This is a genomic window from Kribbella yunnanensis, from assembly GCF_039529655.1.
Classification (GTDB): domain Bacteria; phylum Actinomycetota; class Actinomycetes; order Propionibacteriales; family Kribbellaceae; genus Kribbella; species Kribbella yunnanensis.
The window spans coordinates 236,374-292,876 of the sequence record NZ_BAAANF010000002.1; the positions used below are offsets into that span (position 1 = coordinate 236,374).

The following is a 56,503-nucleotide window of genomic DNA, read 5'->3' on the forward strand; positions in this document are numbered from 1 at the left end:
TGCCGGCCTTCACGATCGACGGGCAGGATCCGGAGAAGGTGCTGGAGGCAACCAGTACGGCGGTCGCACGGGCGCGGGCCGGGAAGGGCCCGACGTTCCTGGAGTGCCTCACCTATCGGTTCGACGCACACCACACATTCGAGCACCGTGCCCGCCTCACCTATCGCTCGGCCGAAGAGATCACGACTGGGCGTTCGCGGTGTCCAGTGGAGATCCAGGGCGCACGGCTGACGGCCGCGGATCGGGCGGCCGTCGACGCCGAGGTCGAGTCCCTTCTGGAGGCGGCGGCGGGGATCGCTTTGGGCAGCGCCCACCCAGACCCCGCCGCCGCACTCTCGTACCTGTACGCCGGGGGGATCTGAATGCCGAAGCTGTCGTTTTTGAAGGCACTCAATCGGGCGCTGGCCGACGAGCTGGAGCGGGACCCGGCCGTCTTCCTGCTCGGCGAGGACATCCGCGCCGCCGCGTCCAACGTGACGGCCGGTCTGCATGCGCGGTTCGGCTCAGCTCGTGTGCTCGATACTCCTCTATCCGAGCAGGCGTTCACGAACTTCGCCACCGGCGCGGCGCTGGCCGGGATGCGGCCGGTGATCGAGTTCCAGATCCCCTCACTGCTCTTCCTGGTCTTCGAACAGATCGCGAACCAGGCGCACAAGTTCTCGCTGATGACCGGCGGACAGTGCAAGGTCCCGGTCACGTACGTCGTCCCCGGGTCGGGCTCGCGGACCGGGTGGGCCGGCCAGCACTCGGATCATCCGTACTCGCTCTTCGCGCACGTCGGCGTGAAGACCGTGGTCCCGGCCACCCCGGCTGACGCCTACGGCCTGCTGGTCACGGCGATCCGCGATGACGATCCGGTCGTCGTGTTCGCTCCTTCGGCGGCGCTCGGCGTACGCGACGATCTGGATTTTGGGGCGCTCGCGCCGGTTCCGTTGGGTGTTGGCCGCGTCGCTCGCGCCGGTGATGACGTCACGGTGGTTGCCCTCGGCCACCTTCTGTACGACGCGCTCGCAGTCGCCGATGAATTGGCCGGGCAGGGGATCTCGGTCGAGGTCTTCGATCCGCGGACGGTCTATCCGCTGGATGTTGCCGGACTGATCGCTTCGGTGCAGAAAACTCAGCGGCTCCTGGTCATCGACGACTCGAACCGGACCAGTGGTTTCGCGGCCGAGGTGCTCGCGGTGGTTTCCGAGAACTGCACCCTGATCGCACCGCCGCGCCGGGTGACCCGCCCCGACGGGGCCGTGCTCCCGTTCGCCCTCGCTCTGGACCGAGCTGTCCAACCCGGCCGCCAGGACTTGACCGCCGCCCTGCATGACGTCCTGCAGAGCTCCTCACGCCACGCCCGGGAGACCCGATGACCGATCTGTGGAACACGTTGCCCGAGGCAACCCGTACGGCGCTGCTCGCCCGTGGCGCCGATTCTTGGCGGACCGTGTACGACGGCGTGGCTACCCACAACAAGCAGTGGCGCCCGCTCCGGCCGCCGATCATGGCGGCCTCGGTATACGACGACTTCACCGCGATCTCCGCGACGGTCTCGCGACTGATCCTGACCGCCTGTCGGCAGCGGGCGACGACGGCGGGTGAACTGCGGGAGGCACTCGGAATGCCGGTCGGCGCGATCGACCTGCTCGACGAGGACCTGCCGCTGACCGAGGACCTGCTCGGCGGTGTCCGGGCAGACATCCTGCTCGCGGACGGAACGCCGTACATGGTCGAGGCCAATATCGACAGCGCCCTCGGCGGTGCCCACGATTCCGACGGGATCGCGGCTCGCTTCCTTGCGGCGTACGTCGGTGATCCGGTGCTGGATGCGGTCGGGTTGACCGCACCACCGTCGGCGGTGGACGCGCGGTACGAGGCGGTGCGGTCGGCGTTGTCGCTGTCCGGGACGGACCGGTTGGCGATGGTGTTCACTACGGGCGGCACCTATCCGGGTTCGCAGGACGGGCTCGCGATGATCAAGCTGCTGGAGGGCTTCAGCGAGCGCGGTCGGCAGTTGGGGCTCGACATGCGCGTGTACCCGGTCGAGTGGCTGACCCTCGACGACACCGGCCGGCTGTGCGTCGACGACGGCCCGATCGACGCCGTACTGCGGATGTTCGTCCCGCAAGGCACCAAGCCGAGCGCCGGTCTGGATGCACTCGGGACGGCCGTGCAGACGGGTGCGATCCGCATCTTCACCCCGACTGCGAGCTGGTTGCTGGCCAGCAAATCGATCTTCGCGTGGCTGTGGGACGACCTCGACACCCTCGATCCGGCCGACGCCGACGTCGTACGCCGCCACGTCCCCCGAACTCAGGTGTTGTCGCCCGCCCTTCGTGCGCAGGCGATTGCCGATCAGCACGAGCTCGTCCTGAAACCGTCTGGTTCCTATGGCGGTGTCGGCGTGGTCGTAGGCCCCGAGGTGTCGGCTGACGAATGGCAGCACGCGGTCGACCAGGCGCTGGCGGAGACCGGGTACATCCTGCAGAAGTACGTCCCCGTCGACCGGCTCACCATGCAGTTCGTCGACATGGAAACCGGCGCGGTGGAGGAGTCGGATGTCCCCTTCTGCCTAGCCCCCTACCTCTTCGGCGGCACCCCCGCCGGCGCCTACCTCCGCTTCGCCGTCCCCGGCGCCGGCCCCGTAGTCAACGTAGCCCAAGGAGCCCTAACCAGCGGCCTACTCCTGCTGCCCTGAAACCACGGTCGCTTGGGTTCGCTGGCATGCGGCCGGGGACCTACGGCGCTGGTTGCTCACCGCTGCGGCCGGCTTACAGAGGAGGAGTGGCGGGGCCGCCTGTGGCTGGGCTGCTTGGCGAGGTAGGCGATCGCGTGCCCGTCGCCTGGGTCTGACGGGCTGTGGCTGGGGCAGTCAGGTGCGGTCAGCAGTTGGGTGCGGCTTGCTGGGGTTGAAGGGCCGGGGAGCCCACCGGCTCCGGCGGTCGCCCCAGCGGCCGAGGCGAGCCAGCTCACGTGGGCGTGAACACCGCGCCGGGCCCTTGAACAGGTTATGCCCTGTCCCAGCCCACCATTTCCTGTTCAAGCCCCCACCAACCGCCCACCTCAGGACGGAAACGGCAGATCCACGGAGTCCTACTGCCACCCATTGGCAGTAGCACTCCGATGATCGACCAAACCCGACCCCGCCGCCCATCTGTCGCCGCAACTCAAGCCCGTCAGCCACTTGAATGGCACCCCCTGCTTTGACCGCAACCCAAGCCCGTCAGCCGCTTGAATGGCACCCCTGCTTCGACCGCAACCCAAGCCCGTCAGCCATCGGCGGCGGGCACGTGGTCGCGGGCTCGCCATCTCGCTCAGCCACCCGCCCGGCCCAGCCACACCTCCTGTGTAAGCCGGCCGCAGCGGCGAGTGCCCGGCACCCGCGATGCCGGCCGCATGGCAGCGCACCTCAGCCACGCGCCGCCGTACCCCAAAATCTATGAGACGACAGCCGCTCGCACAGCCGGGATGATGCCGAGGGCGACGATGGTGGCGGTTAGGGCGAAGGCGAGGGGGTAGCCGGTGCCGGCGACGACGGCGCCGAAGGCGATCGCGCCGAGCCCCCAGCCGCCGTCGTACGCGAGGTTCCAGAGGGCGCTGACTTGGGCGTAGCGGGAGGCCGGGGCTCGGTTGTACATGAGGGTTAGCGTGAGGTTTTGCGCAGCGCCGAAGCCGATGCCGAAGAGGGTTGAGCCGGTGAGTACGGCGATCGGGGTGTCGATCAGGATGAGGCCGGCGGCGCCTAGGGCGGAGAGGGTGAGGGCGGCGGGGAGCAGGCGGGCCGGGCCGACGCGGTCGCCGTAGCGGCCGGCGAGCCAGCGGGCGCCGGGGGTGGCGATGGCTTGGAGGAGCAAAGCAGTCGCGGCCAGGGAATGGTTGCCGGCGGCAAGGGGGAGGAAGGTGACGCTGATGCCTGCGGCGAGGGTGACGGCGGCGAAGACGAAGGACGGCATCAGCAGGCCGCTGCCGCGCAGGCCGCCTAGGACCTTGACGTGGGTCTCCTCAGCGCTGGTCCGGCTGGGGATGCCGCTCGCCAACACCAACGGAACCAGAGCGGCCACCGCGGCGATCACGAACAGTGCGTTGAAGCCGATCACATTCGTCAGGTAGACCCCGACCGGCAGGCCAGCCACCGCTGGTACGCCGACAACCACGCCGTACAGGCCGAGTGCTTCACCGCGTCGATGGGCTGGCGCCAGTTCGGCGATCAGGGCGACCGCGGCGACTACGTTGATGGCCAGGCCGGCGCCACGGATGACGCAGACCAGTACGACGATCGGCAGCGAGGACGTGGTGAGCAGCACCAGCGCGGGCGCGCCCATCAGGATCAGGCCGAGGCCGAGTACGACGCGGTATCCCCAGCGGGCCAGCATCCGGGGGACGAGCAGTTCGACGGCAACTGCGGAGAGCATCATCGCGCCGGTTGCGAGGCCGGGGCCGATGGCGGCCGAACCGTGTGCAGCGAGGTAGAGCGGGATCACCGAGGTCAGCAGGTACATGCTGAGTCCGGACCCAGTCGCCATCATCAGCAGGCGGATGAACCGCGCACCGAGCAGTCGCTGGGTAGGCTCCACGGGGACATCGCAGATCGTCATACCGATCACGCTAGAACCAGAGCGGTCTCCATCGCAGATCCAGTTTGAAAAGCGCTGAGAGGACCAATTTCAGCTCAAGCGATCCCTGATCAGCGCGGTCAGCCGGTCGAGCGCGGCTTCGAGTTGGGGGCCGGTCGCGCCGCTGCAGGAGATCCGGAGCGAGTTGACCGGGGTGTCCGACTCGTAGAAGTGCGCCATCGGTGTCCAGAGCACGCCGTACTCCTGGGCGGACGTCGTGAGGAGTTCATCGTCGACAGCGAACGGGACGGTGATGACGACGAAGAACCCGCCCGACGGAACCGTCCAGGTCACCTCGCCCTGAGGGAAAGCACTGGCGAGGTGACACGCGACGGTCTGCAGGTTGCCGGCGTAGATCTCGCGCTCGCGCTGGTTGGCTGCGGTCAGGCTGAAGTCGCAGTCCAGGAGCTTGCCGCCGATGACGGCCTGAGCGATCGGTGAGGTGTTCACCGTGACCATGCTCTTCAGCTTCGACAGCTCATCGGCGAACAAGCCTCCGGAGCTGACGGTTTGGTCGGCGACGACGTAACCGACCCGAGCACCGGGCAGACCGGTCTTGGCGAACGACCCCAGATAGACCACGCGACGTTCGGTATCGAGCGCCTTCAGTGTGGGCAGCCGATCCACACCGGCCGCAGGGAACAGCCCATACGGGTTGTCCTCGAGCAGCAGCAGGCCCTCGGCCGCAGCGATCTCCAGCAGGCGATGCCGAGTGGGCAGATCCATGCTGAGACCGGACGGGTTGGCGAAATCCGGCATGACGTAGAAGCCGCGCGGGCGCAGACCGTCGGCGCGAGCGCCTTTGACCACAGTCAGAAGATCGTCGACATCGGGAACCGGCAGAACCGGCAGGTCGACCACGCGCGCCGCGCCGGTGATGCCGACGTACGCCGGTGAGATCGCCAGCAGCACGTCCGTTGCATCCGCCCGGAGCGCGCGCAGCGTGAGCAGCATCGCCTCCTGGCATCCGGCGGTGACGACGATCGCCTCAGGGTCGACATGAATGTCCTCGTCGACCGCGAGATTGCGCGCGACCAACTCGTGCACGATGCCCTTGGTCCGCCCGTACTGCAGGATCGTCCGCCGCACCGCCGGCTCGTCGAGACCCCGATCACGCAGGTGTGCGGCGAACAGCTCCAAGTACCGCGGTACGTCGTCGAGGTCGAAGAACTCCTCAGTCGGTCGACCAGCAGCGAGTGAGATCGCATCCGGATAGTGGTGCGAGATCTCGTTGAGGAAGTTCATCGAGTTCAGCGCGCGATCGGTGAGTGACGCGTGCAGTGTGGTCACGTCGAGGTCGGCCATCAGCTCCTCCCCGTCACCAGGTCGGCGACCGCGGCCAGGTCCGCACAGCCCGCCAGCAGCATCGCATCCCGCAGTTCGCGGCCGAGCAGCGCGAGCGCTTCGTCGGCCGCTCCGGCAGCAAGTGCCCACAGCAACGGCCGCCCGACCAGTACGGCGTCGGCCCCGACCGCGAGCGCCTTCAGTACGTCGGTGCCCCCGCGGATCCCACTGTCCAGCAGCACGGGGAAGTCATTGCCGACCGCATCGATAACGGAGCCGAGGGCATCAATCGACGCCGGCGCACCGTCGAACTGGCGGCCGCCGTGGTTTGACACCACCACCCCATCGGCGCCCGCATCGACGGCGGCAAGCGCGTCCCGCGGATCGAGAATCCCCTTTACCAGCAAGGGAATCTCGGTCACGGATCGCACCCACGCGAGGTCGCGCCAGGAGAACGTCGGATCGAACGCGGATGCCGTATGGGCAGCCACGGCAGACGAGCCGTTCACCCCACTATGTGCCTCTGTGTATTTGTCGACAAGATTGGCCGCCGTGACCTCGGGCGGCAGCGCGAACGAGTTGCGGACATCGCGCAACCGGCGACCCATCACGGGTACGTCGACCGTGATCATCAAGGCACGGCACCCGGACGCGGTGGCACGATCGATCAGCGCGCGAACAGTCTTGCGGTCGCGCAGCCAATACAGCTGGAACCACGATGGCGCGACCGCCGCGATCTTCTCCAGCGGCACGCTGCTCAGCGTGCTGATGACGTACGGGATCCCGGCATTGGCAGCGGCTTTCGCGAGGAAGAGTTCGCCCAAAGGATGGAACAGGCGTTGGTAGGCCATCGGCGCGACCGCGACCGGCAGGGCGGCCGGCGTACCGAGAATCGTGGTTGTCGTGTCGGGTGATTCGACGCCGCCGAGGACTCGCGGAGTGACCGTGATCGCGTCGAGGGCGGAGCGGTTGCGGCGCAGGGTGAGTTCCGCACCGCTGCCGCCGGCAACGAAGTCGTGGACGGCGGTGGGCAGCTTGGCGAGTTGTTCGAAGTCGACCAACGCCTCAGCCATGGGAGAAGGTCCGACTGAGCCAGGCCGCGGCTTCGGCGGTCGCTCGCCGCCCGCCGTCGAGGATGCCCGCCATGGCGAAGAACCCGTGCACCATCCCGTCGTACCGGCTGAGTGTGGTTGGTACTCCGGCAGCGTGCAGCTTCTCCGCGTAGAACTCACCCTCGTCCCGCAACGGGTCGTATTCCGCCGTGATCACCAGGGCCGGCGGGAGGTCTTCGTGTGACAAGGCGAGGAGCGGTGAGGCGAGCGGATCGAGGCCGTCGAGAGCGTCGGTCAGGTAGTGATCCCAGTACCAGCCGACTGAGGTCTTGTTGAACAGGTGCGGGTCGTCGCCGCTGAGCATCGACGGCGTATTCGCGCCGTACCGGGTGTTCGGGTAGACCAGCAGCTGCCCGGCCAACACCGGACCCTTGTCCCGGGCAAGCAATGTCGTTGCCGCCGCCAAGTTTCCACCGGCACTGTCACCACCGACGACGAGTCGGGCGGGATCGACCTGCAGCTTGTCGGCGTTTGCGGCGATCCATTGCGTGGCGTCGTGACAGTCGTGAACCGCGGTCGGGAACGGATGCTCCGGCGCGAGCCGATACCCGACGGTGATGACCTGACACGGTACGGCGTTCGCCAGCCGACGCGTGATGCCGTCAGCGGTGTCGATGCTGCCGAGCGTCCAGCCGCCGCCGAAGAAGTAGATCAGGGTCGGCAACGGCCCGGCCAGATCCGGCCGGTAGAGCCGCAGTGGCAGTCCGGCATCGGTGAAAAGGTCCTCGACGTGATGGACAGGCTCGGCCTGGCCGCCCGCCTCCTGGATCGAGGCCAGGTCGGCGGCGCGTGCCTCGGCCAGCGTCTGGGTGTAGAGCTGCGGTACGGCGCGGGCCTCGCGCTCGGCGCGCATCGCCTCCACCTGTGGATCCAGCGGCATGAGCTCACCCCAATCGGATCGGCATGGATCGATGTCCACGCAACAGCAGACTATGACTGCGTTCGGGTTCCCCAGCGAGTTGCAATGTCGGAAAGCGGTGGAACAGCTGACCGAAGGCCGCCCGTCCTTCCATCCGGGCCAAGGCGGCCCCGACGCAGAAGAACGGTCCGGCGCCGAAGGACAGGTGTTGCAGGTCCTCGCGGCCGGGATCGAAGGTGTCGGCGTCCGGATGTTTCGCCGGGTCGCGGTTCGCCGCGCCGGGCAGAATCAGCACCAGACTGCCTTCGGCAATCGTGACGCCGGCCAGCTCGATGTCGGTCGATGCCTTCCGGCTGATCAGCTGCACGGAACTCTGGTGCCGCAGAATCTCCTCGACGTAGCTCGACGCGAGCTCCGGATCATTGCGCAGGGCATCGATCAGAGCCGGTACGGCGAGCAGTTGCTCGAGCCCGTTGGTGAGCAGATTCATCGTGGTGACGAAGCTGGCGTTGACCAGGACCAGCAGGTTGTCGATCAACTCCTGCTCGTCGATCCCCGACGTACCGGAATCCAGTGCATGAACCAGCGAGCCGACGAGATCGTCGCGCGGCCGCAGTCGACGCTCGGAGATCATCCGGGCGTAGTAGTCGTTGAGTTCTTCGGCCGCCCGGTTCGCGGCGGCCAGTTTGGTGGGTTCTTTGCCGCCGAGATCGAGGTACTCGTCGATCCGCTGGGTGCGGTCCTTGAACCAGGCGACGTCGGAGCGCGGGATGCCGAGGAAGATCGCGATCACCGTGATCGGCAGCCGATACGCGAAGTCGGTGAAGTCGACGACCTCCTCCTGCTTGGCGCCGAGCTCGTCCAGCAGTTCGGCGACCAGCGCCTCGACGACCGGTTCGAAACCGGCCAGTCGACGTGGCGTCAGCACGGCTTGGAAGACCTTGCGCATCCGCAGGTGGTCCGGCTCGTCGCGAAACATCATCGAGCCACCGAGATGACGCAGTACCGGATCTTGTGGATCCGGATCCGCCGACAGCAGCCGATGGAAGCGGGTGTCCTTGAGGGCTTCCTGGGCGGCGTCGTACCCGTTGATGACAAAGGCGTACGGCGAGCTGCCGGGGGTGAGCCGGCTGACCGGGCCGATCCGATGCAGCTCCGCGAAAAGCGGCATCGGATCGCGGCGGCCTTGTTCGGAGCCGAGGGCGGCGACGACATCAGCGGCGGACCGTGAGTCGTTCGTGCTCCGAGAAGGCATGGCTTACCGCACCAGCTTCAAGGGCACGGACGCGGCCATGGCCTGGTAGCCGGCATCGTTCGGGTGGATGTGGTCACCGGAGTCGTAGAGCGCGTTCAGCTTGCTCGGCGCGGCCGGGTCACGCAGCACCTTGTCGAAGTCGAGAACGCCGTCGAACTCGCGGCTCGACCGCAGGTAGCTGTTGACCGCCTGCCGGGTGGTCTCCTTGGCCGGCGTCCAGCTGTCGGTCCCGCCGATACCTTCGAACGGCGTGATCGTGCTGACGATGCTGCGCAGTCCACGTTCCTTGACCTGGGTGTTGATCTGCCGCAGCGCACCGATGATCTCGTCCGCGGAGTCGTCGGACATCCAGATGTCGTTGACGCCGAGTTCGGTGATGACGGTCCGTACGCCGGTCTGTGGGAACACGTCCTCGTTCAGCCGAGCCAGCGAGTTCACGCCGACCTCGTTGAAGCCGGGGAACGCGCCGTTGTCGGACGGCTCGGTGCCGTCGTGGTTGAGCCGGCTGCCGGCCAGTCCGGCGTTCAGCACACCCGGGAACGGCTTGCCGCTCGCGGCCAGTCGCTCGGCGAGCTGGTCCGGCCAGCGATTGTTCGCGTTGAAGGTGCTCGCGGTGCCGTCGGTGATCGAGTCGCCGAGAACGACGATCGAGCCTCTGGGCTCGTCGGCCTGGACGTCGACGCCGGACAGGAAGAAGAAGCAGCAGCGGCGGGTCAACGTGTACGCCGCTCCGCCGGGCTGGTCGACCAGGTTCGACGGGCCGACGAAGTTCTCCTGCAATGACGAGCCGTGGAAGGTCGTCGGGCCGGTGTTCACCGGGAAGTAGAGGCTGACCACGAGGTCGTCGAGATTGCCGAGCTCGAAGTTCAGCGGGTCGCTGAGCAGCTCACTGCCCTTCACCATCGACGCCGTACCGGAGCCATTGAACGTCAGTGTGCGCAGGGTGTTCGGGTCGATGTCGGACTGCTCCGGCGTCGCCTTGTTGGGCTTGGCAACGGTGGCCGCGCCGACCGTGACGGTCTTCTCGCCGTAGATGTTCGACAGCCGGATCCGGATCTTGTCACCGCCGACCGACGGGCGCACCACGAGCCGGACGCTCTGGTCAGTCAGGCCGAGGTTGGTCGACCCGGCCGCGTTGCCGTGCGTGACGGCCGTGGCCCACGTGCCGACCCAGGTGTTGGCGCGATGGCCACCACCGCCGTAACTCGCGCCGGCCAGGGTCGACCCGGCCAGAGTCAGTGCGGCAGTCAGTGCGACCGCGCGCCAGTGCTTCGGAACATGCATGGACGGACCTCCCGGCGGAATGGAATCGGACGGAACGTATTACGCATTCTTCGAGTCGGTCAATGCATCGGCAAATGCTTGTTTCGAATGCTTCAAGTGGTGGTTAGCGAGGGGTTCGTACCCCTGGTTCGCAGGGGTATACCTTCGTCCGGGAGGCGCGGTGACCGGGCGGCTCCGGAGAGCGACGAAACCGTGTGCAGCAGGCCGTTTCCGGCACTGTTCAGGTGCTGGACGGTCCAGTAGAGTCGCGGCACGGCTGGGGGTCGCCGTTGGGGTGAGGGGAAACTATTTAATGCCACCTGAATTCGTGCTGCCCGAAAAGTCCGGCAATTACGTGCACCGGGTCCTGGCGTTGTTCGCGCAATTCGCCGAGCGGCCGGCGCTGGTCCGCGGCACCCGGCAGGCGACGTACGGCGAACTGTCCGCGGACGTGCTGCGGATCGCCGCCGCGCTGCGGGATGCCGGGATCCGGCCGGGCGGCAAGGTGCTGGTGATGGCGGCGAACTGCTTCGACGCTCCGGCGCTGCAACTGGCCCTGCATCTGCACGGCTGCCGGGTCCTGTGGTGCGCGCCGATCACGTCGCGCCGCGAGATCGATCGGTTCGCTGTGCTCGCTGACGCCGACGCCCTCGTGTACGACGACGAGGCGGAGCTCGGGAGTGAGCTCGCAACCGCGCTGGCGCCGATGCCGTCGTACGGGCTGAACTCACTCGTCGCTCGGGGTGCTGCGACGCCGTACGAGGTGGAGCAGATGCCGGCGCCGGATTCGGTGCTGCAGACGAGTGGGACGACCGGGGATCCGAAGCTCGTTCATCACACTCAGGCGTTCTACGAGCAGATCCTCGAGCTAGCGGCGGCCTTTGTGGCGAACGGGTTTCCGCTGCTGCGGCACTACTCCAGCTCGCCGCTGTGGCTGGCCAGTGGGCAGATCACCAGCTTCTTCAACCTGTTCACCGGTGGGGTGTTGTTCCTGACCGACACGTGGTCGCCGGAGGAGTTCTATCGGACCGTGTCGACCGAGCGGATCACGTCGACGTACGTGACGCCGCCGATGCTGTACGAGCTGCTGGATCATCCGGGTGGTTCGGAGTTCGACTGCAGCAGTTTGTTCATGCTGAACGTCGGTGCGGGGCCGGCGACTCCGGCGCGGTTGCGGCAGGGGATCGCGCGGTTCGGGCCGGTGCTGCGGATCGTCTATGGGCTCAGTGAGGCCGTGGTGGTTACCGCGCAGCCTGGGCTGACCGAGGATCCGGTGCATCCGGAGCGGCTTGCCTCCGCGGGGACGGCGTACGGCGATGTCGAGGTGGAGATCCGCGATGACGACGGGAAGGTGCTCGAGCCGGGGCAGGACGGTGAGGTGTGGGTGCGGAGCCGGCTCACGTTCGCCGGGTACCTCGGGAAGCCTGAGTTGACGGCGGAGACGCTCGTCGACGGCTGGCTGCGGACCCGGGATCTCGGTCATCTGGACGCGGACGGCTATCTGTTCCTGGTCGATCGGGTGCACGACATGATCGTCACGACACGGCGCAACTGGGCGATCTTCTGCCGCCCGATCGAGGACGTTCTCGGTAGTCACCCGGCGGTGCGGACGGCGGCGGTAATCGGCGTACCGGATCCGGTCGTGGGGGAGGCCGTGCATGCCTTCGTGGTCACGCGATCGCCGGTGACTGCTGATGAACTGCGTGGCTGGGTGGCTCAGCAGTTGAACGAGATGTGGGCGCCGGCGGCGATCGACTTCGTTGCCGAGTTGCCGCTGACTCGTATTGCCAAGGTCGACAAGGTTGCCCTGCGCAAGCTTTACGCGGAACTGCACCCGTCATGACGGCGCGTCGTGGGTTGGTGATCCTGTTCGTCGCGGATGTGCTGTCCGCGGTGGGCAGCCGGATCACGATGGTGGCGATTCCGTGGCTGGTGCTGGTGACTACCGGCAGCGCGGCGCGGATGGGGCTAGTGGCGGCGGTCGAGTTGGTGCCGTACATCGTGGTGAGCATCATGGCCGGTCCGGTGATCGACCGGCTGGGCCCACGCCGTACGGCGATCCTGGCGAATCTGACGAGTGCTGTCGCGGTGGCCGCGATCGCGGGTACGGCGACGATCGGGTTCGCCGTACTGCTCGTGCTGGTTGCGGTCGCCGGTGGATTGCGGGGCGCTGCGGATCGGTCGAAGGACCTGCTGGTCAGGCCGATGGCCGAAGCGGCCGGAGTGCAGTTGATCCGGATCACGTCGTTGCACGAGGCGTTCTCCCGGGGTGCGACCTTGCTCGGCGCGCCGCTCGGTGGGCTGCTGATCTACTGGACGGACGCGTCGTCGGTGTTGTGGATCGACGCGGTCACGTTTCTCGTGTGTGGGCTACTGATTGCGGGATTCGTGCGCCCGCCGGAGGTGGTGTCGGCATCCCGGCCGGACAAGTACTTCCGCTCGCTCGCAGTTGGATTCGCCTACGTACGTCGTGATGCGTTGCTGGCGACGATGCTGATCACCACCTTCGCCGTGAACATCTTCGCCAGCGCGAGTACGGCGGTCTTCATCCCGGTGTGGGTTGCGGATGAACTCGGTTCCCCGGCCGGTCTCGGTCTGACGCTCGGTGCGTTCGCGGCCGGCGCTCTGCTCGGGAGTATCGCGTTCGCCGTGTGGGCGACGAAGCTGCCGCGGTATCTGACGTTCGCGCTTGGTGCGTTCATCGGCGGTAGTCCGCGGTTGCTGGTACTCGGGTTGAGTGACAGCCTGGAGTTGGTGGTCGCGGTGACGTTCCTGTCCGGGATCGGGATCGCGGCGATCAATCCGGTCTTCGGTGCGGTCCTGTACGAACACGTCCCGAAGGACCTGCAGGCACGGGTGATCGGGCTGGTCGCGGCCACGTCGTTCGCCGGTCTGCCTCTCGGTGCGTTGCTGGCCGGTGAACTGGTGACCGGGTTCGGGTTGTTCCCGGCGTTGATCGGATCCGGGATCGTCTGTCTGATCTTCAGCGCCTACCCGTTGATCCGGCGCGGACCGGGCAAGGTGCTCGATACCCCAGCCCCGGTGGAGGCCCTGTGACCGAGGAGACCGATCCCTATTGCCTGCGACCCGGCGAGAGCGAGGAGCTGCTCGCCGGGCATCCGTGGCGACGCTTCGTCGTACTGGGCGACAGCGTGGCCGAGGGACTGTGCGAGCCGGTCGAGGGCTACAGCGACCTGCAGTGGGCGGCCCGGATCGCCCACGAGCTCGGCCCGATCGCCTACCTCAACCTCGGTGTCAGCGGATTGCGGACACGCGAGATCCTCGCGACCCAACTCGTACCGGCAGTTGCCTTCGGCCCCGACCTCGCGCTGGTGGTTGGCGGCGGCAACGATGCGTTCCCGGCGACGTACGACGCGGATCGGGTCGACCGCGAGCTGACCGAGCTGATCACCACGCTGCAGGACGCCGGCGCGGAGGTGATGACACTCGGCATGTTCGACGTCTCCTACAGCCCCGCCGTCGTCGAGTGGCTGCGTCCAGGCCTAAGGCAACGAATGCGCACCCTCTCCGAACGAACGGCCGCCCTCGCCGCCAAACTCGGCACCATCCACATCAACCTCACCGACCACCCCCTGTCCACCGACCCCACCCTCTACAGCTCCGACGGCCGCCACGGCAACGCCCGCAGCGACGCCATAGCCACCGCCGAAACCCTCCGAACCCTCGCCCGCCACCTCAAATCCAACCCCACCCCCACTGACCATCCGCCCACCCCACCCCGATCCATCTGATGGGTTCACCCACGAGATTGTGGGTTCCCCCATCGCATGCGGGTGCAGAACCCACAAGCTGATGGGGTAACCCATCAGAGTTTGCGGAGGCGGACCCAGCGGACGGCGTGGTCGGCGCCTTTGCGGAGGACCAGGGTGGCGCGGGAGCGGGTCGGGAGGATGTTCTCGCGCAGGTTCGGGCCGTTGATGCCGTCCCAGAGGGACTCGGCCTTGCGGACCGCTTCCTCGCGGCTGAGTTCGCCGTACCGGACGAAGTAGGACTCGGGGTTGCGGAAGGCCGTCTCCCAGAGTTTGAGGAAGCGGTGGACGTACCAGGAGCGGATGTCGGCGGCGGCAGCGTCGACGTACACGGAGAAGTCGAAGAAGTCGCTGACCGCGAGTCCGCTCTTGCCGTCGGCGTGGCGGGGCGCGGGCTGGAGGACGTTGAGGCCTTCGAGGAGCAGGATGTCGGGCTGCTCGACGGTCGTCCGGACGCCGTGCATCCGGTCGTAGTGCAGGTGCGAGTAGACCGGCGCCTCGACCGCGTCGATCCCCGACTTCACCTCGACCACGAATCGCAGCAGGGACTTGCGGTCGTACGACTCGGGGAAGCCCTTGCGCAGCATCAGGCCGCGCTTCTCAAGCTCGGCGTTCGGCCAGAGGAAACCGTCGGTCGTGACGAGTGCGACCCGCGGGTGCTCGGGCCAGCGCGCCAGCAGTTCGCGCAGCAACCGGGCGGTGGTCGACTTGCCGACGGCAACCGACCCGCCGATCCCGATCACGAAGGGCGTCCGGGTCGCGGCCGGTTTGCCGAGGAAACTCTCGGTGTCCTCGTGGAGGGCGCGCGCGTGGCGGACGTACAGGGACAGGATCCGGGACAGCGGGAGGTAGACCTCGCGGACCTCGTCCAGGTCGATCTCGTCACCGAGACCCCGCAGCCGCTCGATCTCCTCGGCCGTCAGCGGCGAGATGGTGGTCTCCGCCAGCTCCGCCCAGGCGGCCCGATCCAGCTCGGTGTAGGGAGTCACCTCCCGGGACGGCTGCAGCATGGCCCCCATTCTTCCCATCCGCGGGGAGTGCACCACACCACACCGGCGTGGGCTTCGTCTCAACCCGGCCTCGGTTGACTCGAAAGTTTCGGTTCTTGGAGCGATAGGCTGAGGGCGTGACGGCGGAACGGGTGACGATCGCGGAGATCGCGGGGATGGCCGGAGTCTCGGTCCCGACGGTCTCCAAGGTGCTGAACGGACGGTCCGACGTGGCCGAGGCGACCCGGGCCCGGGTTGAGCAGCTGATCCAGGACCACGGCTACCGGCGACGCTCGGCCGGTACGACGAGCAGTCAGATGATCGACCTGGTATTCAGCCAGTTCGGGGGCGAGTGGGCGATCGAACTGATCGGCGGGGTCAAGGAAGTCGCCCGCGCCGAAGGCGTCGAGCTCGTACTGTCGGAGTGCGGCGGTGACTGGCGACCGCGGCAGGAGTGGATCGAGTCGGTGCTGAACCGGCGACCGCTCGGGGCGATCCTGGTCTTCTCGGACCTGGGCGCGGATCAGCGGGCCCAGCTGGAGGCACGACGGATCCCGATCGTGGTCGTCGATCCGGTGGGTGACGTCGGGGCCGACGTACCGGCGATCGGTTCGGCGAACTGGAACGGCGGCCGGATGGCGACCCAGCATTTGACCGGGCTAGGTCACCGCCGGATCGCGGTGATCGGCGGTCCGGTCGAGGTCCTGTGCTCGCGGCAACGGGTCGACGGATACACGGACGCTCTTCGGTCGGCCGGGCTGACGGTTGATCCGGAGCTGATCCGGGTCGGCGACTTCGCGGTGACCGGTGGTTATCGCGAGGCCCTCGCGCTCCTTCGCCTACCGGACCGGCCGACCGCGATCTTCGCCGGTAGCGACATGCAGGCGCTCGGCGTCTACCAGGCAGCCCGCGAACTCGGCCTCGAAATCCCCCGCGACCTCTCGGTTGTCGGCTACGACGACCTCCCCGTCGCCCAGTGGGTAGGCCCGACCCTCACCACCGTCCACCAACCCCTCCGCCAAATGGCCGAACTCGCCACCCGCCTGGTCCTCGACCTAGCCCGAGGCACCACCCCAGCCGCCCTCCGCTTGGACCTCGCCGTCGACATGCGGATCCGCGCCTCAAGCGGACCGCCCCCACTCACCAAGTAGCCGAAAGGCGGTCGGCGGCGGGCGATCTGAGCGTGGAGCCGCCACCCGGAACGAGGTTGGTGAGTGCTGGCGGTCCGCTCCGCCGCCCGACCCGGCGGCGCCGTGCCCAGCTGCCCAAAGGTGGGTCGCCTTCTCTTTGTGCACGAGGTCCAACTTTGTGCACCCACCAACCATTTTCGCGAGCTCGAAGTGGTTGGTGGGTTCCCAAAGATGAGGTTGGTGCACAAAGAGCGGCGGGGGTGTTGGGGAATGGGGGGCTGCTCTTTGGGGATGGGGGCGCGTTAGTCTGGCGAGCATGATCGTCGGCGTGGGGATTGATGTGGTCGACGTGGCGCGGTTCATGAAGACGTTGGAGCGGACGCCGGGGTTGCGGGATCGGGTGTTCACGGAGTTGGAGGCGGTCAAGCCGCCGGCTTCGTTGGCGGCTCGGTTTGCGGCGAAGGAGGCTTTGGCCAAGGCGTTGGGGGCACCGGCGGGGATGCATTGGCACGATGCCGAGGTGCAGACCGATGAGACCGGGCGGCCGTGGTTGGAGATCACGGGGACGGTGGCTGCGCAGGCTGCGCGGCTTGGGGTGCAGAGCATGCATCTGTCGTTGAGTCACGATGCCGGGATCGCTTCCGCTGTGGTTGTTCTGGAGGGCTGAGCATGCGTCGTGCGCACACCGTCGAGCAGGTCCGCACCGCCGAGGCCGAGCTGATGGCCAAGCTGCCGGAAGGCACGCTGATGCAGCGCGCGGCCGGCGGCCTCGCCGTTGCTATTGGCAACTTCCTGGGTCGCACGTACGGCGCTCGCGTCGTGCTGCTGATCGGTTCCGGCGACAACGGCGGTGACGCCCTGTACGCCGGTGCTCGCCTCGCCCGGCGTGGTGCGCAAGTGATCGCGGTCCTGCTCTCCGACCACGCCCACGCCGAGGGCCTGACCGCCCTGCAAGCAGCCGGCGGCCGAGTCGGCTCAACCGACGACATCCCAGCCGCGGACGTAGTCGTCGACGGCATCGTCGGAATCGGCGGTCGCCCAGGCCTCCGCTCCGAAGCACTCGCGGCCGTCACCCTCGCCGCCGACCACCAGGTCCCGATCGTCGCGGTCGACACCCCGTCCGGCGTAGATGTGGACACAGGCGAAACCCCAGAACCGCACGTCCACGCCGCACTCACAGTCACCTTCGGCACCCACAAGATCTGCCACCTCGTCGACCCAGCCGCCTCCGCCTGCGGCCCCGTCCACCTGATCGACATCGGCCTCGACCTACCGGACGCCCCAGTCCAGTCCCTGCAACCGGATGACGTCCGCGCGCTCTACCCCATCCCAGACACCCACTCCGACAAGTACTCACGCGGTGTGCTCGGACTGATCGCCGGCTCCACGCAGTACCCAGGTGCTGCGGTCATCGCCACCACAGGTGCGCTGGCCGGTCCCCTCGGGATGCTGCGGTACGTCGGCCCCGACGCAGTCGCCAGCGCGGTTCTCGCGGTGCACCCCGAGGTGGTCGTGGGCGAGGGCAGAGTCCAGGCGTGGGCCGTCGGATCCGGGCTGAGCGACGAGACGCTGGACCGGGAACTGTTCGACCGAGTGACCCAACAGCAGGACCTGCCGGTAGTGGTCGACGCCGGCGGGATCACCGCACTAGACGCAGACCGCGCCGGCTACGTGGTGATCACCCCGCACGCAGGTGAGCTCAGCCAGCTCATCGGCGTACCGCGCGAAGAGATCGAGGCACGGCGGCTGCACTACGCCCGAGAGGTCGCCGAGGACCGCCAACTCGTCGTACTGCTCAAGGGCGCGACCACAGTCGTCGCTGCACCAGACGGCTCGGCCTATGTGAACCCGATCGCCACACCATGGCTGGCGACGGCGGGGTCGGGGGACGTGCTCGCCGGACTACTCGGCTCGCTGCTGGCTGGCGGCGTACCGGAGTTCGAGGCGGCAGCGGTGGCGGCGTATCTGCACGCAGCAGCCGGTCAGCTCGCTGCAGCCGATGGACCGATCACCGCGATGAAGGTTGCCGCGGCGCTCCCTGAGGTGACTCGACAGATTTTGCTTTGAGCCGCGGGGTTGTGGGTAGGAATGCACCCACCGCCCGGAGGTGCTCGAATGAAACGTTTCGCCCTGCTGGTTGTTGCACTGCTGATCGCCGGTCCGTTGCCGGCTTCGGCGACCAGGTCCTACGTGGCTGATGCGCAGACCAAGATCCATGTGATGGGCGAGTGGGCGCACCCTGACGACGACACGAGCATCATCGGGCCGTGTGGGGTGTGGCATCAGCGGTACGGCGTCAAGTGCGGCGTGATCATGGTGACTCGGGGTGAGGGCGGCGGGAACGCGGTTGGGACCGAGCTGGGCCCGGACCTCGGGCTAAGGCGTGAGAACGAGGACCGGGTTGCGCACTACCGCTCTGGGACCGTCGACATCTTCAACCTGGATCGGATCGACTTCTTCTACAACCAGAGCGCGCCGCTGACGCAGTACTTCTGGGATGCGGAGGAGACGCTGCGTCGGGTGACTCGAGTGATCCGGCAGACGCAGCCGGAGATCTACATCGGGTTCACTCCGACGCTGGCTGCGGGCCATGGCAACCACCAGCAGGCCGGGCGGCTCATCTGGGAAGGCGTGCTGGCTGCGGCCGACCCGACGCGGTTCCCTGAGCAGTTGCGTGGGCCGAAGGCGCTCAGCACGTGGCAGGTGAAGAAGGTGTTCTCGGGCGGCAGTACAGCGGGGACAGGTGGTACGACGTCCGCCGCGAACTGCACTACCGGCTTCACCCCGAGTGGCTTCGACACGGTGGCCGGCGTGTGGACCGGCTACCCGTCGCCGTACACCTGGCCGGCCGGGAACCTGCAGGGCCAACCAGCCGGCACGGCGAAGATCTGGCAGCAGGTGGCCGACGAGGGGCGGGCGGCGTATCCGACGCAGAGCCGGGTGATGTTCAAAGGGACGTCGGCACCGGCGTGCTCGCGGTTCGCGATGACGCAGTCGTTCGTGCCGTTCCAGCCGAACAGTAGTCCGGCGGCCGGACTGGACGAGGCCATCCTGTTCGGGGCGATGAAGCCCGACCCAGGTGGTCTGCCACTCGGAACCTTGCAGTACTTGACGTTTTCGCGGTTCTACAACGTGGCGGGGGAACCGTTCCAGGCGACTGTGCACCTCCGTGGAAAGCTCGCGCGCGGCAAGGTTGAGCTCACAGTGCCGGCCGGCTGGGTGACCGATGGGCCGAAGGAGGTCAGGTCCGGCTCGCGCGCTGATGTGACCTTCACAGTCACCCCGCCGGCCACTGCGACCGTTGACCAGAACGCACGGATCGCTGCGTACTACAGAACAGCGAAGGCGTCCGGCTACACCGACAACGTCGTACGGATCGTCGCTGCGGCGGAGGGGCGCTTCCAGCGGTGGGGGAACTGGCAGGAGTACGACCAGTGGCTGGAAACCGTTGCACCACAGGCGAATCGCCTTGGGCGGTCCCAGGCGATCCAGTCCATGGGTGTGGGGCAGAGCATCGACGTACCGGTCGTGGTGCACAACTGGTCGGCTCAGCCGCAGACTGGTGCGGTGTCGCTGGAGGTGCCGTCGAACTTCACTCTGGACGCCGCCTCCAAGCCGTACACGTTGCAGCCCGGTGCCGACGCCACTGTGACCTTCAGACTGACCAACACCGACACTGCACTGCCAGCACAGCAGAACGTGTCGATCCCGATCCGAACGGCGTCCGGTAGCGAGACGCTGACGCTAAGCCTGGTTCCAACGACAGACATCCCGCAGGCAGCAGTAGCGGTCGACGGAAAGGCCGCACCGGGTGAGTACCCGGGCCCGACGCTCGACGTGAACCGCATCTGGCAAGGCGCCTCCGGCTGCACCGGTCCGGCCGACTGTGGCAGCACTGCGAAGGTCAGTTGGTCGGACGACGCGCTGTACTTCTTCATCCACGTCAACGACGACTACCAGTCGTACGCCGTCACACCGGCCGAGTGCGTCGGCCACTGGCAGGCGGACTCGGTGGAGATCCTGCTCGACCCACGCGGTACGGCGTCGCAGTCGCTGATGGACACCGCGAACACGTTCAAGCTCGGCATCTTCCCGTTCAGCCAGACAGGTAAGCCCTGCTGGTCCCGTGACGCCGACAACAAGCAGGGTCCCGCACCAGGTGTCGAGGTGGCGTCGACTGCGCAGTGGGTGGGTAGCAACGAGACCACCGTCCCGCATGCCTACGCCGGTGGTGGCTACGACCTCGAGGTGAAGATCCCGCTCGCGCTACTGCCGGCCGCGGTCGACCCGGCCCGGCTTGGGCTCAACATCACGCCGTACGACAACGACGACACCTCAGCGCCCGGTACGACGACGCTGCGGCACATCGACCAGAGCACTCGGCTCGGCTGGTCCGCACTCGGTTCGGTGCAGTCGGATCCGTACCGCTGGGGTCTGGCGACGCTCCCCGGTTACACCCCACCCGCTGACCGGCCGACCGTCCCCGGTCCGCCCGACATCTCCAGTCCGAACCTCAACGGCGCCCTGTCCCCGCAAACCATCGCCCAGTCCGCACGGAACGGCGTACCGATCTCCGGGCGCGTCCCCAGCACAGACCTGCAGATCCGGTATGCCGGTCTGCGGGGCAACGCCGTGGACATCGTCACCGCGTCTCGTGGCAAGGGGACTGCCCGCGCGTTCCTGACCACCGGCGAGGTCGGGGCGATCCCAGTCTGGACGTCGAGTTGCAGCGGAGACCCCTTCACGCCGTGCGCGGTGACGGATGGTGGCATCCCGCCGTGGGCTCCAGACATGAGTGGTCGCTTGGTGAAGCAGTCCGAGCAGCAGATCACTAGGGGTCTGCAACTGTGGTCGATTCCGCTGACGGCTGCGCAGTGGCAGAAGCTGGCACAGGACGGCCGGCTGCTGATCTCCTACGAGACCGCAGCCGACGAGGTCCAAGCGTTCGACATCAGGCTCAGCGGGCTGCGGTGAAGGTCAGCCCGTTGGTGCCCGCCGAGAGGGTGAGGTTGCCGGCTTCGATCTTGTAGGTCATCGCCCCCTTGAGGCCGTTGACCAGCGACCACTCCAGCTTGCCGTCGTCCCCGGCACAAGCGCGCCGGGTGGTGGCCAGTTCGCCGAAGGTGATGATGTGGCCGGCCCGGGCGACCTTGCCGTTCAGTTCGTTGCAGCCGGTGAAACCGGTCACCCGGTCGCCGTTGAGGGTGATCCAGGCCTTCTCCGCGCCCACCTGGTGGCTGATCGAGTCCGAGTCGATCACGCCGCTGAGAGTCCACTTGGTGCCGTCGATGGCGGCGTCCGGTTCGACGATCTCGCGGTCGGTCAGGGCGATCGTCGTACCGTCGGCCGCGACCGTGAGCGTGTTCCCGGACAGCTTCCATGTCGGGCTGCTCTTCAGCAGGTTGATCAGCCAGAGGTCCAGCTGGTCTCGGCCACCCGGGCAGCCCATCTCGGTCATCGCCGCCGGTTGCTTCAGCGTGATCTTGCCGTCGCCGGTCGACACCGGGGCCTGGATCGTGTTGCAACCGGCGTCGGCGATCAGCCGGCCGTCATCGGTGAAATGCAGCCGCACGCGAGTGTCCGGTGCCGGTGGTTTGCCCTCGCCTTCCTGGGTGATGGAGGTCGACAGATAGGTCTTGCCGGTCAGTGTTCCCCCGGCACTCGACTCGTTCCCGCAGGCGGCGAGTCCGAGCAGGAGGAGTCCGGCTCCGGCGAGGGCAGTCATCCGCATCTTCACACTGTAGGGACGCGGAAGGTGAGCGTGGCGTTGCAGGCTGTCGAACCGTCAAAGGCGCGTAAAGTCAGTGCTACCGCCCGGTTGGGGGTGGCGCATCAGATCACGGTTGGATAACGTCGGCGCGCTGACAGACCACGGCCGGCACCGCCGGTCCCACTGGGGATCCAACCTCACAGGTAGGGCTGATCCGCTGTAAGTGCTGGGGCAACACAGCGCGGCCCGTCGAACAGACGAAGGATCGTTACGCATGCCCCCCACCCGAACTGCCCGACGCCGTCTCGTCGTTCCGGCAGTCTTCCTTGCCCTGAGCGCGCTGGTCGCCGTCCCGATCGCCGTCCAGGCAGCCAAGGAAAACCCCGTCGTGGCGAGTACCACCAACGCCGCGGACAGCACCATCACCACCCTCCCGAGCGTCGGGCGTGTCGAGAGTTGTGTCCTCGACAAGAGCTCCGGCTGCACCGTCCTGCACGGGTTCGGCAAGAAGCCGGTCGCGATCACCGCGATCGCCTCCGGACCCGCGCAACTGTCGATCGACCCCGCGAAGACCACCGCCACGAGTTACCGGCTGCACGCCGTACGACGTGACGGCAAGAACTACCGCGCGGGGACGAAGCTGCGCTACACCGCGCACTACGACTTCGTCACCGCTCCGGCGCAACCGCCGACACCCAAGCCGACCACACCCAAACCGACCGTCGCACCGACGACGAAGCCCCCGACCACTAAGCCGACAACTGCACCGCCGACGAAGCCTCCGACCACCAAGCCGCCGACAACGGCGCCAACGAGTACGCCGCCGACCAGTAACCCCGGTCAGACCTGCACCAAGCCGACGTGGACCACCACGGCGACCGGCAACCAAGGTGAGGGCCGGACCTACGGCCAGTACTACGTGCACAACAACATGTGGAACAACCACAACGGCACGTACACGATGGCGGTCTGCAACTACAACAGCTGGTACGAGGACGTCACCCAGTCGCGGCCGGGAGACAACGGCGTACAGGCGTATCCCAACGTGCACAAGGACTACAACGACTTCCCGCTGGCCAAGATCCAGTCCGCGAAGTTCGCCGCGACCGCGCCGAGCTGCACCGGCTGCATCTACAACGTCGCGTTCGACGTCTGGATCAACGAGGGCTTCGAGAACGAGCTGATGATCTGGACCCAGAACCACGGCCAGACCCCGGCCGGCTCGAAGATCGGTACGACGACGATCGGCGGGCAGGCGTACGAGGTCTGGAAGACCGACGGCGCGAACAAGCCCGGCGGCATCTTCACCTACAAGTCCGTGAACACGCAGACCTCCGGCACGATGCCGCTACAGGCCTTCTTCAAGGACCTCGAGGCCCGCAAGTGGATCCCGGCCAACTCCACCACGTGGCAGGTCGACTACGGCGTCGAGGTCGTCTCCACGAACAACACCAAGCAGCGCTTTACCTTCAACGATTTCTCGATCCAAGAGAGCTGAGGGCCTTGTGATCAGACCGGTTGCGTAGGGTCTCCTGCGTGACCGGTCTGGTGATTTTCGACAATGACGGCGTACTGGTGGACTCGGAGCGGCTGGCCAACACGATCCTGGCCGAGCTGCTGACCGCGGCGGGATTGCCGTACACGTTCGACGAAGCGGTACGGGACTTCATGGGCGGCAGCATGGCGTCCATGCGGCTGAAGGCCGAGGCTCAGTTGGGGCGCGCCTTGCCGGCTGATCTCGAGGATCGGTACCACCAGCGGCTGTTCGACGGGTTCGCGCAGCTGCAGGCGATCGAGGGGGTCGAGGACGTTCTCGACGAGCTCGAGACGACCGGTACGCCGTACTGTCTCGCATCCTCGGGGACTCATCGGCGGATCCGGACGGCGCTGACCGCGGTCGGTTTCCTGGACCGGTTCGCGGGGAGAATCTTCAGTGCCGAGGACGTTGCGCACGGTAAACCCGCGCCCGATCTGTTCCTGCACGCGGCCGCCACCCTGGGCGTGCAACCGGCTGACTGTGTCGTCGTCGAGGACAGCCCACTCGGCGTCGCCGCCGCCAACGCGGCCGGTATGACGGTCTTCGGCTACGCGGGGATGACAGACCCTTCGAAGCTGGCCGACGCGCGTCAAGTTTTCCACAAGATGACATCCCTGCCGGGATTGATCGCCGCGGCCTGAGACACTGGGAGGGCTATGCCTACTCACCAGTCACCCAGTAGCCATCCGCCACGCGAGCGTCCGACGCGCGCCGAGGCGATTGTTGACCTGGCGGCGATTCGGCACAATGTGGCCACGCTGCGTGACCGTGCCGAGGGTGCGCAGCTGATGACGGTGGTCAAGGCGGACGGGTATGGGCACGGCATCGTGCCGGTCGCCCAGGCCGCTCGCGCCGCTGGTGCGGACTGGATCGGTGCGGCCGTTCTGGAGGAGGCGCTCGCGCTGCGGGACGCCGGTGACACCGGACCAATCTTCTGCTGGCTGACTACTCCGGGTGAGCCTTTGGCGGAGGCGATTGCCACCGGCATCGACCTTTCCGCCGGTGCGCCGTGGGAGATCGACGAGCTGGCTGCCGCGGTCGACGACCGCCCGGCCCGGGTGCACCTGAAGATCGACACGGGCATGAGCCGGGGCGGCGCCGTACCGGAGGAGTGGCCGGCGCTGATTCGCGCGGCGCTGCGGGAGCAGGCCGCCGGGCGGATCGAGATCAAGGGCATCTGGTCGCACCTGGCCCAGTCGGACGAGCCGAAGAGCGCGATCAACGAGGCGCAGCTGGCGAGCTTCCTCGAGGCGATCGAGGTGGCCGAGTCGTTCGGCGTCGAGGCCGAGTTCAAGCACCTGGCGAACTCCGGCGCGACGCTGCAGTTGCCCGAGACCCATTTCAACCTCGTTCGGCCCGGCGTCGCGACGTACGGGCTCTCGCCGTTCGGGCATGCGATGTCGGCTAGTGAGCTGGGGTTGCGGCCTGCGATGACGTTGAAGGCACGGCTCGCGATGGTGAAGCGGGTGCCGGCTGGGGTTGGTGTTTCGTACGGGCTGACCTGGACGGCGCCGCGGCCGTCGACGCTTGGACTGATCCCACTCGGGTACGGCGATGGTCTGCCGAGGCACGCGTCGAACGGAGCCCCGGTGCAGTCGGCCGATGGACGGCGGAGTGTGGTTGGGCGGATCTGCATGGACCAGTGCGTGGTGAACCTCGAGGACGACGATGTCGCGGCCGGCGATGAGGTCGTGCTGTTCGGTCCGGGGACTTCCGGGGAACCGACCGTCGACGACTGGGCCGAGGCCGCGCACACGATCAACTACGAGATCGTCACCCGGCTCGGGCCGCGGATCCCGCGGCGCTACATCGACACTGCTGCGGTCGAGGAGTAGGCGATGTCGAAAGCAGGACGGACCGCTGGCCTCATCGGAGCCGCGGTCGGGGTGCTGGCCGCCGGTGCGGCCGCCGGAGTTGCGGTCGAGCGCACGGTCATCGGCCGCCGGTCGGGTCAGCGTGCGCAGTTGGAGGCGGAGCCCTTCGGCTCCCTGCGCGGTACGCCGCATGTCTTCACCGCCGACGACGGCGTCGAGCTGTACGTCGAGATTGACGAACTGAAGCGGTCCCGGCGACCTGCGCCGCCGCCGAAGAAGAGGTTTGGGCGCAAGCTGCCGTTGCCGCCCGAGGATCTGACGGTGATCTTCGCGCACGGGTACGGGCTGAACATGGACCTCTGGCACTTCGAGCGCCGCGATCTCGCCGGGATCGGCAAGATGGTGTTCTACGACCAGCGGTCGCATGGGCGCTCCGGCCGGTCGCCCAAGGAGAACATCAGCATCGACCAGCTCGGGCGCGATCTGCACGGCATCATCTCGGAGTACGCACCGACCGGTCCGGTGATTCTGGTCGGGCATTCGATGGGCGGGATGACGATCATGGCGCTCGCCGACCAGTACCCGGAGCTGTTCGGGGACCGGATCATCGGCGTCGGGCTGTGCTCGACCAGCGCGGGTCAGCTGGACGACGTACCGATCATCCTGCCGGGACTGCCCGGCCGGTGGTTGCGGAAACTCGCGCTCCCGACGGTGTCCGCGCTGGCCCGGGTCCCGGATGCGGTCGAGCGGGGGCGGAAGGCGGGGACGGACATCAGCTATCTGCTGACCCGGCAGTACGCGTTCGGCTCCGAGGTGCCGCCGGCGTTCACCGAGTTCGTGAACGAGATGATCGCGGCGACGCCGATCTCGGTGATCGCGGACTTCTACCCGATCTTCGCGCTGCACGACAAGTACGCCTCCCTCGAGCCGCTCCAGAAGGTCGAGTGCGTGGTGATCGGCGGCGACAAGGACGCGCTGACGCCGTTCGAGCACGCCGAGGAGATCGTCCGCCGGGTGCCTGGGGCGGAACTGGTGGAGGTCCGCAACTGCGGTCACCTGGGCCTGGTCGAGCACCACCGTGAGTTCACCGACGCCCTCCTTGGCATGATCGAGAGAGCCGAACAAAGCCTGGGATGAGCGACCCGAACTCTTTTGAAATGATGTGAGCATGACCGATCTGCATGTCGTTGACGCGACAGCTGAGCACGTGGACGAGATCGTCACGGTGATCCACCACGCCTTTTCCTCGCGCCGGGTCCTCGATCCGCCGTCCACGGCGTTGAGCGAGAACGCGACCACGGTGGCGGCGGCGATCGCGCAGTACGGCGGTCTGCTGGTTCGCATCGATGGTGCGCCGGCGGGGGCGGTGCTGTTCGAGGTCTCGGGTGACGTGCTGGTGTTGCGCCGGGTGTCGGTCGATCCGCGACACCAGGGTCGTGGGGTCGCGTCGGCGATGGTCGGGTGCGCGGAAGAGGTCGCCGTACGGCGTGGGCTCGCGCGGGTGCGGTTGGTTGCGCGCGTGGAGTTGCCGGACACCGTGGAGTTCTGGCGCCGCCGTGGGTATTCGGTCGTCGAGCAGCAGGGGCAGAACCTGATCTACGCCAAGGGGATGCCGGTCGAGCGCACCGTGCCGACGGCCGAGGAGATGCGGGCGATCGCCGAGGAGCTGGCCGGTCAGTTGCGGGCGGGCGACGTACTGGTGCTGTCCGGTGATCTCGGCGCCGGGAAGACGACGTTCACGCAGGGGCTCGGGGCCGGGCTGAAGGTGCGGGGGGACATCACGTCGCCGACTTTCGTGATCTCGCGGGTGCATCCGTCGTTGAGTGGTGGGCCGGCGTTGGTGCACGTGGACGCTTACCGGCTCGGTGGGTTCGCTGAGTTGGACGACCTCGACCTGGACGCTTCGCTCGAGGAGGCGGTGACCGTGGTCGAATGGGGCCACGGGCTCGCCGAAGCGCTCGCCCCGGACCGGCTCGACGTCGTGGTGACCCGCGGCGACGACGACACCGACGAGACCCGCGAACTACGCATCACCCCCGTGGGTCCGCGCTGGGCGGCATCCGGCGTACGGATCTCGGTACTGGAGAAGAACTGACATGCTGCTCGCCTTCGACACCTCAAGCGCCGCCGTCACCGTAGCCGTCGCCGACCCGCTAACCGGCGCGGTTGTCGCGTCGTCGACCACAGTCGACGCCCTCCGCCACGGTGAGCTGTTGGCCCCCGCCATCGCCGCAGCCCTCTCCGAAGCCGGCTGCACCGCCCGCGACCTGACCCGCATCGCGGTAGGCGTAGGCCCCGGCCCCTTCACCGGCCTGCGCGTAGGCCTAGTCACGGCCCGCACCATGGCCGACGTACTGGGCATCGAGGTAGCAGGCGTCTGCAGCCTGGACATCCTCGCCCACCAGTCACCCCTCCAGCTGCCAGTAGCCGTAGCCACCGACGCCCGCCGCAAAGAGATCTACTGGGCCCTCTACGACGGCCCCGCCCCCGACGGCAGCCGCCGCCGCCTCGAAGGCCCCGCCGTAGACAAACCAGCCGCCGCAGCCCACGTCCTAGCCGGCCTCCCAGTAATAGGCCGAGGCGCAGTCCTGTACGGCGACCTCCTGGGCATCCCCGCCGACGCGGTCACCAACAACACCCCACCCACCGGCGCGTCCCCCTCACCACAGTCCGGCGCGGACGGGCGGGGTGCTGCTGACACGAGTGGTGGGTTCGCCAGCCCCACCACCTCGGCCGCCGGGGATGGGCTCGGCGCGGCTCCCTCATCCCCCTCACCGCGGTCCGAGGCGGTAGCTACCTCAGCCGCCGGTGATGGGCTTGCGGCTGCCCCTTCCTCCCCCTCACCACAGTCCGTATCCGAATATCCTTCGGCGGAAGTGCTTGCTCGGGGGGTTGCACTGGGGATTTTGGAGGTTGTTGCTCCGGACCCCCTTTATCTGCGGCGGCCTGATGTGACTTTGTCGGGTGGGCCCAAGAGTGTGTTGACCAAGTGAGACCGGCTATTCGTCCTGCGGTGGTTGATGACTTGGCGGCGATCGCGGAGTTGGACGAGATGTGTTTCGGGCGGGAGGCCTGGAGTGCGGCCGCCTGGGAGCACGAGTTCGAGCGAGTGACCGAGGATCGGGTGGTTCTCGTGGCGGACGAAGGTGCGGTGGTGGGATACGCCGTGCTGCTGGTACCGCCGGTCGAGGAAGACGTGGTGGAGTTGTTGCGGATCGCGGTGGCGCCGGCGGAACGGCGTACCGGGATCGGCGGGCAGTTGATGACGGCCGCGCTCGCGCGGTGCGCCGGGCGGACGGTACTGCTGGAGGTTGCCGCGGGCAACGAGTCGGCGATCGGCCTGTACGGCGGGTTCGGGTTCGATGAGATCAGCCGGCGGCGCGGGTACTACGCCGGCGGCGAAGATGCGGTGATCATGCGGTGGCGGGAGACAGCGTGAGCAAGACAGAACCTCTGATCCTCGGGATCGAGACGTCGTGTGACGAGACCGGGGTCGGCATCGTGCGCGGGCAGACGCTGCTCGCCGACGCGATCGCGTCCAGTGTCGAGGAGCATGCGCGATTCGGCGGCGTCGTACCGGAGGTGGCCAGTCGCGCGCACCTCGAGGCGATGGTCCCGACCATCCGACGCGCCTGCGAAACCGCCGGGATCAAACCCACCGACGTGGACGCGGTCGCCGTGACCAGCGGACCCGGCCTGGCCGGTGCCCTGCTCGTCGGCGTCGCGGCGGCCAAGGGCCTCGCGCTGTCGCTCGACAAACCCTTGTACGGCGTCAATCACCTCGCAGCGCACGTTGCCGTCGACACGCTCGAGCACGGGGATCTGCCGAAGGGTGCGATCGCGATGCTGGTGTCCGGTGGGCACTCGTCGTTGCTCGCGGTCGAGGACATCACCGAGGGCGTGCAGCCGATGGGGAGCACCATCGACGACGCCGCGGGCGAGGCGTTCGACAAGGTGGCGCGCGTGCTCGGGCTGCCGTTCCCCGGCGGTCCGTATATCGACAAAGCGGCTCGCGACGGCGGCGACCGGCTGTACGTGCGGTTCCCGCGCGGGCTCACGTCGCAGCGCGATCTCGAGCGGCACCGGTTCGACTTCTCCTTCTCCGGTTTGAAGACCGCGGTCGCCCGCTGGGTCGAGTCTCGCCGGCGTGACGGCGAGGACGTGCCGGTCAACCACGTCGCCGCCGCGTTCCAGGAGGCGGTCTGCGATGTGCTGACCCGCAAGGCGATCGACGCCTGCAAGGACCGCGGCTACGAACACCTGCTGATCGGCGGTGGTGTCGCCGCGAACTCCCGGCTCCGCCAGATGGCCGAAGAGCGGTGTGCCGCGGCAGGAATCGCCGTACGGGTTCCGCGTCCTGGCCTGTGTACCGACAACGGTGCGATGGTCGCGGCGCTGGGGTCCGAGCTGGTGCGGGCCGGCAAAGCGCCGTCACCGCTGGGCCTGCCGGCCGATTCGTCCATGCCGATCACGGAGGTGCTGAACAAATGAAGTGGTCCCACCCGGACGGTTTCGAGGCCGACGACGACCTCGCCCGCGTGGATGTCGACGTCGTGCACGGCTTCCTCAGTACGGCGTACTGGTCGCCCGGAATCCCGCGGGATGTCGTCGCGCGGTCGATCGAGGGCTCGCTGAATGTCGGCGTGTACACGTCGGCGGGGGAGCTGGTCGCGTTCGCGCGGGCGGTGACCGACCGGGCGTCGTTCGCGTGGATCGCGGATGTGTTCGTGCTGCCGGAGCACCGCGGGCACGGTCTCGGGAAGTTCGTGGTGACGTCGCTGCTCGACCACCCGGACCTCAAGGGCCTGCGGCGGATCATGCTCGCCACGCGGGACGCGCACGAGCTCTACCGTCAGCACGGCTTCAACGAACTCCCCGACCTGACCACGATGATGGTCATCCGCCAGGACCCCGCCTCACTGTACGGCGCTTAGTGAGACAGCCCGGTGTAGATCTGCTTTGGAACCCGCCCGGGGCAACGGATCTGGTCCTGCTCGCCCACGGCGGTTACGAACACTCACACAAGAACCCACACCTCTGGCGAGGGCCCATCCTGCGGATGTGGCCCTTCGCCGCAGCACTCCGCTCCGCCGTCCCATCGGCAGCCGTCGGCCTGATGCGCTACCGCTACCGCGGCTGGAACGACGTCGGCGATCCGGCGACCGACCTCCGCGCCGTACTGGACGAACTACCGCCGGTGATCCAGCGCGTCGTACTGATCGGCCACTCGATGGGCGGCCGTGCAGTAGTCGCCGCCGGCGATCACCCGCGCGTCGCCGGCGTCCTCGGCCTGGCCCCCTGGCTCCCCCCGGAGGATCCGCTGGGGGCTCTGCGGTCGCCGGTGCTGTTTGCCCACGGCAACGAAGACACCGTCACCTCGCCGGCCGAAACCCGCGCCTACGCCAACCGCCTCCGCGCCGCCGGCACTCCAGTCGGCGTACTCCTCCTACCCGGCGAAACCCACGCGATGCTGCACCGCTTCCACGACTGGAACGCCCTGGTCACCACCTTCACCCACCACGCCCTAACCACCGAAGGCGCCATCCCCAACGACGACCAGCAGCTACCCCAAACCACCCCGCCAACAACAACCGCCACCGCCATCCTCCACATCGCCCGATCCCGCCGCTCAATGCCAGTCCAAGAACGCTTCCGCACCGCCGCACGCGACTGAGACCCCATCGCAGACTTCGGGGGAGCGGCGGGACGTTCGTACCGCAGGTGGTGATGGGCCGCGGCGCGGGGAAGGGCGCGGCGGACGGGTGAAGACCTGGGGCGGTGTTTGCCGCTTCGTCCCCAGGTAAGCGGTCAGCGGCCGACCGGTTCTGGTGGCAGCTTGCCGAAGGGAGATGAACGGGTTAAGTCGGTGGCGTGACGTCTTAGTGGCGGGCCCCCGGGGAGTGCATCAACTGGACGCAGCACCTCGTCCGCCGGCTAATCACCCGGGGACCCGCTCGTGGTTCGATCATATGTTCGAATAGACATCGAATGCAAGTCTTGTTTTACACCCGGCGGCAGGAGTAGGCGACGGCGTCGCGGCCGATGCGGGTGATGACGAGGGTGGCCGAGGTGGTGCCTTTGGGGGCGAGCTTCTTGCGGAGTACGGCGGGGTCCAGGTCGACGCCGCGTTTCTTGATCTCGAGGGTGCCGATGTCCTGGTTGCGAACCCAGGCGCGCAGCGCTTTCTCCTTGTAGGGCAGCTCTTCGACGATCTCGTACGCCGAAGCGAGCGGTGTCGGCACGAGCTTGTCGGCGGTCACGTAGGCGATCCGCGGATCCAGCAGCCAGCCGTCGACCGCAGCGGCCACAGCGGTGACCAGACCGGCCCGTACGACGGCACCGTCCGGCTCGTACAGGTAGTTGCCGACCGGCCCGCTGTCGGTCTCCGGTGCGTCCGTCACAGTCGCGCCACCCGGCAACAGCGTCGCCCGGCGCGCAGCACCGGAGTACAAAGCACCAGACCACAGCGCGGCCTCTTTCACCTCACCTGCGTCGCTGATCCACTCGGCCTCGACCCCCTCCGGTACGGCGTCGTGCGGGATCCCCGGTGCGACCTTCACACACGCGGTCCGCTCCAGCAGTCCGGTGATGAAGGTCCATGGCGGCGAGTAGGCGTTGTGGTCGAACACGCGCCGCCCGTCCGCTCGCCGCGCCGGGTCCGCGAACACGACGTCGTACGGCGTGATGTCCGCGGACTCGGCGTCGCCGACGAGCACCTCGCCCGGTAGTTCCAGCGCAGCGAGGTTGGCGCGCGCTGCTGCGGCGGTTTCGGGGTCACGCTCGACACCGGTGACTCGCAGGCCGGCGCGGGCGGCGCTGATCAGGTCACCGCCGATTCCGCAGCCCAGGTCGATCACACTGCTGCCCGGCAAAGCCGCAGCGATCCGTGCAGCGCGGTGCGTGCCGACGACAGTGCGGGTGGCTTGCTCGTAGCCGTCCGGGGTGAAGTACATCAGTGCGGCATCCGCACCGAACTTCGCGACCGCCCGGTGCCGCAGTGCGGCCTGCGTGACCGCAGCACTGACCAGCACGCCGTCGTACCGGCGTCTGAGCTTCTCGACCAGCTGGAGTTCGCTGCCCGGTTGGTACTCCGCACAAGCGGCCGCCAGGACCTCAGGGTTGTCCAGCAGGGAGGTGACGGTCACCCGCACACTTTAGAGCGGGCTTGAGCAGGTCTTGCTCCAGCTGCGGGTGGCGGAGGAGTAGAGGCGCCAGTTCATCGCTGAGCGGGTCTTCGGACCGTAGATGCCGTCCACGACAATCTTGTGCTTGCGCTGCACCATGGTGACGACAGCTCTCGTGTTCTTGCCGTAGATGCCGTCGACGGTGAGCTTGGTGCCGTAGCAGGAGTTCAGGTTGCGCTGCAGTACCTGGATGGCGGTGAGGGGGTCACCGGTCCGGTCGGAGCCGCGGTGCGGGGTGTCGCCGTACTTGAGGTTGCAGTTGGTGCTGGAGCTGCCGTTGACCGACGGCATCGGGATGCCCCAGGTCTTGTTGACCGGGATGAGCCGTGCGGAGCGGCACTGGGCCAGCTTGGCCTCCGCGGCGGCCGCTGCCTCCAGTGAGGTCTGGTCATTGGCCTTGTCCGCGGTGAGTGGCGCTGCCTGGCCGTCGGCGGGCTTCGGCGGCGCTGCCGCCTGCTGCTGCTTGGACGCGCTCGCCGCGATCGCACCAACCCCCAGTGCACCTGCGACGGCCAGCACCGCGATGGTGCGGCCGGAGAACTTCGGCAGCTTGGGCAGCGTGAAAGCCATGGGAAGACGGTCCCACGCCGGCCTGCGTTAGGCCAGCGTGTGACCACTATCTGTGCACGCCCGGATGCTCAGAGCTTGTCGTAGCAGGCCTGGCTCCAGGCCTTCGTGGTCGGGTTGTACATCCGCCACTTGAGCGCGGAGCGGGTGTTCGGGCCGTAGATGCCGTCGGCGGGGAGCTTGAGCTTCTTCTGGACGGCCTTGACGGCGTCGCGGGTCTTGGCGCCGTACTTGCCGTCCTTGGCCAGCTTGTAGCCGTAGCAGTAGTTCAGGTTGCTCTGCAGTGCCTGGATCGCGCGGGCCGGGTCGCCGAAGGGGTTCTTCGGGTCGCGGTGCGGGTTGTCGCCGTACTTGAGGTTGCAGGTGGTGCTGGTGCTTTCCCACTCGCTCGGGACGAAGACGGTCCAGCCCTTCCCGACGTTCTTGAACGTCGCGGAGTCACACTGGCTCAAAGGCGCGGCGGACGCGGTGGCCGCAAGCGGGCTGACGACGAGGGCGGCCGCAGCGAGGGCGACGGCCGGCAGGCGACGAAACATCTTGTGCTCCCCAGAGACGGGACCCTCCGATCGGGATCCGTTGGCGAGTTGGACTCGCGCCGGGACCGGTTGGTTGCCCGGAGTGACCGCTCGGGGAGATTTCGTTTGGCACTCGAGTTGACCGAGTGCTAATCGCGGCCTAGATTCGGTGTTGGCACTCTCGGTGTGAGTGTGCCAGTGGTCCAACCTCCTGACCCCCGCGACGGCAGGGGAGCGCGATCACCGCAGCACCACAGACAAAAAGCGAATCGACCGTGGAGGTCAGCAAGTGTCGGTCACGATCAAGCCGCTCGAGGACCGGGTCCTCGTCGCGCCGCTCGAAGCCGAGCAGACCACGAAGTCCGGCCTGGTGATTCCGGACACCGCCAAGGAGAAGCCGCAGGAGGGCGAGATCCTCGCCGTCGGCCCGGGCCGGATCGACGACAACGGCAACCGCGTCCCGCTGGACGTCGCCGTCGGCGACAAGGTCATCTACTCCAAGTACGGCGGCACCGAGGTCAAGTACGACGGCCAGGACTACCTGATCCTGGGCGCCCGCGACATCCTCGCAGTCGTCAGCAAGTGACGACCGCCCGCTGTTCCTGACTGTCACCGCCCCGGTTGCCCTCGCTGGCACCGGGGCGGAGTGGGTCAGGAACAGTGGGACCCGCCGTACCTGACATTCAGAAAAGGACTGGTTTTCTTCATGCCGAAGATCCTCGAGTTCGACGAGAACGCGCGGCGCGCGCTGGAGCGTGGCGTCGACAAGCTCGCGAACACGGTGAAGGTGACGCTGGGCCCGAAGGGCCGCTACGTCGTCCTGGACAAGAAGTGGGGCGCCCCGACCATCACCAACGACGGTGTCACCGTCGCCCGTGAGGTCGAGCTGGACGACCCGTTCGAGAACCTTGGCGCGCAGCTCGCCAAGGAGGTCGCCACCAAGACCAACGACATCGCCGGTGACGGCACCACCACCGCGACGGTGCTGGCGCAGGCACTGGTGCACGAGGGCCTGCGGGCCGTCGCCGCCGGGGTCAACCCGATGGGCCTCAAGCGCGGGATCGAGGCGGCTGTCGAGGCCGTCTCCGCGCGGCTCGTCGAGACCGCCCGGCCGGTGGACGACAAGGGCGACATGGCCCACGTCGCCACCATCTCCGCCCGGGACGCCGAGATCGGCACCCTGATCGCGGACGCGTTCGACAAGGTGGGCAAGGACGGTGTGATCACCGTCGAGGAGTCGAACACCTTCGGCACCGAGCTCGAGTTCACCGAGGGAATGCAGTTCGACAAGGGCTACATCTCGCCGTACTTCATCACCGACGCCGAAGCCGGCGAAGCGGTGCTGGAGGACCCGTACATCCTGATCCACCAGGGCAAGATCTCCGCGATCGCGGACCTGCTGCCGCTGCTGGAGAAGGTCGTGCAGTCCGGCAAGACGCTGCTGATCATCGCCGAGGACGTCGAGGCCGAGGCCCTGTCCACCCTCGTGGTGAACAAGATCCGCGGCAACTTCACCTCCGTCGCCGTCAAGGCGCCGGGCTTCGGTGACCGCCGCAAGGCGATGCTCGAGGACCTGGCTGCCCTCACCGGCGCCCAGGTGATCGCGCCCGAGGTCGGGCTGAAGCTCGACCAGGTCGGCCTCGAGGTGCTCGGTACGTCGCGCCGGATCGTCGTCACCAAGGACAACACCACTGTTGTCGAGGGTGCCGGCAAGGCCGACGACATCGAGGGCCGGGTCAACCAGATCAAGGCCGAGATCGAGCGGACCGACTCCGACTGGGACCGCGAGAAGCTGCAGGAGCGGCTGGCGAAGCTCGCCGGCGGCGTCTGCGTGATCAAGGTCGGCGCGGCCACCGAGGTCGAGCTGAAGGAGAAGAAGCACCGGATCGAGGACGCCGTCTCCGCGACGCGCGCCGCGATCGAAGAGGGCATCGTCGCCGGTGGCGGCTCCGCCCTGGTGCACGCCGCCACGGTGCTCGACGACGGCCTGGGCCTCGAGGGTGACGAGCTCGCGGGTGTCCGGATCGTCCGCAAGTCGGTCGTCGAGCCGCTGCGCTGGATCGCCGAGAACGGCGGTTACGAGGGCTACGTGGTGACCTCGAAGGTTGCGGAGCTCGAGGTCGGCAGCGGCTTCAACGCCGCCACCGGCGAGTACGGCGACCTGCTCGGTCAGGGTGTCCTGGACCCGGTCAAGGTGACGCGTTCCGCGCTCGCCAACGCCGGTTCCATCGCCGCCCTGCTGCTGACGACCGAGACCCTGGTCGTCGACAAGCCCGAGGACGAAGAGCCCGCCGCAGCCGGTCACGGCCACGGCCACGGTCACTGACCTCAGGCAGTAGTACCACCGCACCGCCCCGGCACCACGTGTGCCGGGGCGGTGTTCTTTGTGTGGTTGGCTGGCCAGGTGGTGATGATTCGGGAACGGTCCGATGCGGATCTGGACGTCTGTGTGGAGTTGCTGCGGGACGTGCACGAGCTCGCCGGATACCCGGTGAACTGGCCGGCAGATCCCCGCGGGTGGCTGACACCGGTGGATCGGCTCAACTGCTGGGTGGCTGTCATCGACAGCCGGGTGGTCGGCCACGTCGTACTGACGTCGGATTCCGCCGGGGGCGCATCGGTCGAGCGGTTGTTCGTGGATCCACGGGCGACGCGAGCGGGTGTCGGGCGGAGTCTGCTCGAGCACTGCGTCACCACAGCCGTGGAGTCGGGGCGAAAGCTCACTCTCGAGGTGGTCGAGAAGCCAGGATCCGCGGCGATCGCGCTGTACCGCCGCGCGGGCTGGCGAGAGGCCGGTCGGACCCCGATCGACTGGGCAGGCGACGAAGCCTCCCACCTCCTGCACTTCGAACCACCGGCCTGATCAGAACTCACGCCGTACGACGGCTGCGGCGCCGGCGACCCGGCCTTGCCCCCAACCACACCACGGATATCCGCCGGTGTTGCCCCTTCTCCGGTCGTGTACGGGGGATAGAACGGGCCACACGAGGGGTTATCCGGTCTTGTGGTCGCGGCGGATCGCGGTCGTGGTCGTTGGCTGTGGGGCGGCGCTACGGGCCGGTAGTCACAGATCGTGATGAAGTGGCCAGTAGTGGCCACGGATTGCCACTAGGCAAGCAGAGATGAGAGCCGTACCATCTTTCACGCTGACCGGTCCGACACGAGGGGGCGAGGGGTGACTGAGGTCCGAGTACCGCACACCCACGACCGGGTCGAGCTCAGGGATCTAGCCGCATTGGCCGGCAACGGGGACCGTACAGCTCTTAACGACCTGCTCACACGGGTGCGCGCCGTCGCGCACCGCTATGTTCGGTCCCGTTTGTGGACCTATCCCGGTGGCGCCGACATGGTCGATGACGTCGCCCAAGAGGTTTGTGTCGCGGTCTTCGGCGCGCTCAGCCGGTACCGTGATGAGGGAAGGCCCTTCGAGGCCTTCGTCTACGGCATCGCGGCCCGCAAGGTCGCCGATGCCCAGCGTGCGTTCGCGGTCGCCGACGTCACCACGCCGGACCTGCCGGACGGCGCTGACGAGTCGCCGACACCTGAGGAGCACGCGGTCCGGCACTCGGAGGTCCAGCGCATCACGGACCTGATGGAGAAGCTGCCGGAGAAGCTGCGGGAGATCCTGCGGCTCCGGGTGGTGGCGGGGATGTCAGCCGAGGAGACCGGCCGGGCACTGGGGATGACACCGGGGGCGGTGAGGGTCGCACAGCATCGGGCGTTGAACACGCTCAGGGGGTATGTGGGGCATGAGGGACGAGGAGCAGGGGAGGGGCATCATGGCTGACCGATTCGACTTGGACGCGATCGACGCCGATGACGCACTGCTCGACCTGCTGGCTGCTGGAGGGGAGTCCGCGTACTACGCGGGCGAGCACGACCCGGCCGTGGCGTTGCTGGCCGAGCTTCGGCTGGCCGTGGAGGTCGAGGACGAACTCCCGGTGGAGACGATCGACGACCCGGAGAGCTTCCTGGCGCGTTGCGCTGCGCTGAACCCGGTGACGGATCCGTTCGCCCGCAAGATGGCGGCGCGTGGTCTGGCGCTCGGTGTCGCCGCGGTGGCCGCGCTGTCGGTCTCCGGGGTGGCCGCGGCCGTCACCGGCGACCCGCTGTCGCCGTACGAGAAGGTGATCGAGAAGATCACCGAGGCGGTCACGCCGCAGACGGACTTCCCGAAGGAACAGCTCGGCGGGTACCCGGTCCTCGACAAGGCCAAGATCGTCAAGGTCCAGAAGAACTTCCAGAAGAAGCAGGAAGAGAAGGCCGCCGAGGCCCAGCAGGACAAGACGCTGGCCAACGGCGAGCTGCCGCAGGCGAACGTCGAGCCGGAGCCGCCGCTGTTGCGGCCGCCGGTGGAGACCAAGCCGCTGGTGATCGAGCAGCCGGTTCCGCAGCCGACGCAACCGACGCAGACCACCCAGCCGCCGGTCGATCCGAAGCCGGGCGACCCGACGACCAAGCCGTCCGACCCGCCGCCGAGCGATCCGCCGCCGACGGAGCCGAGCACGCCGCCGGAGACCCCGCCGCCGTCCACGCCGACCGATCCGCCGGCTTCGCCACCGCCGACGGACCCGACCAGCCCGCCCACGACGCCGACCAACAACGGCGAGACGGGGAACAACCCGAACCCGGGCAGCACCGACCCGACCACAGCGCCGAGTACGGCGCCGACGGGTGACACCGGCAGCAACCCGTTACCGGGCCAGGACGGCGAGACCGGTCAGACCGGCGATGGCGGCAAGCCCACCGGCGAGGTCAAGCCCAGTACGCCGCCGCTCGGTGACCAGCCGGGCGACAGCAAGCCGGTCGACAACCCCGCCGACGGCGGCAAGGACGTCGTACCGGTGTTGCCGACGCCGTCCGGTGCGCCGGTCGAGGTGCAGAGCGTGGTGCAGTTCTTCGGCCGCGGCCTGGAGCTGATCGGCAAGCACTCCAACGGCAAGGTGACGTCGGGCTCGGTCCGCCAGCAGTACCCCAAGGGCAAGCACTCGACGGGGTCCTACGCGGAGGGTAAGCACGCGGCGATCGAGCGCACCCATGGCTCGATCGAGGACGAGACCGTGCTGCAGATCCTCGGGGTGCTGAACAAGCCCGCGCAGTGAACTGAACGGCGATTCAGGGCCCGGGTCTGCACCCGGGCCCTGGTCATGTGCGTGGTGACCCGGAGTCCGATTCTGACTCCGGGTAGCGGCGGCATACGATGGTGGTCCGTTCTCGCCGGACAAAGGTGCACGTTTTTCCCATGGACATCACAGCCGCTGGAGTTCCCGACAAGTTTGCCGCGCTCGGCCTGACCTTCGACGACGTCCTGCTGCAGCCCAACGAATCGGACGTCATCCCTTCCGAGGCTGTCACCCGGTCCCGGGTGAGCCGCAACATCGAGGTCAACATCCCGCTGCTGTCCAGTGCCATGGACACCGTCACCGAGGCCCGGATGGCGATCGCCATGGCCCGTCAGGGCGGTCTCGGCGTGCTGCACCGCAACCTGTCGATCGAGGACCAGGCCCAGCAGGTCGACCTGGTCAAGCGCTCGGAGTCCGGGATGATCGCGCAGCCGATCACCATCGGCCCGGAGGCCAGCATCGGCGAGGCCGACGCGCTCTGTGCGCAGTACCGGATCTCCGGTGTGCCGGTCGTCGACGACGCCGGTGTCCTGGTCGGCATCGTGACGAACCGTGACATGCGCTTCGAGAGCGACATGAACCGCCCGGTCCGCGAGGTGATGACCCGGCAGCCGCTGATCACCGGCAAGCAGGGGATCACCGCCGACGACGCGATGGCGCTGCTCAGCAAGCACAAGGTCGAGAAGCTGCCGCTGGTCGACGCCGACGGCAAGCTGACCGGTCTGATCACGCTGAAGGACTTCGTGAAGCGGGACAAGTTCCCGCTCTCCACCAAGGACGACACCGGCCGGCTGCGCGTCGCCGGTGCGATCGGCTTCTTCGGCGAGGCCTACAAGCGGGCGATGACGCTGGTCGAGGCCGGGGTCGACCTGCTCGTGGTGGACACCGCGCACGGTCACTCGCAGGCCCAGCTGGAGATCATCCGCAAGCTCAAGGCCGACCCGGCCACCCGCGGCGTCGACGTCGTCGGCGGCAACGTCGGGACCCGGGGCGGCGCGCAGGCGCTCGTCGACGCGGGCGCGGACGGCGTGAAGGTCGGCGTCGGACCGGGCTCGATCTGTACGACGCGCGTCGTGTCCGGCGTCGGTGTCCCGCAGGTCACCGCGATCTACGAGGCCTCGCTGGCGTGCAAGCCGGCCGGCGTACCGGTGATCGGCGACGGCGGCCTGCAGTACTCGGGTGACATCGCGAAGGCGCTGGTCGCCGGTGCGGACACGGTGATGCTCGGCTCGCTGCTCGCCGGTTGCGAGGAGTCGCCCGGCGACCTGGTCTTCATCAACGGCAAGCAGTTCAAGGCCTACCGCGGTATGGGTTCGCTCGGCGCGATGCAGTCCGGCGGGCTGCGCAAGTCGTACTCGAAGGACCGCTACTTCCAGAGCGATGTCGGCAGCGACGAGAAGCTGATCGCCGAGGGCGTCGAGGGCCAGGTGCCGTACCGCGGCCCGCTGTCGGCCGTCGCCCACCAGCTGATCGGCGGCCTGCGCCAGTCGATGTGGTACACCGGCGCCCGCACGGTGCCCGAGCTGCAGGACAAGGGCCGGTTCGTCCGGATCACCTCGGCCGGCCTGCAAGAATCGCACCCGCACGACATCCAGATGACGGTCGAAGCGCCGAACTACTCCGGCCGCTGACCCGCCCGTAAGCGAAGGACACCAGATGACCGAGATCGAGATCGGCCGGGCCAAGCGCGGGCGGCAGGCGTACGCCTTCGACGACATTGCGATCGTGCCGTCGCGCCGGACCCGGGATCCCGAGGAGGTTTCGGTCGCCTGGCAGATCGACGCGTACCGGTTCGAGCTGCCGATCCTGGCCGCGCCGATGGACTCGGTGATGTCGCCGGCGACGGCGATCGCGATCGGCAAGGCCGGCGGGCTCGGGGTACTGAATCTCGAAGGGCTCTGGACGCGGTACGAGGACCCGACCAAGTTGCTCGAGGAGATCACCTCCCTCGATCGTGAGCAGGCCACGCACCGGCTGCAGGAGATCTACTCGGCGCCGATCAAGCCCGAGCTGATCTCCCAGCGCGTGCAGGAGATCCGCAACTCCGGTGTCACGGTGGCCGGCGCGTTGTCGCCGCAGCGGACCAAGCAGTTCGCGAAGCACGTGGTTGATGCGGGCGTCGATCTCTTCGTCATCCGCGGTACGACGGTGTCGGCCGAGCACGTGTCCGGTCAGGCCGAGCCGCTGAACCTGAAGCAGTTCATCTACGACCTCGACGTGCCGGTGATTGTCGGCGGCTGTGCCACGCACCAGGCCGCACTGCACCTGATGCGGACGGGGGCGGCCGGCGTACTGGTCGGCTTCGGTGGTGGTGCTGCGCACACGACTCGCAAGGTGCTCGGCGTTGCGGTGCCGATGGCGTCTGCGGTGGCCGATGTGGCTGCGGCGCGGCGTGACTACATGGACGAGTCCGGTGGTCGCTACGTGCACGTGATCGCGGACGGTTCGGTCGGTCGCTCCGGCGATGTCGCGAAGGCGGTTGCCTGCGGTGCCGATGCCGTGATGGTCGGCTCGCCGCTGGCTCGGGCCAGCGATGCGCCCGGCGGTGGGTATCACTGGGGTGCCGAGGCGTGGCACGCCGATCTGCCCCGTGGCGAGCGCGTCGAGGTCGGCGTCACCGGCACGATGGAGCAGATCCTGTTCGGCCCTTCCTGGGTCCCGGACGGCACCATGAACCTGGTCGGCGCGCTCAAGCGAGCCATGGCGACCACGGGCTACACCGAGCTGAAGGAATTCCAGCGGGTCGAGGTCGTCGTCGGTTGAGCACCGGCGTCCTGATCCTGCACGGCTCCAGCGGTACGCCGGACGCGGATCGGGCCCGGATCCTGCGCGACGAGGGGTACGACGTACTGGCACCGGCCTGGCCTGTTCGGGCCGAGGTGCCGCTGGAGTCGTTCCCGCTCGACGAGTTGGCGGGGCGCAACGATCGGCTCGTGGTGATGGGCAGCTCCTGGGGTGCCGAGGCGGCACTGCTGCTCGGGGCACTCGACGAGCGGATCCACGCGGTGGTCGCCTTCGCTCCGAGCGCCTACGTGTGGGGTCGGGTGGACGAGGACGGCAGCCAGCGGTCGGCGTGGACGTGGCGAGGTGAGCCGCTGCCGTTCGTGCCGTTCGCCACGGACTGGCAGCCGGATGCGGATCCGCCTAGCTACACGTCGTTGTACCGACAGAGCCTTAGCAAGGCTGACTACGAGTCGGCGCGGATACCGGTCGAGCGGATCCGCGACGTACTGCTGATCGCTGGTGGCGACGACAAGGTCTGGCCGTCGGTGGACTTCACCGAGGAGATCGTCCGGCGGCGCGGTGCGTTGCCGACGCGGCTGGTGGTCGGTGACGCGGCCGGGCATCGGCCGGTGCTGCCGGGCGAGACGCCGAAGACGGCCGGGCAGACGATGGCCCGAGGTGGCACCGAGGCGGCCGACCGCGAGCTCGGCGATCGCGCGTGGCCCGAGATCCTCACGCTGCTGCACGACGTGCGGCGAGCGGCATCGCTTGATGAACTCTGAAAGGATTGCCGCATGGGACTGTTCAGCCGCAAGCGCAACCAGGACGCCGACAACGCCGCCCTCGCTGGGGCGCGCGCGAAGCTGACCTCGGACGACGTGGATCAGGTGCGGTTCCTGATCACCTCGAAGCTGCTCATCCACGCGACCAAGCTGGTGATCGACCGGACCGGACTGGACATCAAGAAGGCGCGGCAGATCGTCGACGAGATCCGGTACGGGACCTATGTGCCGCCGATCGAGAAGACGCCGCTGATGCGCAGGCCGGGGACGAACCTGGCCGAGCGCACCCGCGCGCTGAAGGCTGCGGGTGACCTACACCAGGCGACCGCTCTGGTGGTGTCGGAGACCGGTATGACGGAGGCGGAGGCCGGCCTGTTCGTCGGTGCTCTGAACATCGACCTGCAGGACTAAGGCGTCCACCCCGGATCGCGTCCGAAGGTGCCGAGCAGTACGTCGCCCGGGTCTGTGAAGCCCGCGATCGGCGCGCTGACCATCCCCATCGAGCGGTAGAGCTCGGCGCGATCCGCGAACCAGTCCGCGACCGGTCCGATCAGTTCCGGGTCCAGGCTGCGGTCGGCCCCGATCGCAGCGGCCAGATCCCAGGTGTGGATCAGATGGTCCGCGATCAGTTGGCGAAGGTACTCCGCCGGGTCCTCGTCGCCGTACGACAGATGGACGGCAGTCGCCGGTAGCGCGGCCGCCGCTTGAGCAGCTCGTCCGGCCTCGCTTGCCGCCGCAGCCGGATCGGAACCGAGCAGGTCTCCGTCCAGCGTCGAGCCGACGTCCGCGATGGTCTGGCCGGCCATCAGTGGCGCGGTCCAGCGCTCTTCGCCGACCACATGGTTCACCAGCGCTCGTACGTCCCAGTCGGCACACGGCGTCACCGCCGACCACTGCTCGTCGCCCACCGCGGCGACCAGGCGGACGAATCCGTCCACGCTGCGGTTGTGCAGTTCCACGACCTCCATGACGATTCCCCCTCTCACCGTCAGAGTCCGCCCGCGCGGATCGGCCGTCAACGCCCGAGCCCCAGCGGTAAGGGCCCCGTACGCCGCTAGGGCGTGTCTCTTAACTCCCCGCCTACTGCGCTGCACCCGGTGCGGCACCTCGCCGCACTGGCGGAAAGGCCACGATGGAAAAGCATCGAGGCCTTCCCTCCAGCACGCCGAGCTACCGCACCGGGCACATGCTCGCTACGGCGCGGACTTAAGAGACACGCCCTAGCCGCCGATGCGGCGTTCGGGGCCGGTGAGGAGTTGCTGGGCGGCCTCGTGAGCGTGCTGGGACGCGGTGAGGTCGCCGGTCGCGGCCAGCAGGTCGCCGTGGTGGCGGTAGCAGTCGGCGGCCAGGTCCTTCATCTCGGGATCGTCGTCGGTGAACGGGATCAGGGCCGTGGCCACCTCGGCACACCAGCCGGCCAGGTCGAGAGCGAGCTCGAGCCGTCCGGACTGGTAGTACGCGTTGGAGACATCGCGCAGCAGCTTCGCCCAGATCGGCGCGTAGGTGCTCGTCTCGTAGCGCATCCGCTGTGACTCGCGCTCCGAGGAGATCGCGAACAGGTAGTGCGCTTCCACGCCCAGGGTCAGCGCAGTGTCCACGTCCTGCACCAGCAACTGCGGGACGAGCTCAGCCAGCTCAGTCGCGCGCACTGCGGCCGACTCGGGGTCGGTGCGGCCGGAGACCGTCGCCAGCGTCATGCCCGGCGCTGGCTCGGCCAGGGCGAGCAGGCGGAAGTACTGCTCGTACGGGCCGAGCTTGATCTCCGCGTTCTCGAGTGCGGTGACCAGAGTGAGCGGTAGACCGCGCTCCAGCTCTTCAGTCACCCGGGCAGCCGTCTCCGCGTCGGTGTCAAAGGCGGTGCGCAGACAGGTCTCGCCCTCCATCAACCGCCCGACGATCCCGAGGTGTTTGCCCTTGCGGGTGAGTGCGGCGACCAGTGTGCGCATGTCGGTCGCGGAGTCCGAGTCGGCGAGTGTGTCTGCCGTGGTCAGCCCGATCTCGTCGGCTTCCAGTGCCAAGTCGAGTCGGCCCTCGGCCGCATGGACGTCGGCGGATACGGCGGTCGCCGTACAGAGGTAGCGCGCGTAGGACAGGGACTGCGGGCTCTCGTTGATCTGGTCGGCCAGCTGGAGGAACAGCTGGGTGGCCGCGTCCGCGGACGCGACGGCCAGCGCGGGATCGCCGTACCGGCGCAGGATCAGCGCGTTCATCGCGAGCACCCGGGCGAAGTCCGGCTGGTGCCGCAGTCCGTCCTCGCCGCTGACCAGCTGACCGTACGAGATGACTGCGCCATCCATCTCCAGTACGGCGGTAGCGCCGCGACCGCGGTGCGCCTGCGTCATCGCCCGCCGTGCCCGGATATCGGCCAGGAAGGATGTGGCGTCGAGCACACCGGCGTCACTCAGTTCGGTATAGCCCAGTTGCGCCTCGTGCAGCGCTGCCAGCGCCTCCTCATGTCGACCGGACGCGTTCAGTGAGCCGGCCAGCTCGTACTGGGTAGCGGCCATCAGATGCTTGGCCTCGTAGTGGTTCGGGCTCCCCTCGGCCCGCTCCCTGGCCAGCTCGATAACGCGTTGCTGGTAAGGCCCTGCCTCGTCGGCACGGCCTTCCTCGATCAGTACCTGGGCTGTCTGCAGCGCCTCACCGAGCTCGTCCTCAGGAGGCGTGAAGAGCCCCCCGCTGTCCACCATCTCGCAGTTCCACCCCTTCACGACGTTCAGCCGTCCAGCCTAGGGCAATGCATCTGCACGTGCAGGTGGACACGAACACGAGTTCCACTACTGACACTTCCTATTACTGGCAGGTAGCCTGGAGGAATGAGCGAGCAGACGTCGATTCCTGCTGACCCGGAGCTCGATCCGACCGCGTCCTATGCGACCGATCAGTCGGTGATCCGGCGGTTGTCGGGGTTGCTGCGCGCTTCGGCTGGCACGCGGACGTCGTACGCGCCGGCTACCGGGCAGCCGATCGCTGACCTGCCGATCTCCAGCCCGGATGACGTGATCGCCGCTGTGCGGTCGGCGCGGAAGACCCAGCTGAGCTGGCGTCAGGTGCCGCTGGACGAGCGGGCCGCGATCCTGCTGCGCTACCACGACCTGGTGCTGGATCACCGGCACGAGCTGGTCGACCTGGTGATCCGGGAGTCCGGCAAGGCACGCAAGCAGGCCTTCGAGGAGGTCGCGCACGTCGCGATGACCGCCCGGTACTACGGTCGCAAGGCGCACGAACTGCTCGACCCGCAGCGCAAGCTCGGCATGTTCCCGGTGCTGACCCGTGCGGAGCAGCGGTTCGTCCCGAAGGGTGTCGTCGGCATCATCTCGCCGTGGAACTACCCGCTCAGCATGGCGATGGCCGACGGGCTGCCCGCGGTCCTGGCCGGCAACACCGTCGTACACAAACCGGACAGCCAGACCCCGCTGACCGCGCTGCGAGCGATCGAGCTCCTGTACGACGCAGGTCTGCCGCGCGAAGCGTGGATCCCGGTGAACGGGGACGGGCCGACGGTCGGCGGCGCGATCATCCAGAACACCGACTACATCTGCTTCACCGGCTCCACGAAGACCGGGCGCCTGGTCGCGCAGCAGGCAGCCGAGCGACTGATCGGGTTCAGCCTGGAGCTCGGTGGCAAGAACCCGATGCTGGTACTGCGTGATGCGGACGTGCAGCGCGCGGCCGAGGGCGCCGTACGGGCTTGTTTCGCGAGTGCCGGCCAGCTCTGTGTGTCGATGGAGCGCCTGTACGTCGCCGACCAGGTGTACGACGCGTTCGTGACAGCGTTCGTCGCGCGGGTGAGCAAGCTGAAGCTGTCGGCCGGGACCGGCTGGGATGTCGACATGGGCTCGCTGATCTCGAAGGCGCAACTGGAGACGGTGACCCGGCATGTCGAGGACGCCAGGTCCAAGGGCGCCGTCGTACTGGCTGGTGGGAAGGCGCGGCCGGAGATCGGCCCGCTGTTCTACGAGCCGACTGTGCTGTCCGGTGTGACGCCAGCGATGGAGTGCTTCGACAACGAGACCTTCGGGCCGGTCGTGTCGATCTACCGGTTCTCCGACGAGTCCGAGGCGATCCAGCGCGCCAACGAGGGTGAGTACGGGCTGAACGCGAGCGTCTACACCCGGGACACCCGCCGAGGCCGCGCGGTCGCGGCGCAACTGGTGGCCGGCACGGTCAACGTGAACGAGGGGTACGCGGCGACCTTCGGCTCGATCGACACCCCGATGGGTGGCATGCGCTCGTCCGGCGTCGGTCGTCGCCAAGGCGTCGAAGGCATCCGCCGGTACGTCGATCCGCAGGCGATCGCGACGCAGCGGCTGCTGCCGATCGCGGCATCGCACGGCCTGTCCGACCAGGCGTACGCCGAGGTCATGACCGGCGCCCTCCGCGTTCTGAAGAAGCTGGGTCGCGCTTGATCCTCTAGCTTGGAGTCAACATGTCGTTCGACTATGACGTGCTCATCATCGGGTCCGGGTTCGGCGGATCCGTCAGTGCGCTGCGGCTGACGGAGAAGGGCTACGACGTCGCGGTGCTCGAGGCCGGGGCGCGGTTCGAGGACTCCGGGTTCGCGAAGACCTCGTGGGACAAGAAGCGGTTCCTGTTCGCGCCCAAACTCGGCATGTACGGTATCCAGCGGATCAGCGCGCTCAAGGACGTGATCATCCTGTCCGGCGCCGGGGTCGGCGGCGGCAGTCTCGTCTACGCGAACACGCTCTACGAACCGCTGGACGCGTTCTACGCCGACCGCCAGTGGGCGCACATCACCGACTGGAAGTCCGAGCTCGCGCCGTACTACGACCAGGCGAAGCGGATGCTCGGTGTCGCCACCTATCCCGGATTCACCCCGGCCGACCAGGTGATGAAGCAGGTCGCCGATGACATGGGCGTGGGCGACACCTTCCACCCGACCCCGGTCGGCGTCTTCTTCGGCTCACCCGGGGTCGAGGTCGACGATCCCTACTTCGGTGGCGCGGGCCCCCGCCGTACCGGCTGTATCGAGTGCGGCGAGTGCATGACGGGCTGCCGGCACAACGCGAAGAACACGCTGACCAAGAACTACCTCTACCTGGCCGAGAAGGCCGGGGCTCGCGTCTACCCGCTGACCACGGTGACCTCGGTCGAGCCATTGCCGGACGGCGGGTACGCCGTGGACACCCGCGGGACCGCGGATCGGAAGAGCGCCAGGCGGTTCACCGCGCAGCAGGTCATCTTCGCGGCCTCCGCCCTCGGTACGGCGAAACTCCTGCATCGACTGCGGGACGAGAACAAGCTGCCGCGGTTGTCGACCCGGCTCGGCGTACTCACCCGGACGAACTCCGAGTCCTTGCTCGGCGCGATGGCGATGAACCTCGACATCGACTACACCCGCGGGGTCGCGATCACCTCGTCGTTCCACCCGGACGAGATCACCCACATCGAACCGGTTCGGTACGGGCGCGGCAGCAACGCGATGTCGCTGCTGCAGACCGTCCTCACCGACGGGGACGGCGATCGGCCGCGCTGGCGGACGTGGCTGCGCGAGCTGCGGGTGCAGCGGAGCAACCTGCGCCGGCTGTACGACCTGAAGCACTGGTCCGAGCGGACCGTGATCGCGCTCGTCATGCAGACCGCGGACAACTCGATCACCACGTTCGGCAAGCGGGACCGGTTCGGCCGCTGGAAGCTGTCGTCGGAGCAGGGCCACGGCGCCCCGAACCCGTCCTGGATCCCGGTCGCGAACGAGGTCGTCCGCCGGATGGCGCGGGTGATGAAGGGGACGCCGGGCGGGACCATCGGCGAGCCGTTCAACGTGCCGATGACCGCGCACTTCATCGGCGGCTGCGTGATCGGCGACTCCCCGGCCACCGGCGTGGTCGACCCGTACCACCGCGTCTACGGGTACGACGGGCTGCACATCATGGACGGATCGGCGATCTCGGCCAATCTCGGAGTGAACCCGTCGTTGACGATCACCGCCCAGGCCGAGCGGGCGCTGTCGTTCTGGCCGAACAAGGGGACCGACGACACCCGGCCGGCGCTGAACCGGCCGTACCAGCGGTTGCAGCCGGTCGCTCCGTCGTCCCCGGTGGTCCCTGCGGATGCGCCCGGAGCACTCCGGTTGCCGATCGTCCAGATCAGTACAAAGCAGCCTGTGACGAAGTCGTAACGTCTTCCTGATCTTTCATCGAGGTAATTCTTCGAGGGCGTTGCGAACCCCGATGAAATGAAAGAACCTCAGCCTTCTGGAGAGGCTGAGGTGATTCGCTGAAAGGTGCCGTAAAAGGGAGCGAGCCCCTCGGGAACGTTTCCGCCCAAATCGTTTCCCGAGGGGCTCACTCAAGCCGGGGTGAGGCGCCCGGCGCTTTGGGATCGGGTCACCAACCATGGCTGGCGACCCGAGCTCTTGGTCACTACCTTACATCCGATTTCTGGAGTTTCGAGCCCTGCGGAGTGGTTGTTATCACTCTGCGTGCCGTTCGTAATGATCGGCCACTCGTTGCTCTTTGTTACCGGGTGGCGGTCTTCCTTGCGGTAACCGCCTCTGCTCACATCAACGAGCCCTTCTACAGGGGGTTACGAGGTTCCCAAGAAAAATCAAAAAACTTTCTCCGGGGCCGGGCGGCAGTCGCTCAGAGTTGCTGTGACCCGGGCCGCAGCCGCGCGGTACCGGCCTGCCCTAAGGTGTGGCCGCGACCTCTCGGTCCGGATCAGGCAGGAGAACCATGGGCGACATCGTGGACGTGGCACGTGAGCAGGTGCTGGAGCAGGGCATCGGCCTGCGCCAGGAGCAGCTCGTCGAGGTGCTGCAGACGCCGGACGACCGGCTGCCGGAGCTGCTGGCGCTCGCGCACGACGTGCGGGTGAAGTGGTGCGGCGAGGAGATCGAGGTCGAGGGGATCATCTCGCTGAAGACCGGCGGGTGCCCGGAGGACTGCCACTTCTGCTCCCAGTCGGGCCAGTTCACCTCTCCGGTGCGTGCGGTCTGGCTGAACATCCCCGAGCTGGTCAAGGCGGCGCAGGAGACGGCTGCGACCGGTGCGACCGAGTTCTGCATCGTGGCGGCGGTCCGCGGCCCGGACGCGCGGCTGATGTCGCAGGTGAAGGCCGGCATCGAGGCCATCAACGCTGCGGTCGACATCAACATCGCCTGCTCGCTCGGCATGCTCACCCAGGAGCAGGTCGACGAACTGAAGGCGATGGGGGTGCACCGCTACAACCACAACCTGGAGTCGGCGCGCTCCTACTTCCCGGACGTCGTCACCACGCACTCCTTCGAGGAGCGCTGGGAGACCTGCCTGATGGTCCGCGAGTCCGGTATGGAGCTGTGCTGCGGCGGACTGGTCGGAATGGGTGAGTCCCTGGAGCAGCGTGCCGAGCTGGCCGCGCAGCTGGCCGAGCTGGAGCCACACGAGGTCCCACTGAACTTCCTGAACCCCCGGCCGGGCACACCGTTCGGCGACATGGAGGTGATGGACGGCAAGGACGCACTGCGCACCATCGCCGCCTTCCGCCTGGCCATGCCGCGCACAGTGCTCCGGTACGCCGGTGGTCGCGAGCTGACCCTTGGTGACCTGGGGACCCGCGACGGACTGCTCGGTGGAATCAACGCTGTGATTGTCGGCAACTACCTGACCACGCTTGGCCGCCCGGCCACGGCTGACCTTGATCTGCTGGCCGAGCTCAAGATGCCGGTCAAGGAGCTTCAGAAGACGCTATGACGTACTGCGGACACTGTGGCCGCTCACAGGCCGACGGCAGCCACGAGGACTGCCGTCGGGCGCTGGCGATGGAACCACCGCGGTACTGCGCCGAGTGCCGCCGGCGGATGGTCGTGCAGGTCCACCCGATGGGGTGGAGCGCCCGCTGCTCCGTCCACGGCACTCTGTCTAGCTAACGGACTGCATCTGAGGCTGCCACGACGTCGACGAGTCCATGGCCCTTGTCGTACGACGTAGTGCCGCCGCCTCGGCTGTCGGGCTCGTAGGCCGCACCGTTGGCGTACTTGTGTGCGGTCGAGATCAGTGCGGTCTCGATCTGGGCCGGAGTCGCCGACGGGTTCGCCTGGAACAGTTGGGCGACGATCCCGGCGATGTGCGGCGCGGCCATCGACGTACCGCTGATGGTGTTGTAGTTGCCGCCGTCCAGCGGTTTGAGGCCGGTGCTGCAGATCGGCAGGTAGACCCGGCAGGACGAGGTGATGTCCTCACCAGGTGCGGACAGGTCCGGGTAGGTGGACTGCGTGCCGTTCAGGCCGCGCGACGAGAAGCTGGAGACCTGTCCACTCCGTGTGCCGGTGGCGAGGTCGTAGTACGAGGCGACCGACAGGATGCCGCCGGTCGGGTCCTGGCCGGGCGGGTTGGTCAGCGACTTGGTGCCGTCGCCACCGTCGTTGCCGGCGGCCCAGACTGTGACGACACCCTCAGCAGCCAGTGCACGCTGGAGTTTGACGGTGGCCGAGTTCGGGTCGAAGGCACCGCCGCCGGACGGACCGTACGAGTTGTTGGTGACCTTGATCGGCGGGCACTTGCTCGCCGGCACCCCGGCGCCGCATGGAGTTGCGTGATTCTCCAGCACCCAGTTGAGCGCCGCGTCCGCGCCGACGATCAGCAAGGCCGCACCGACCGAGACACTCACCAGCGAGGCGCCAGGGGCAGCGCCCTGGAGCTTGGTGCCGTCGGCGAGCGTCACCTTGCGTCCGGCAACGATTCCGTTGACGTGCGTGCCGTGACCGCCCAGTGAGAGCAAGTCGGTGTCGGCCGAGCCCGCGTCCACCGGCAGGCAGAGGGTCTCCGTCAACGGGTCGCAGACGATCTTGAGGTTCTTCACCACCGCCGAACTGCCGTCGGCCTTCTTGAAGAACGGGTGGGTGGGATCGACACCGCTGTCGATCACCGCGACACTCACGCCACTACCGTCCAGGGCCAGGCCGTTCGCCCCGGTCCGGGTGTCCGCGGCCTCCGCGCCGCGGGTGGCCAGGTGCGAGGTCGACGTACTGACTGTGATCGGCTGGTTGCCCTCGAGGTAGGTGACCCCAGGTTTGGTGCGGGCGGCCAGGATCTGTGAGCGGGTGCCCTCGGCAACCACCACACCAATCCGGTCGTACGACGACAGCCGTTGCAGGCCGGCGGCCTTGACGGCTGCGTTGGCGGCAGCCAGGTCGGTGCCGTGCACCAGCACCGTGGTGCGCTGCAGCCGGTCGAGCTGCTGACTCAGAAATCCTTGGACCGGCGCGGAATTCTGCGCCTGGGCGTGGATCGGAGTGATCGTGAGCGACAGCAGGCTGGCTGCGGCCAGGGCGATCACTGGGTGGATTCTGCGCATGGGCGCTCCTCACAGAAGGCCAGACAACATGGGCGGTTTACGGCCTGTAGCGATTGCTGCGCTCAATGTAAGCGTGTCAAGGCGTGCGCGGAAGTGATTCGCGCAACGTCAGAACTATCTGATCGCCGTGATCTGCGATGCTTCCCAGATGACGGATACCTGGCTGGAGAAGGACGCTCAGCTGCTCTGGCATCCGTACTCGTCGCTGAGTGAGCCGTCCCCGGTGCGGCTGGTGCGGGGCGCGTCCGGTGTGCGCCTGCAGCTGGCTGACGGCGTCGAGGCGATTGACGCGATGTCCTCGTGGTGGAGCGTCATCCATGGCTACCGGAACCCGGTCCTGGATGCCGCGCTGAAGAGCCAGGTGGACGACTTCAGCCATGTGATGTTCGGCGGGCTCACACACGAGCCTGCGATCCAGCTGGCGGAACGGCTGGTCGAAATCACGCCGGCGCCGCTGGAGCACGTGTTCTTCTGCGACTCCGGCTCGGTGTCGGTCGAGGTCGCGATCAAGCTGGCGCTGCAGTACCAGGTGGCCCGCGGGTACGTCGGGCGGACGCGAATGCTGACTGTGCGTGGCGGGTACCACGGCGACACGTTTGCGCCGATGAGTGTCTGCGACCCGGTCAACGGGATGCACTCGCTGTTCACGGGAGCCCTGCAGGAGCAGGTGTTCGGACCGCAGCCACCGGCCGGTTTCGACCGCCCTGCTGACGATCCGGAGCTGCAGGCCTGGGCGGCGGCCATGTCGGCTGTTGCTGCCTCGTCGGCTGATGAGGTTGCGGCGATTGTGGTGGAGCCGATCCTGCAGGGTGCAGGTGGCATGTATCCCTACAGTCCGGCCTGCCTGCGCGTCCTGCGCTCGTTGGCCGATGAGCACGGCTTCCTGCTGATCCTCGACGAGATCGCCACCGGCTTCGGTCGCACTGGTGTGTTGTTCGCCTCTGAGCACGCAGGAGTCGACCCGGACATCCTGTGTGTCGGCAAAGCCCTGACCGGCGGCTATCTGTCGCTGGCCGCGATGCTGTGTACGGCGGAGGTCGCGCAGACCGTGTCCAACGGTCCTGGCGGTGCACTGATGCACGGGCCGACCTTCATGGCCAATCCGCTGGCTTGCTCGGTGGCACTCGCGTCAATCGATCTACTGCTGGCTCAGGACTGGGCTACGCGAGTGGCTGAGATTTCTGCCGGTCTGACGGCTGGACTGGCCCCGGCTGCGGAGTTGCCGGGTGTGAAGGACGTTCGGGTGCTCGGTGCGGTCGGCGTCGTCCAGCTGGCCGGTCCGGTCGACATGGTGCGGATGACGGACGCCGTACTGCGGCGTGGTGTCTGGGTCCGCCCGTTCCGCGATCTCGTGTACACGATGCCGCCGTACGTGTGCACGGAGTCGGAGATCGCCACCATCGGGTCTGCGATCACCGATGCGATCCGTGAGGTCGGCTGATGCTCGAGGAGTGGCTCGCCCCGAAGGCTGCGGCGCTGGAGGTCCGTGGGCTGACCCGACGACTCCGGGCGCGGTCTGCTGACGACGACCTGATCGACCTGGCCGGCAACGACTATCTGGGCCTGGCACGAGACTCTCGGGTGATCGAGGCAGCCGCCGAAGCAGTCTGCCGCTGGGGGACTGGCGCTACCGCCTCCCGGCTAGTGACTGGTACGACGACGCTGCATGAGGAGCTGGAGTCGGCGCTGGCGGCGTACGTCGGTCAGACGGCCGGATTGGTGTTCTCGTCGGGCTACCTGGCCAACCTGGGCGTTGTAACCGCGCTGGGCGGTCCGGGGACGCTACTGGTGTCCGATGAGCACGTGCATGCGTCACTGATCGATGCGGGCCGGTTGGCTCGGTCGCGGGTGGAGATCGTTCCGCACAACGACGTCGAGGCCGTCACCAAGGTGCTTGCCGAGCGCAACGAACCGCATGCGGTGGTGGCGACCGAGTCGGTCTTCAGTGTGCTCAGCGACGAGGCGCCACTCGTGCCGCTGGCCGAGGTCGCCGCGGCGCACAACGCCGTACTGCTGGTGGACGAGGCGCATGGTCTCGGTGTGACCGGTGGCGGGCGTGGTTCGGTCTATGCGGCCGGGCTGGCCGGGTTGGACCATGTGATCGTCACCATGACGTTGTCCAAGGCGCTGGCGTCACAGGGCGGCGTCGTGCTCGGCCCTGCCGTTCTGCGTGAGCACCTGATCAACCGGTCGCGGCCGTTCATCTACGACACCGCTCTCACACCGGCGTCCTGCGCTGCTGCACTGGCCGCGCTACAGGTGCTCGAGGCTGAGCCGGACCGACCTGCGGCGATTCACTCAGCCGCTGCCCGGCTGGCCACGGCCTCTGGGGTTGCAGCGGCCGCCGGGGCGGTCGTTTCGGTCCCGATGCCCGGTCCGCGAGAGACTGTCCGGGCAGCGGAGTTCTGCCGGGACAATGGCGTACTGGTCGGCAGTTTCCGGCCGCCGTCGGTTCCGGACGGCATCAGCCGGCTGCGGCTGACCGCCCATGCCGGTCTGTCCGACGACGAGCTGGCCAGGGCCTGCGCCGTTATCAGTCAAGCCATCAGCGAGGTTTCATGATCACCATCGTCACCGGTACCGACACCGGCGTGGGCAAGACCGTCGTGACCGCCGCACTCGCCGTACGGGCTGCAGTGCACGGCAAGGTCGCAGTCGTGAAGCCGGCCCAGACAGGTGTCGGCCCGGACGACCCCGCCGACCTGGACGACGTCAACCGCCTGACCGGGATCACCACCCTCTACGAGGGCGTCCGCCTCCGGGACCCGCTCGCGCCGACCACCGCTGCGCGCCGCGAGGGCGTCCCGCTACCGACGGCAGAGGTCCACGCCAAGTCGGTCGACGGGCTCGCTGCTACCCACGAGAACGTCATCGTCGAGGGCGCGGGCGGTCTGCTCGTCGGTCTGGACGCCGAGGGCGGGACTCTGATCGACCTGGCCAAGGCGCTGACCAAGCCGTACACCTTCGTCGTCGTGACCCGGTCCGGCCTGGGCACGCTCAACCACACCGGTCTGACCGTCGAGGCGCTGCGGGCGCGCGGTCTGCCGGTCGAGGGCCTGATCATCGGCTCCTGGCCCGACAAGCCCGACCTGGCCGAGCAGTGCAACCTCGAGGACCTCCCGGCCACCACCGGGCTCAAGGTGCTCGCCCGCATCCCCGCCCGCGCCGGTGACTACGACCAGGAGACCTTCACAAAGGCCGTGCCCGGCTGGTTCGCGTGACCGGTTGCCCAGCCCGGTACGACGATGAGCTCGGGTACTGGGTAGTCGACGACCCGGCGCAGGTCCGCGCCGTGATGCTGGACCCGGCGACATTCCGCCCGGACAACGCCGTACTGGCCCACACGCCTCTGTCGGTGAAGGCCCTGCGGGTCCTGTCCGCCGTGGGCTTCGCCCTACCGCCCACGCTGGCCAACAACGCCGGTGGGTCCCACCGAGCAATCCGCGCCGCAGTCGCTCGCTTCTTCAGCCCAGCCCGAGTGGCAGCCGTCGAACCCCTCACCCGCACGCTACTGACCGACCGAGTCGCCGCCGCCTCCGAACGCCTCGCCGCCGGTGAGCAGGTCGACCTGGTGGAGACCGTCGCCGCCGAGCCACCAGCACTCGTCGTACTGCACCTGCTCGGGCTCAGCGACGTACCGCTCGCCGAACTGAAGGCCTGGAGCCTCGGCTCGCTCGAGCTGTTCTGGGGCTACCCGGACGAGGACCGGCAACTGGAGTTGGCGCACAGCGCGGCCGAGTTCTACGGCTGGTTGCGGTCTCGGACTACCGCGGCTCGCGTGAGTGGCGGTGAGGACCTGTTCGGTGCCTTGGTTGGACTCGGCCTCAGCGACGAAGAGGTGTGTGCGGTCGGCTACTTCCTGTTGATCGCCGGCCAGGAGACCACCACCCAGCTGATCTCCACCGCCTTCCACCGGGCTGTGGGTGGCGGGGCAGCCTCGGTCGAGGACGTGCTGGCGGAGGCGTCGTCGGTGCCCACCTGGCGCCGGGTGACCGCTTCGGCGGTTGCTGTCGGCGACGTGGAGGTGCCGGCTGGGGCGGAGATGTTGCTCGGGCTGACCGGCCACGGCGGTCCGGCGGACCTAGCCTTCGGTGTAGGGATCCACCGCTGTCTGGGCGCCGGTCTAGCCCGTCTGGAGACCCGCGTGGCCCTGGAATGCGCAGTAGAACTCCTGCAGAGCGCACGGCTGGTGGAGGAGCCGCCGATGATCGACCTGCTGTCCTTCCGCGCACCGAAGCGGCTGCTGGTTACAACCTTGCTGACCTGCACCGATACGCTTTGACGGTGGCGGAGCATGAGTTGGTTCTGGTTGTCGACTTCGGAGCGCAGTACGCGCAGTTGATCGCGCGGCGGGTGCGCGAGGCGAAGGTGTACTCCGAGATCGTGCCGCACTCGATGCCGGTCGAGGAGATGCTGGCCCGGCAGCCGAAGGCGATCATCCTGTCCGGCGGGCCCCAGTCCGTGTACGCCGAGGGGGCGCCGCGGGTCGACTCCGCGCTGTTCGACTCCGGCGTTGCGGCGTTCGGGATCTGCTACGGCTTCCAGGCGATGGCTCAGACGCTCGGTGGCGAGGTGCGCCGTACCGGGCTGCGGGAGTTCGGCCGGACGCCGGTGACCGTGAGCGAGTCCGGGAAGCTGCTGGCGGGTATCCCGGAGGAGCTGAACGTGTGGATGTCGCACGGTGACGCTGTGCATGCGCCGCCGGCCGGCTTCGCGGTACTGGCTGCGTCTGAGGGCGCACCGGTGGCAGCGTTCGAGGACGTGGACCGGCAGTTGGCCGGTGTGCAGTGGCACCCGGAGGTGCTGCACTCGCAGGCCGGACAGGCTGTGCTGGAGCACTTCCTCTATGACATCGCCGGTTGTGTCGGCGACTGGACCACCACGAACGTTGTCGACGAGCAGGTCGAGCTCATCCGCCAGCAGGTGGGCGACAAGCAGGTGCTGTGCGCGCTGTCCGGCGGAGTGGACTCCGCAGTGGCCGCTGCGCTGG

Annotated in this window: 52 protein-coding genes (2 of these 52 running past the window's edge); 38 read left to right on the forward strand and 14 right to left on the reverse strand. The window is 67.9% G+C overall.

Translation table 11 applies throughout. The features are described 5' to 3' along the window. The 3 genes in view from ABD231_RS02595 to ABD231_RS02605 are tightly spaced (each overlapping or abutting the next) and all read left to right on the forward strand, a layout consistent with a single transcriptional unit that may run on beyond the window. Positions 1-362 carry the end of a thiamine pyrophosphate-dependent dehydrogenase E1 component subunit alpha gene (locus tag ABD231_RS02595; RefSeq protein ID WP_344144713.1) on the forward strand. Its footprint begins 580 nt before the window's first position, so the window shows 362 of its 942 coding nt (coding positions 581-942); its start codon lies off the left edge, out of view; its stop codon occupies positions 360-362. Continuing rightward, positions 363-1,361, forward strand: coding sequence for an alpha-ketoacid dehydrogenase subunit beta (locus ABD231_RS02600; protein WP_344144714.1), 999 nt, complete (start codon positions 363-365; stop codon positions 1,359-1,361). Further along, positions 1,358-2,686 (forward strand): ATP-grasp domain-containing protein, encoded by a 1,329-nt coding sequence (locus ABD231_RS02605; RefSeq protein ID WP_344144715.1) that lies wholly within the window; start codon positions 1,358-1,360, stop codon positions 2,684-2,686. Before ABD231_RS02600 ends, ABD231_RS02605 begins: the two co-directional genes overlap by 4 nt. 739 nt (positions 2,687-3,425) lie before the next feature. Here the strand turns inward: ABD231_RS02605 and ABD231_RS02610 are convergent. The 6 genes from ABD231_RS02610 to ABD231_RS02635 all read right to left on the reverse strand — a co-directional run bounded on the left by ABD231_RS02610 (position 3,426) and on the right by ABD231_RS02635 (position 10,395). Beyond that, complete coding sequence (locus ABD231_RS02610; protein ID WP_344144716.1) at positions 3,426-4,583, reverse strand: MFS transporter; 1,158 nt, start codon at positions 4,581-4,583, stop codon at positions 3,426-3,428. A 69-nt stretch (positions 4,584-4,652) separates the two neighbouring features. Then, positions 4,653-5,906 (reverse strand): aminotransferase-like domain-containing protein, encoded by a 1,254-nt coding sequence (locus ABD231_RS02615; protein ID WP_344144718.1) that lies wholly within the window; start codon positions 5,904-5,906, stop codon positions 4,653-4,655. After that, positions 5,906-6,958: an alpha-hydroxy acid oxidase gene (locus ABD231_RS02620; RefSeq protein ID WP_344144720.1), complete on the reverse strand. Its 1,053-nt coding sequence runs from the start codon at positions 6,956-6,958 to the stop codon at positions 5,906-5,908. Before ABD231_RS02620 ends, ABD231_RS02615 begins: the two co-directional genes overlap by 1 nt. Further along, positions 6,951-7,877, reverse strand: a complete 927-nt coding sequence (locus tag ABD231_RS02625; protein ID WP_344144722.1) for an alpha/beta hydrolase — start codon at positions 7,875-7,877, stop codon at positions 6,951-6,953. Before ABD231_RS02625 ends, ABD231_RS02620 begins: the two co-directional genes overlap by 8 nt. A 4-nt stretch (positions 7,878-7,881) precedes the next feature. Further along, positions 7,882-9,111, reverse strand: coding sequence for a cytochrome P450 (locus tag ABD231_RS02630; protein ID WP_344144724.1), 1,230 nt, complete (start codon positions 9,109-9,111; stop codon positions 7,882-7,884). A 3-nt stretch (positions 9,112-9,114) separates the two neighbouring features. Continuing rightward, the gene (locus tag ABD231_RS02635; protein WP_344144726.1) at positions 9,115-10,395 is read right to left on the reverse strand and encodes an SGNH/GDSL hydrolase family protein; all 1,281 of its coding nucleotides are present in this window, start codon (positions 10,393-10,395) and stop codon (positions 9,115-9,117) included. 292 nt (positions 10,396-10,687) lie between these two features. On the opposite strand from ABD231_RS02635, the gene ABD231_RS02640 reads away from it, so the two are divergent. From ABD231_RS02640 to ABD231_RS02650, 3 genes are read left to right on the forward strand one after another with little or no spacing between them, the layout of a single operon-like run. Next, positions 10,688-12,217 (forward strand): class I adenylate-forming enzyme family protein, encoded by a 1,530-nt coding sequence (locus ABD231_RS02640; RefSeq protein WP_344144728.1) that lies wholly within the window; start codon positions 10,688-10,690, stop codon positions 12,215-12,217. Next, positions 12,214-13,431 (forward strand): MFS transporter, encoded by a 1,218-nt coding sequence (locus ABD231_RS02645; RefSeq protein WP_344144730.1) that lies wholly within the window; start codon positions 12,214-12,216, stop codon positions 13,429-13,431. Before ABD231_RS02640 ends, ABD231_RS02645 begins: the two co-directional genes overlap by 4 nt. Next, positions 13,428-14,126 (forward strand): SGNH/GDSL hydrolase family protein, encoded by a 699-nt coding sequence (locus ABD231_RS02650; RefSeq protein WP_344144732.1) that lies wholly within the window; start codon positions 13,428-13,430, stop codon positions 14,124-14,126. The genes ABD231_RS02645 and ABD231_RS02650 overlap by 4 nt, the downstream gene beginning before the upstream one ends. A gap of 74 nt (positions 14,127-14,200) precedes the next feature. On the opposite strand, the gene coaA is transcribed toward ABD231_RS02650, so the two are convergent. After that, the gene (gene coaA, locus ABD231_RS02655) at positions 14,201-15,154 is read right to left on the reverse strand and encodes a type I pantothenate kinase (RefSeq protein WP_344144734.1); all 954 of its coding nucleotides are present in this window, start codon (positions 15,152-15,154) and stop codon (positions 14,201-14,203) included. Between the two features lie 116 nt (positions 15,155-15,270). Here coaA and ABD231_RS02660 point away from each other — a divergent pair, with 116 nt between their 5' ends. The 4 genes from ABD231_RS02660 (at position 15,271) to ABD231_RS02675 (ending at position 21,237) form a co-directional block, all read left to right on the forward strand. After that, positions 15,271-16,284, forward strand: coding sequence for a LacI family DNA-binding transcriptional regulator (locus ABD231_RS02660; RefSeq protein ID WP_344144736.1), 1,014 nt, complete (start codon positions 15,271-15,273; stop codon positions 16,282-16,284). Positions 16,285-16,579: 295 nt separating this feature from the next. Then, positions 16,580-16,930 carry a holo-ACP synthase gene (locus ABD231_RS02665; RefSeq protein ID WP_344144739.1) on the forward strand — a complete coding sequence of 117 codons (351 nt, stop codon included), beginning with the start codon at positions 16,580-16,582 and terminating at the stop codon, positions 16,928-16,930. Positions 16,931-16,932: 2 nt separating this feature from the next. Next, positions 16,933-18,330 carry an NAD(P)H-hydrate dehydratase gene (locus ABD231_RS02670; protein WP_344144741.1) on the forward strand — a complete coding sequence of 466 codons (1,398 nt, stop codon included), beginning with the start codon at positions 16,933-16,935 and terminating at the stop codon, positions 18,328-18,330. Between the two features lie 48 nt (positions 18,331-18,378). Beyond that, positions 18,379-21,237: a sugar-binding protein gene (locus tag ABD231_RS02675; protein WP_344144743.1), complete on the forward strand. Its 2,859-nt coding sequence runs from the start codon at positions 18,379-18,381 to the stop codon at positions 21,235-21,237. Here ABD231_RS02675 and ABD231_RS02680 read toward each other — a convergent pair. Continuing rightward, positions 21,221-21,994: an META domain-containing protein gene (locus tag ABD231_RS02680; protein ID WP_344144745.1), complete on the reverse strand. Its 774-nt coding sequence runs from the start codon at positions 21,992-21,994 to the stop codon at positions 21,221-21,223. The genes ABD231_RS02675 and ABD231_RS02680 overlap by 17 nt on opposite strands. Before the next feature lie 253 nt (positions 21,995-22,247). On the opposite strand from ABD231_RS02680, the gene ABD231_RS02685 reads away from it, so the two are divergent. From ABD231_RS02685 to ABD231_RS02730, 10 genes are read left to right on the forward strand one after another with little or no spacing between them, the layout of a single operon-like run. Continuing rightward, the gene (locus ABD231_RS02685) at positions 22,248-23,471 is read left to right on the forward strand and encodes a GH12 family glycosyl hydrolase domain-containing protein (RefSeq protein ID WP_344144746.1); all 1,224 of its coding nucleotides are present in this window, start codon (positions 22,248-22,250) and stop codon (positions 23,469-23,471) included. 38 nt (positions 23,472-23,509) lie between these two features. After that, positions 23,510-24,151 (forward strand): HAD family hydrolase, encoded by a 642-nt coding sequence (locus tag ABD231_RS02690; protein WP_344144748.1) that lies wholly within the window; start codon positions 23,510-23,512, stop codon positions 24,149-24,151. Positions 24,152-24,166: 15 nt separating this feature from the next. Continuing rightward, the gene (gene alr, locus ABD231_RS02695) at positions 24,167-25,345 is read left to right on the forward strand and encodes an alanine racemase (protein ID WP_344144750.1); all 1,179 of its coding nucleotides are present in this window, start codon (positions 24,167-24,169) and stop codon (positions 25,343-25,345) included. Positions 25,346-25,348: 3 nt separating this feature from the next. Then, positions 25,349-26,461 carry an alpha/beta fold hydrolase gene (locus ABD231_RS02700; RefSeq protein WP_344144752.1) on the forward strand — a complete coding sequence of 371 codons (1,113 nt, stop codon included), beginning with the start codon at positions 25,349-25,351 and terminating at the stop codon, positions 26,459-26,461. Positions 26,462-26,492: 31 nt separating this feature from the next. Next, on the forward strand, positions 26,493-27,419 hold the full coding sequence (tsaE, locus tag ABD231_RS02705; RefSeq protein ID WP_344144754.1) for a tRNA (adenosine(37)-N6)-threonylcarbamoyltransferase complex ATPase subunit type 1 TsaE: 927 nt from the start codon (positions 26,493-26,495) through the stop codon (positions 27,417-27,419). Between the two features lies 1 nt (position 27,420). Further along, complete coding sequence (gene tsaB, locus ABD231_RS02710; protein WP_344144756.1) at positions 27,421-28,317, forward strand: tRNA (adenosine(37)-N6)-threonylcarbamoyltransferase complex dimerization subunit type 1 TsaB; 897 nt, start codon at positions 27,421-27,423, stop codon at positions 28,315-28,317. 20 nt (positions 28,318-28,337) lie between these two features. Continuing rightward, positions 28,338-28,763, forward strand: a complete 426-nt coding sequence (locus ABD231_RS02715) for a GNAT family N-acetyltransferase (protein WP_344144758.1) — start codon at positions 28,338-28,340, stop codon at positions 28,761-28,763. After that, positions 28,760-29,815 (forward strand): tRNA (adenosine(37)-N6)-threonylcarbamoyltransferase complex transferase subunit TsaD, encoded by a 1,056-nt coding sequence (gene tsaD / locus ABD231_RS02720; RefSeq protein ID WP_344144760.1) that lies wholly within the window; start codon positions 28,760-28,762, stop codon positions 29,813-29,815. The genes ABD231_RS02715 and tsaD overlap by 4 nt, the downstream gene beginning before the upstream one ends. Then, positions 29,812-30,258 (forward strand): GNAT family N-acetyltransferase, encoded by a 447-nt coding sequence (locus tag ABD231_RS02725; protein ID WP_344144762.1) that lies wholly within the window; start codon positions 29,812-29,814, stop codon positions 30,256-30,258. Before tsaD ends, ABD231_RS02725 begins: the two co-directional genes overlap by 4 nt. Further along, the gene (locus ABD231_RS02730; RefSeq protein ID WP_344144764.1) at positions 30,258-30,998 is read left to right on the forward strand and encodes an alpha/beta hydrolase; all 741 of its coding nucleotides are present in this window, start codon (positions 30,258-30,260) and stop codon (positions 30,996-30,998) included. The genes ABD231_RS02725 and ABD231_RS02730 overlap by 1 nt, the downstream gene beginning before the upstream one ends. A 328-nt stretch (positions 30,999-31,326) precedes the next feature. Here ABD231_RS02730 and ABD231_RS02735 read toward each other — a convergent pair whose 3' ends face one another. The 3 genes from ABD231_RS02735 to ABD231_RS02745 all read right to left on the reverse strand — a co-directional run bounded on the left by ABD231_RS02735 (position 31,327) and on the right by ABD231_RS02745 (position 33,611). Then, a complete protein-coding gene (locus ABD231_RS02735) occupies positions 31,327-32,469 on the reverse strand; it encodes a class I SAM-dependent methyltransferase (protein WP_344144766.1) in 1,143 nt (380 codons plus the stop codon). Positions 32,470-32,478: 9 nt separating this feature from the next. Further along, complete coding sequence (locus ABD231_RS02740) at positions 32,479-33,078, reverse strand: peptidoglycan-binding domain-containing protein (RefSeq protein WP_344144768.1); 600 nt, start codon at positions 33,076-33,078, stop codon at positions 32,479-32,481. 68 nt (positions 33,079-33,146) lie between these two features. Then, positions 33,147-33,611 (reverse strand): peptidoglycan-binding domain-containing protein, encoded by a 465-nt coding sequence (locus ABD231_RS02745; RefSeq protein ID WP_344144770.1) that lies wholly within the window; start codon positions 33,609-33,611, stop codon positions 33,147-33,149. Between the two features lie 268 nt (positions 33,612-33,879). Here ABD231_RS02745 and groES point away from each other — a divergent pair, with 268 nt between their 5' ends. The 9 genes from groES to ABD231_RS02790 all read left to right on the forward strand — a co-directional run bounded on the left by groES (position 33,880) and on the right by ABD231_RS02790 (position 42,630). Further along, positions 33,880-34,176, forward strand: a complete 297-nt coding sequence (groES, locus tag ABD231_RS02750; protein WP_130384566.1) for a co-chaperone GroES — start codon at positions 33,880-33,882, stop codon at positions 34,174-34,176. Between the two features lie 120 nt (positions 34,177-34,296). Next, positions 34,297-35,916 (forward strand): chaperonin GroEL, encoded by a 1,620-nt coding sequence (gene groL / locus ABD231_RS02755; protein ID WP_344144772.1) that lies wholly within the window; start codon positions 34,297-34,299, stop codon positions 35,914-35,916. An 84-nt stretch (positions 35,917-36,000) separates the two neighbouring features. Continuing rightward, a complete protein-coding gene (locus tag ABD231_RS02760) occupies positions 36,001-36,453 on the forward strand; it encodes a GNAT family N-acetyltransferase (RefSeq protein WP_344144774.1) in 453 nt (150 codons plus the stop codon). A 312-nt stretch (positions 36,454-36,765) separates the two neighbouring features. Continuing rightward, complete coding sequence (gene shbA, locus ABD231_RS02765) at positions 36,766-37,377, forward strand: RNA polymerase sigma factor ShbA (RefSeq protein WP_344144776.1); 612 nt, start codon at positions 36,766-36,768, stop codon at positions 37,375-37,377. Then, positions 37,370-38,692: a hypothetical protein gene (locus ABD231_RS02770; protein WP_344144778.1), complete on the forward strand. Its 1,323-nt coding sequence runs from the start codon at positions 37,370-37,372 to the stop codon at positions 38,690-38,692. Before shbA ends, ABD231_RS02770 begins: the two co-directional genes overlap by 8 nt. A 140-nt stretch (positions 38,693-38,832) precedes the next feature. After that, complete coding sequence (gene guaB / locus ABD231_RS02775) at positions 38,833-40,344, forward strand: IMP dehydrogenase (RefSeq protein WP_344144780.1); 1,512 nt, start codon at positions 38,833-38,835, stop codon at positions 40,342-40,344. A 25-nt stretch (positions 40,345-40,369) separates the two neighbouring features. Next, positions 40,370-41,476, forward strand: coding sequence for a GuaB3 family IMP dehydrogenase-related protein (locus tag ABD231_RS02780; protein WP_344144782.1), 1,107 nt, complete (start codon positions 40,370-40,372; stop codon positions 41,474-41,476). Continuing rightward, positions 41,473-42,219: an acyl-CoA thioester hydrolase/BAAT C-terminal domain-containing protein gene (locus tag ABD231_RS02785; protein ID WP_344144784.1), complete on the forward strand. Its 747-nt coding sequence runs from the start codon at positions 41,473-41,475 to the stop codon at positions 42,217-42,219. Before ABD231_RS02780 ends, ABD231_RS02785 begins: the two co-directional genes overlap by 4 nt. A gap of 12 nt (positions 42,220-42,231) precedes the next feature. Next, positions 42,232-42,630 (forward strand): hypothetical protein, encoded by a 399-nt coding sequence (locus tag ABD231_RS02790; RefSeq protein ID WP_344144786.1) that lies wholly within the window; start codon positions 42,232-42,234, stop codon positions 42,628-42,630. Here the strand turns inward: ABD231_RS02790 and ABD231_RS02795 are convergent. Then, entirely contained in the window at positions 42,627-43,187 is a 561-nt protein-coding gene (locus tag ABD231_RS02795) for a TIGR03086 family metal-binding protein (RefSeq protein WP_344144788.1), read from the reverse strand. The genes ABD231_RS02790 and ABD231_RS02795 overlap by 4 nt on opposite strands. Positions 43,188-43,439: 252 nt before the next feature. Beyond that, positions 43,440-44,909, reverse strand: coding sequence for a hypothetical protein (locus ABD231_RS02800; protein ID WP_344144790.1), 1,470 nt, complete (start codon positions 44,907-44,909; stop codon positions 43,440-43,442). Positions 44,910-45,035: 126 nt separating this feature from the next. On the opposite strand from ABD231_RS02800, the gene ABD231_RS02805 reads away from it, so the two are divergent. From ABD231_RS02805 to bsaP, 4 genes are all read left to right on the forward strand, one after another. Next, complete coding sequence (locus ABD231_RS02805; RefSeq protein ID WP_344144792.1) at positions 45,036-46,628, forward strand: succinic semialdehyde dehydrogenase; 1,593 nt, start codon at positions 45,036-45,038, stop codon at positions 46,626-46,628. A 20-nt stretch (positions 46,629-46,648) separates the two neighbouring features. Continuing rightward, positions 46,649-48,358, forward strand: coding sequence for a GMC oxidoreductase (locus ABD231_RS02810; RefSeq protein WP_344144794.1), 1,710 nt, complete (start codon positions 46,649-46,651; stop codon positions 48,356-48,358). A gap of 556 nt (positions 48,359-48,914) precedes the next feature. Then, a complete protein-coding gene (gene bioB / locus ABD231_RS02815; RefSeq protein WP_344144796.1) occupies positions 48,915-49,910 on the forward strand; it encodes a biotin synthase BioB in 996 nt (331 codons plus the stop codon). Next, complete coding sequence (bsaP, locus tag ABD231_RS42330; RefSeq protein WP_486336018.1) at positions 49,907-50,086, forward strand: biotin synthase auxiliary protein BsaP; 180 nt, start codon at positions 49,907-49,909, stop codon at positions 50,084-50,086. Before bioB ends, bsaP begins: the two co-directional genes overlap by 4 nt. On the opposite strand, the gene ABD231_RS02825 is transcribed toward bsaP, so the two are convergent. After that, entirely contained in the window at positions 50,083-51,513 is a 1,431-nt protein-coding gene (locus ABD231_RS02825) for a S8 family peptidase (RefSeq protein WP_344144800.1), read from the reverse strand. The genes bsaP and ABD231_RS02825 overlap by 4 nt on opposite strands. A gap of 148 nt (positions 51,514-51,661) precedes the next feature. Here ABD231_RS02825 and ABD231_RS02830 point away from each other — a divergent pair, with 148 nt between their 5' ends. The 5 genes in view from ABD231_RS02830 to guaA are tightly spaced (at most 2 nt apart) and all read left to right on the forward strand, a layout consistent with a single transcriptional unit that may run on beyond the window. Then, entirely contained in the window at positions 51,662-52,954 is a 1,293-nt protein-coding gene (locus tag ABD231_RS02830; protein ID WP_344144802.1) for an adenosylmethionine--8-amino-7-oxononanoate transaminase, read from the forward strand. Next, positions 52,954-54,075 carry an 8-amino-7-oxononanoate synthase gene (locus tag ABD231_RS02835; RefSeq protein WP_344144804.1) on the forward strand — a complete coding sequence of 374 codons (1,122 nt, stop codon included), beginning with the start codon at positions 52,954-52,956 and terminating at the stop codon, positions 54,073-54,075. Before ABD231_RS02830 ends, ABD231_RS02835 begins: the two co-directional genes overlap by 1 nt. Continuing rightward, a complete protein-coding gene (gene bioD / locus ABD231_RS02840; protein WP_344144806.1) occupies positions 54,072-54,734 on the forward strand; it encodes a dethiobiotin synthase in 663 nt (220 codons plus the stop codon). The genes ABD231_RS02835 and bioD overlap by 4 nt, the downstream gene beginning before the upstream one ends. Beyond that, on the forward strand, positions 54,731-55,795 hold the full coding sequence (locus ABD231_RS02845; protein WP_344144808.1) for a cytochrome P450 family protein: 1,065 nt from the start codon (positions 54,731-54,733) through the stop codon (positions 55,793-55,795). Before bioD ends, ABD231_RS02845 begins: the two co-directional genes overlap by 4 nt. 2 nt (positions 55,796-55,797) lie before the next feature. Continuing rightward, positions 55,798-56,503, forward strand: partial view of a glutamine-hydrolyzing GMP synthase gene (guaA, locus tag ABD231_RS02850; protein WP_344144810.1) — the beginning only. It continues 845 nt past the right edge of the window; the window shows 706 of its 1,551 coding nt (coding positions 1-706); it begins with the start codon at positions 55,798-55,800; the stop codon falls past the right edge of the window.

What these genes read in the sequence shown, in the direction of transcription:
- ABD231_RS02780 (WP_344144782.1), top strand. Translation starts at nt 40,370, where the DNA reads ATGACCGAGATCGAGATCGGCCGGGCCAAGCGCGGGCGGCAGGCGTAC.
- ABD231_RS02790 (WP_344144786.1), top strand. Translation starts at nt 42,232, where the DNA reads ATGGGACTGTTCAGCCGCAAGCGCAACCAGGACGCCGACAACGCCGCC.
- ABD231_RS02640 (WP_344144728.1), top strand. Translation starts at nt 10,688, where the DNA reads ATGCCACCTGAATTCGTGCTGCCCGAAAAGTCCGGCAATTACGTGCAC.
- coaA (WP_344144734.1), bottom strand. Translation starts at nt 15,154, where the DNA reads ATGCTGCAGCCGTCCCGGGAGGTGACTCCCTACACCGAGCTGGATCGG.
- ABD231_RS02805 (WP_344144792.1), top strand. Translation starts at nt 45,036, where the DNA reads ATGAGCGAGCAGACGTCGATTCCTGCTGACCCGGAGCTCGATCCGACC.
- guaB (WP_344144780.1), top strand. Translation starts at nt 38,833, where the DNA reads ATGGACATCACAGCCGCTGGAGTTCCCGACAAGTTTGCCGCGCTCGGC.
- ABD231_RS02630 (WP_344144724.1), bottom strand. Translation starts at nt 9,111, where the DNA reads ATGCCTTCTCGGAGCACGAACGACTCACGGTCCGCCGCTGATGTCGTC.
- bsaP (WP_486336018.1), top strand. Translation starts at nt 49,907, where the DNA reads ATGACGTACTGCGGACACTGTGGCCGCTCACAGGCCGACGGCAGCCAC.
- ABD231_RS02725 (WP_344144762.1), top strand. Translation starts at nt 29,812, where the DNA reads ATGAAGTGGTCCCACCCGGACGGTTTCGAGGCCGACGACGACCTCGCC.
- tsaE (WP_344144754.1), top strand. Translation starts at nt 26,493, where the DNA reads ATGACCGATCTGCATGTCGTTGACGCGACAGCTGAGCACGTGGACGAG.
- ABD231_RS02665 (WP_344144739.1), top strand. Translation starts at nt 16,580, where the DNA reads ATGATCGTCGGCGTGGGGATTGATGTGGTCGACGTGGCGCGGTTCATG.
- ABD231_RS02830 (WP_344144802.1), top strand. Translation starts at nt 51,662, where the DNA reads ATGACGGATACCTGGCTGGAGAAGGACGCTCAGCTGCTCTGGCATCCG.
- ABD231_RS02680 (WP_344144745.1), bottom strand. Translation starts at nt 21,994, where the DNA reads ATGCGGATGACTGCCCTCGCCGGAGCCGGACTCCTCCTGCTCGGACTC.
- ABD231_RS02745 (WP_344144770.1), bottom strand. Translation starts at nt 33,611, where the DNA reads ATGTTTCGTCGCCTGCCGGCCGTCGCCCTCGCTGCGGCCGCCCTCGTC.
- bioB (WP_344144796.1), top strand. Translation starts at nt 48,915, where the DNA reads ATGGGCGACATCGTGGACGTGGCACGTGAGCAGGTGCTGGAGCAGGGC.
- ABD231_RS02670 (WP_344144741.1), top strand. Translation starts at nt 16,933, where the DNA reads ATGCGTCGTGCGCACACCGTCGAGCAGGTCCGCACCGCCGAGGCCGAG.
- ABD231_RS02685 (WP_344144746.1), top strand. Translation starts at nt 22,248, where the DNA reads ATGCCCCCCACCCGAACTGCCCGACGCCGTCTCGTCGTTCCGGCAGTC.
- ABD231_RS02645 (WP_344144730.1), top strand. Translation starts at nt 12,214, where the DNA reads ATGACGGCGCGTCGTGGGTTGGTGATCCTGTTCGTCGCGGATGTGCTG.
- groL (WP_344144772.1), top strand. Translation starts at nt 34,297, where the DNA reads ATGCCGAAGATCCTCGAGTTCGACGAGAACGCGCGGCGCGCGCTGGAG.
- ABD231_RS02760 (WP_344144774.1), top strand. Translation starts at nt 36,001, where the DNA reads ATGATTCGGGAACGGTCCGATGCGGATCTGGACGTCTGTGTGGAGTTG.
- ABD231_RS02620 (WP_344144720.1), bottom strand. Translation starts at nt 6,958, where the DNA reads ATGGCTGAGGCGTTGGTCGACTTCGAACAACTCGCCAAGCTGCCCACC.
- ABD231_RS02825 (WP_344144800.1), bottom strand. Translation starts at nt 51,513, where the DNA reads ATGCGCAGAATCCACCCAGTGATCGCCCTGGCCGCAGCCAGCCTGCTG.
- ABD231_RS02605 (WP_344144715.1), top strand. Translation starts at nt 1,358, where the DNA reads ATGACCGATCTGTGGAACACGTTGCCCGAGGCAACCCGTACGGCGCTG.
- ABD231_RS02810 (WP_344144794.1), top strand. Translation starts at nt 46,649, where the DNA reads ATGTCGTTCGACTATGACGTGCTCATCATCGGGTCCGGGTTCGGCGGA.
- ABD231_RS02740 (WP_344144768.1), bottom strand. Translation starts at nt 33,078, where the DNA reads ATGGCTTTCACGCTGCCCAAGCTGCCGAAGTTCTCCGGCCGCACCATC.
- ABD231_RS02800 (WP_344144790.1), bottom strand. Translation starts at nt 44,909, where the DNA reads ATGGTGGACAGCGGGGGGCTCTTCACGCCTCCTGAGGACGAGCTCGGT.
- alr (WP_344144750.1), top strand. Translation starts at nt 24,167, where the DNA reads ATGCCTACTCACCAGTCACCCAGTAGCCATCCGCCACGCGAGCGTCCG.
- ABD231_RS02700 (WP_344144752.1), top strand. Translation starts at nt 25,349, where the DNA reads ATGTCGAAAGCAGGACGGACCGCTGGCCTCATCGGAGCCGCGGTCGGG.
- bioD (WP_344144806.1), top strand. Translation starts at nt 54,072, where the DNA reads ATGATCACCATCGTCACCGGTACCGACACCGGCGTGGGCAAGACCGTC.
- ABD231_RS02635 (WP_344144726.1), bottom strand. Translation starts at nt 10,395, where the DNA reads ATGCATGTTCCGAAGCACTGGCGCGCGGTCGCACTGACTGCCGCACTG.
- ABD231_RS02610 (WP_344144716.1), bottom strand. Translation starts at nt 4,583, where the DNA reads ATGACGATCTGCGATGTCCCCGTGGAGCCTACCCAGCGACTGCTCGGT.
- ABD231_RS02615 (WP_344144718.1), bottom strand. Translation starts at nt 5,906, where the DNA reads ATGGCCGACCTCGACGTGACCACACTGCACGCGTCACTCACCGATCGC.
- ABD231_RS02625 (WP_344144722.1), bottom strand. Translation starts at nt 7,877, where the DNA reads ATGCCGCTGGATCCACAGGTGGAGGCGATGCGCGCCGAGCGCGAGGCC.
- ABD231_RS02835 (WP_344144804.1), top strand. Translation starts at nt 52,954, where the DNA reads ATGCTCGAGGAGTGGCTCGCCCCGAAGGCTGCGGCGCTGGAGGTCCGT.
- ABD231_RS02795 (WP_344144788.1), bottom strand. Translation starts at nt 43,187, where the DNA reads ATGGAGGTCGTGGAACTGCACAACCGCAGCGTGGACGGATTCGTCCGC.
- ABD231_RS02600 (WP_344144714.1), top strand. Translation starts at nt 363, where the DNA reads ATGCCGAAGCTGTCGTTTTTGAAGGCACTCAATCGGGCGCTGGCCGAC.
- ABD231_RS02770 (WP_344144778.1), top strand. Translation starts at nt 37,370, where the DNA reads ATGGCTGACCGATTCGACTTGGACGCGATCGACGCCGATGACGCACTG.
- ABD231_RS02675 (WP_344144743.1), top strand. Translation starts at nt 18,379, where the DNA reads ATGAAACGTTTCGCCCTGCTGGTTGTTGCACTGCTGATCGCCGGTCCG.
- tsaB (WP_344144756.1), top strand. Translation starts at nt 27,421, where the DNA reads ATGCTGCTCGCCTTCGACACCTCAAGCGCCGCCGTCACCGTAGCCGTC.